Here is a 56,475-nt window from a genome sequence, read left to right on the forward strand (position 1 = left end):
GGTCTTCAAATGATTAAGGAGATCACCGACGGTGATCACCTCGGCGGGAAGAGAGATCTCCTCTTCGGCCTTGCCGATCCGCTCGCGCACCCAGGCGAAATAGACGAGCTTCGTCATCATTCATCGTCCACGATATGCTTCAGGCCGGCGCGGAAATAATCGTAGCCGGTGTAGATGGTCAGCAGCGCCGCGACCCACAGCAGGACGATGCCGATCTCCGTCGTATAGGGTAGCACCTTGTCGCCGGCCGGCCCAGCCAGCAGGAAGGCGATGGCCACGAGCTGCGCGGTCGTCTTCCACTTCGCGATGCGCGTCACGGGAACGCTCACTTTCAAGGCGGCAAGATATTCGCGCAGGCCGGATACCAGTATTTCACGGCAGAGGATGATGATCGCCGCCCAGAGCGACCAGCCGGCGATCGTGCCGTCGGCCGCCACCAGCAGCAGGATCGAGGCGACCAGCAGTTTGTCGGCGATCGGATCCAGCATGCGGCCGATATTCGAGGTCTGATTCCAGATGCGCGCGAGATAGCCGTCGAGAAAGTCGGTGAGCGAGGCGATCACGAAGATCCAGAGCGCGACCCACCGCGCGAAATCGGAACCTTCCAGCTTGCCCTCGACGAAGAAGCACAGGACGATCAGGGGTACGCAGAGGATGCGGCCGTAGGTAAGCAGATTGGGAATGCTGTAAGCGCGCGAAGCCATGGAAATCGTTTCGTTTCGGTTGTGTCGGCAGATCTCGGTGAGCCTTTGTCAAAGTCTCATCTCGCTCCAGCCATTTGATTGAGCATGATCTTATCCAAAAACCGCTCCGCACTTTTTGGGATCACGCCTAGATGATGGTTTGATTACCCTATCGTCAACATTCTTTCTGTTCTTTCACCGTCATTGCGTGGAATTTGCGACCGGCTTTTTATTTCGCGGTGTCTTCATGAAAATGGTTGTAGACCTGCCGTGCTACGGCTTCCGATATGCCTTCCACAGCCATCAGGTCGGACAGGGCGGCGCGCGATACGGCCTTGGCGGTGCCGAAATGCTGCAGCAATGCCCGCTTGCGCGACGGGCCGATACCGCCGATTTCATCCAGCGGATTCTTGATCATCTCCTTCTTGCGCCGGGCGCGATGCGAGCCGATGGCGAAACGGTGGGCTTCGTCGCGCAGGCGTTGGATGAAGTAGAGCACGGGATCGCGCGGCGGCAGGGTGAAGCTCTCGCGGGAAGGGGCGAAAAAGCGCTCGCGTCCGGCGTCGCGGTCGACACCCTTGGCGACGCCGATGGCGATGACGCTGTCGGTGATTCCCAACTCCTCGAGAATGGCCCGCACCGCTGTCATCTGCCCCTGGCCGCCATCGATGAGGATGATATCAGGCCAGGCGGGGAAGGGCTGGTCGGCTGCATCGGCGGCGGGAGCCTCCGTCGCAGCGCTGCGGTCGGGCTTGCCCTCTTCCTTCAGCAGGCGGGAGAAGCGCCTTGTCATCACTTCGCGCATCATGCCGAAGTCGTCGCCGGGCGTGATGTCGGTCGATTTGATGTTGAACTTTCGGTACTGGCCTTTGACGAAACCTTCCGGCCCGGCCACAACCATGCCGCCGACCGCATTCGTGCCCATGATGTGGGAGTTGTCGTAGATCTCGATGCGCTGCGGCACGTAAGGAAGCTTGAAGGTCTCCTTGAAGCCTTCGAGCAGCCGCGATTGCGAAGCCGTCTCCGCAAGCTTGCGACCATGCGCTTCCCGGGCATTGGCAACGACATGATCGACCAGATCGCGTTTTTCGCCGCGCTGCGGCACGAGGATCGAGACCTTGTGGCCGGTCTTCTCACTGAGCGCTGCCGCCAGCAGCTCGATTTCCTCGACCGTCTCCGAAAGAAGAATCTGCCTGGGCACCGGTTTGTCGTCGTAGAACTGCGCCAGGAAGGCGTTCAGCACTTCGGCGCCCGACAGTGATGGGTCGGCCTTGGGAAAATAGGCGCGATTGCCCCAGTTCTGGCCGGTGCGGAAGAAAAAGACCTGAATACAGGAGATGCCGCCCTCGTGATGGATGGCGAAGATATCGGCTTCCTCGACGCCGGCCGGATTGATGCCCTGATGGCTCTGTACGTGCGACAGCGCCGCCAGCCGGTCGCGAAAGACGGCGGCGCGCTCGAAATCGAGATCCTCGGCGGCGGCGTTCATCTCCTCGGCCATATGGGCCTTGACGTTCTGGCTCTTGCCGGAAAGGAAATCCTTCGCCTCCTGCACCAATTCTGCATAGCCCGAATCGCTGATCTCATGCGTGCAGGGCCCGGAACAGCGCTTGATCTGGTAGAGCAGACAGGGCCGGGTGCGCGTCTCGAAAACGCTGTCGGCACAGGTGCGGATGAGGAATGCGCGCTGTAGCGAATTGATGGTGCGGCCGACGGCACCGGCCGAGGCGAACGGGCCGAAATAGTCGCCCTTGCGGGCGCGGGCGCCGCGATGCTTGAAAATGGCTGGTGCGCGATGGTCGCCGGTGATCAGAATATAGGGAAAGGACTTGTCGTCGCGCAGCAAGACGTTGAAGCGCGGCCGCAAGCGCTTGATCAGATTCGCTTCCAGCAGCAGCGCTTCGGTTTCTGTGCGGGTGGTGACGAACTCCATATTGGCGGTTTCGCGCACCATGCGGGCGATGCGGTTGGAATGCACCCGGCCCATGGCATAGTTGGCGACACGCTTCTTCAGGCTGCGTGCCTTGCCGACATAGAGCACGTCGCCGGCTTCGTTGAACATGCGGTAGACGCCGGGATTGTTCGGTAGGCGCTTGACGAATTCAGCGATCAGTTCCGCGCCGCGCAAGCCGGTCTCGTTCTTGCCGCCTTCGTTCCAGTCGACGGGCACGACAGGGGAGGCGGCGGCATCGCCCTCTACCTCGATGTCGTCTTCTATATCCTCTGATTCGTCGTAGAGAATGCCGCCATCGGGCAGCTTTCTTCCATTCATTCCGCACTCTCCGCCACATCAGGCGTTTCCCAGGCAAGATGCTGGCCGCCGTCGAGCGCTATCATTTGGCCCGTGATCGAGGGCGTGTCAAAAAGAAAGCGGATGGTGCGGCCGAATTCTCCGAGCCCCGGCGCGGCCTTCAATATGAGGCCGTCGATCTGGGCCTGAAAGTCCTCTTCCGACTGTCGCGCGCTGCGCACCGTCGGCCCCGGGCCAATCGCGTTGACGCGGACGCGAGGGGCAAAGCTCTGCGCCATCGTCTGGGTCGCCGTCCAAAGGGCCGCCTTCGACAGCGTGTAGGAATAGAAGCGTGGGTTGAGCGCCCAGACCCTCTGGTCGATCATGTTGACGATCAATCCCGGATTGGGCTCGGGAAGCTGCCGGACGAAATCGGCTGATAACATTGAGGGCGCGCGGACATGCACGGCAAAATGCGCCTCGAAGGCTTCAGCATCGAAACGCTGGGCGGAATCGTCGAGGAAAGCCGAGGCATTGTTGACCAGCAAATCAAGCGGACCTAGGGCGGCCGCGGCTTTCTCGACGAGGGTTGACGTTTCGCCCAAATCTTGCAGGTCGGCCTTGATCGCAATCGCCTTCCTGCCCATTTGCTGCAATTTCGCCACGATTTCCGCCGCCTCGGCGAAGGATTGGTTGGCATGCAGCGCCACCGCGAAGCCATTGGCCGACAGATCCTCGGCTATTGCCCTGCCTATTCTTTTTGATGCGCCCGTTATCAATGCCGTGCGAAGTTCTTCCTGGCTCAAGATACCGCCTTCTTCTCGTCGTTACCCAATCGAAGCTCATATAGGGCGTCGATACACCATATGAAAAGGTGCTTGAGCGAATGACGCTCTTGACATCTCTTATGTAGATCTTGAGATATATTTAGATTAAAATAAGTATACATGCTTTAACCATTGGTTATGGTTAACAATTCCTCTGTTGCGCTGAAGCAACATCGAAATTCAGCCATGTCTGTGCCACAATGATATCATATTTTGGCTCTTCCAATTCCTCATTTGCACTCCAATTTCAATCTCGATCCGGGAGGGATTTATTTTAATTGCTCGTGACGCTTCGAAGTCAAAGATTGTAGACGAAGCACACGGGACTGAAAGGAGAAAAGTATGCGTACTCTCGTAACGACCCTCATGGTCTCCGCTTTCGCTCTCGGCGGCTACACCGCAGCTCAGGCTGCCGACGCTGTTGAGCAGGTTCCGCAGCCGCCCGTCGCCCAGGAAGCAGCTCCGGTCGTCAACAATTGGTCCGGCTTCTACATCGGTGGCGAAGGCGACTGGAACAAGGGTCACTTCAACCGCACCGGCAACACCTACGCCTTCGGCGGTGGTGCCTTCACCGGCTACAACTGGCAGCAGGGACAGATCGTATACGGTGTCGAAGGTGACCTCGGTTACGCCGACTCGGAGACGTCCCGCAATGGCCTGACTGCCAAGAACGGCGTCAATGGCTCGGTTCGCGGCCGTCTCGGTTACGATTTCAACCCGTTCATGCTGTATGGCACGGCTGGTCTGGCGCTCGGCCAGAACAAGCTCTCGGACGATACCTCGTCTGAAAGCAAGACGGCTGTTGGTTACACGGTCGGTGCAGGTGCTGAAACCTTCATCACCAGCAACATCACGGCTCGCCTTGAGTACCGTTACACCGACTACGGCAAGAAGACCTTCAACCTCGACTCCGGCAGCTTCTCGCGCGGCTTCGACGAGCAGAGCGTCAAGGTCGGTATCGGCGTGAAGTTCTAATCACTTGACGGTATGGAATGAAGAAAAAGCCGGGGCTCTTGCCTCGGCTTTTTCTATTTCATGCTTCTGAATATTTATGCGGGTGAGGGCTTCCTGGGTGATGAGAGCGCCGAAGCCGCGCGGTGCACCTATGATGAACCAAGCACCCATGACTTTCTCCTTTGTCGGTTGGCAGCGTGGAATTCGCTTGCAGGAGAAAGGTAGGATGGCCGGTTGATCCGCGTGCTGGAGGACTGGTGCCCTTACTATCCCGGCTTCTTTCTCTATTATCCGAGCCGTCGGCAATTACCGACGGCCTTGCGCGCCTTTGTCGATTTCGTGAGGAACGGCGATGTATACCGGAGCTAAGCGAGACAGCGTCAGGCCTGCGGCTTCATCGCCGGATAGTCGGGGAAATGCTTTTCGAACTTGCTCGCCCAGTTGATAAGCTCCGCATGGTCCGCCTCCCATTGTCCTTCAAAGCGGAGTTGCAGGTAGCCGATCAGCGCGGCAAGCGCGAAATGTCCCGCATGCAGCTTCTTGCCGATCTTCGGTGGCTCTGCATCCAGGTGGGCGAGCGCGCGGCTTGCCTTCGTCCACTGCCGATCGATCCAAGGCTGGTGCTGCTTTTCGGGTTCGCGGAGGCGCCGCTCGTAAACGATCGACAGAAGGCACTCCATGGTACCGTCGCACAGCGCTTCCAGAACTTCGGCTTCGGTGCGCTTACCCTTCTTGGAAGGATAAAGGCCACCCTCCTGCCGGTCGAAGTAATGCATGATGGCGCGGCTGTCGAAAATCGCTTCGCCATCGTCGGTCAGCAAGGTCGGGATCTTGCCCAGCGGATTGTTGTCGACGAGCAGCGCCGGCCCGGCATTGGTATCGACACGGATCTCCTCGAGCTCGATGCCGAGATGGCGGGCCGCCATGCGCACCTTGCTGGAAAAGGGGGAGGTGGACGAGCAGAGAAGTCTCATGGGATCACCTGTGGGATGGGCGGGAGGAAATTCAATGTTCGCCGCGCAGCCAGAAGGCGCGTTGCGAGGCGAAACGGTCCTGCGCCAGCAGATCCTTCAGCGCCGGCAACAGCGCATGCAACTCGTCCTTCAACGTGAAGGGCGGATTGACGATGATGAGGCCGGAGCCGGTAAGCCCGGCGAAGCCGCGGTCGCTTTTGACCGTCAACTCCGCGCAGAGCATCTTCGGCACCTCCAATGCCTGCAGTGCTTCGTGAAACTGCTTGATCGGCGCGTCCTTCTTGATCGGATACCAGAGGCAATAGGTGCCGCCCGGAAAGCGGTGCCAGGCTCTCGCCAGGCCGCTGACCAGCCGCTCATATTCGCCGTCCTCCTCGAAGGGCGGGTCGACCAGCACGATGCCGCGCTTCTCCTTCGGCGGCAGATGCGCGCCGAGCGCCAGCCAGCCGTCAAGCTCGGTGATGCGCGCATGGTGGTCGCCTTCGAACAGCCGGTGCAGCCGCTGGAAGTCCTCGGGGTGCAGCTCCATGGCTGATAGCCGGTCCTGCGGACGGAACAGCATGCGGGCGAGCTTCGGCGAACCGGGATAGAATTGCAGGCCGCCTTCGGGATTGAGCTCGCGAACGGCGGTCAGATAGGGCTCCAGCAGATCCGCGACCTGGGGCACGAGTTCCGCTTCGAGCAGCCGGCCGATACCATCTTGCCATTCCCCGGTCTTCTGCGCTTCCTCCAAGGAGAGATCGTAGAGCCCGATGCCGGCATGGGTGTCCAGAACACGGAACGCTTTGTCCTTGTTCTGCATGTAGCGGACGAGGCGGGCGAGCACCGCGTGCTTGAGCACATCGGCGAAGTTGCCCGCGTGATAGATATGCCGATAGTTCATTGTCGGTGAAGTCCGCATGAATTGTTGCGATGGGCCGGATTATCCCTAGTGGCCGGTCATCGCTTGAAATATAGAAACATCATGAACATTGCGACCCCTATTCAAGCCAAATCCCGCATTGGTCACACGGCCTGTCCGCATGACTGTCCGTCAACCTGCGCGCTGGAGATCGATCTGACGGACGACGGCCGGATCGGCCGCGTCCGCGGCGCCAATGATCATTCCTACACGGCCGGCGTCATCTGCGCCAAGGTCGCCCGCTATGCCGAGCGCCTCTATCATCCCGATCGTCTGATGAAGCCGCTGCGCCGCGCCGGCGCCAAGGGCGAGGGGCGTTGGCAGGAGATTTCCTGGGACGATGCGCTGGACGAGATCGCCGAGGCTTTCGTCAAGGCCGAAGCCAAGGACGGCAGCGAGGCGATCTGGCCTTATTTTTATGCCGGCACCATGGGCTGGGTCCAACGCGATTCCATCGATCGCCTTCGCCATGCGAAACGCTATTCCGGCTTCTTTTCCTCGATCTGCACCAATCCGGCCTGGACCGGTTTCACCATGGCGACGGGCGTGCTGCGCGGCCCCGATCCGCGGGAGATGGGCCGCACCGACTGCGTCGTCATCTGGGGCACGAATGCGGTCGCGACGCAGGTCAATGTGATGACCCACGCGGTCAAATCCCGCAAGGAGCGCGGCGCCAAGATCGTCGTCGTCGATATCTATGACAATCCGACGATGAAGCAGGCCGATCTGGCGCTGATCGTCAAACCCGGCACGGATGCGGCGCTCGCCTGCGCCGTCATGCACATCGCCTTCCGCGATGGCTATGCCGACCGCGCCTACATGGCCAGATATGCCGATGATCCGGCAGGCCTCGAAGAACATCTGAAGTCGAAGACCCCGGCCTGGGCAGCTGGCATTACCGGCCTTTCGGTGGATGAGATCGAGGCCTTCGCAAAGCTGGTGGGGACGACGAAGAAAACCTATTTCCGTCTCGGTTACGGTTTCACGCGCCAGCGCAACGGCGCCATCGCCATGCATGCGGCCGCCTCGATCGCCACCGTTCTCGGTTCCTGGCAATATGAGGGCGGCGGCGCCTTTCATTCGAACAGCGATATCTTCCGCATGGACGCGAGCGAGCTGACCGGCCGGTCCATGAAGGATCTGGATATCCGCATGATCGACCAGTCGCAGATCGGCCGGGCGCTGACAGGCGATGCCGTGGCGCTTCGCCATCGCGGGCCGGTGACGGCCATGCTGATCCAGAATACCAATCCGGTGAACATCGCGCCCGAGCAAAGGCTGGTGAAGCGCGGCTTTGCCCGTTCCGATCTCTTCGTTGCCGTGCACGAGCAGTTCATGACCGACACGGCCGAGATGGCCGATATCGTCATTCCCGCCACCATGTTCGTCGAGCATGACGACATCTACCGCGCCGGCGGCCAGAACCATATTCTTCTTGGCCCGAAGCTGGTCGAGCCGCCGCCGACCGTGCGCAGCAATCTCTTCGTCATCGAGGAGTTGGCCAAGCGTCTTGGGGTCGCAGATCGCCCCGGCTTCGGCTTTTCCGCCCGCGAAATGATCGACCGGGTTCTGTCGATGAGCGACCTGCCGGATTACGATTATTTCCTCGAGCATAAATGGTTCGATCGTCAGCCGGCTTTCAAGGACGCGCATTTTCTGAACGGCTTTGGCCATCCCGACGGCAAGTTCCGGTTCCGCCCGGACTGGGTCAACCAGCCGGCCCCAAACCGCCCGCCTGCGTCAGTCGGATTGCTCGGTCCTCATGTGGAGTTGCCGGAATTCCCGGATCAGGTCGATGTCATCGAAGTGGCCGATCCGGATCATCCGTTCAGGCTCGCCACCTCGCCGTCGCGCAACTTTCTGAATTCGAGCTTCGCGGAAACCAGGACGTCGCGGCAGAAGGAAGGCCGCCCCGAGGTGATGATCAATCCGGCCGATGCCGCAGCACTCGATGTCATCCATGGCGATCTGGTCCGCATCGGCAATGCGAGAGGCGACATCCGCCTCCATGCGCGCGTGACGACAGAGGTGAAGCCGGGTGTGCTGATCGCCGAGGGTCTCTGGCCGAATAAGGCCCATGTCGATGGCGAGGGCATCAACGTCCTCACCGGCGCCGATCCGGTCGCGCCCTACGGCGGTGCGGCCGTTCACGATAACAAGGTATGGCTGCGCAAGGATATGGCATGAGCGAATTCGGAAAGGCGAAAGCCGAAATCGTCAACGAGAAGACGTTGGCGGATCAATGGACCCGGCTCAGCAGCTATGATGTCGACTACACGGATTCGCGCGGCGAGAAGCATCGCCTGAAGCGCGAGATCTATCACCGCACGCCGGCCGCCTGCATCCTGCTCTACGATCCCGCCCGTGAGACGGTCGTGCTCGTCCGGCAATACCGTCTGCCGTCGCAGCTTGCCGGCCTGCCGGCATGGATGATCGAAGTGCCCGCCGGCCTGCTCGATGGCGACGAGCCGGAGGCAGCGATCCGGCGCGAGGCCATGGAGGAGACCGGCTTTCGCGTGCGCGATGTCCGATTTCTCTTCAAGGCGATGACCTCGCCGGGTGCCGTGACCGAGATCATCCATTTTTTTGCCGCCGTGATCGATACGTCCGATCGGGTCGCCGATGGCGGTGGGCTTGCCGAGGAGCATGAGGATATCGAGGTGTTGGAAATTCGATTGTCCGATGCGATGGCAATGATCGAGGCGGGCGATATCCACGATGCCAAGACGGTCATTCTGCTGCAATGGGCGACCCTGAACAGGGCGAGCCTGCAGTAGGTCCATCGAAGTCAGGGAGCTAGGCCCAAAACTATGCTGCCGCCTTCATCACCGTGTCACGAATCGAGACTACCGGGGCGTGCTGGCCGAAGACGTCCGGACGTGTCCGTGCCTTTCAGATGATAGACACTGTTTCAGGAGAAAGCCGATGTGGCTCAGCAATTTCACGCTCGTTCTTCCCAATGAAGTCGTCGACCAGGGTGCCGTGCGCATCGAGGATGGCGTGATTGCCGAAATCCGCTCCGAGCCGGTGGAGCAGGCGACCTTCGATGGCGGCGGACGCCTGCTGATGCCCGGGTTCGTCGATCTGCATTGCGATATGATTGAGCGCGAGATCGCGCCGCGGCCGAACGCCATGATGCCGATCGATTTCGGCATTCACGAGCTGGACAAGAAGCTGGCCGCCGCTGGCGTCACCACGGCCTTTGCCGCGCTCTCCTTTGCGACCGAAAGCGTCTACGGTCACGTCCGTTCGCTCGAAACCACCTCGGCTGTGATCCGCGGCATCAACAGCTTGCGCAATGACCTCCTGATCGATCACCGCGTTCATGCCCGCTATGAAATTACCAATCTGGGCGCGGCGCTGACCCTGGAGCGGCTTTTGAAGGACGGCGACATCGACATGGTCTCCCTGACCGACCACACGCCTGGGCAGGGGCAGTACAACGATATCGAGAGCTACATCCGCAGCATGTCCGAGCGTCGCGCCATGTCGCGCGAGGCTGCCGAGGAAGTCGTGGCGAAGCGCATCGCCCAGCGCCAGGATCCGGAAATCGAACGCAAGCTGCACGATGTGGTCGAGCTTTCGCTGAAGCACAAGCTGTCGCTCGCCTCGCATGATGACGACAGCGCCGAGAAAGTGGCGGCGATGCACGATCTCGGCGTGACCATCAGCGAGTTTCCAGTAACGGGACCGGCCGCTGAAGAGGCCTGCCGCCGCGGCCTCTGGACGCTGATGGGTGCGCCGAACGCGCTGCGCGGTCAGTCCATGTCCGGCAATCTCAGCGCCCTGGACGCTGCCCGCGCCGGCTTGCTCGGCATCATCGCCGCCGATTATCATCCGGCCGCTTTCGTGCCGGCGATCTTCAAGATTGCGGAGGTTGTTGGCGGTGGCCTGCCGGCGGCGGTTGCCATGGCAAGCGCCAATGCTGCCCGTTCGGCCGGCCTCAATGATCGCGGCGAGATCGCCGTCGGCCAGCTTGCCGATCTGGTTGCCGTCGAACCCGGCTCGGTTCATCGCATTCGCGCGACCTTCCGCGGCGGCCGCATCGTCTATAGCGACGGCACGATGCATCCGCTGATGGCGATTGCGGCTTGAAGAGAAAATCGAAGGGGCGAATTAGGGCGCCGTTCGGCTCCATAACTCTCTATTTAAGCCATGTCCCCAAGCAGTGACACGACCTGCCGTCCATGGGCGGCAGCTGTTCTGGCAAGGCTGATGGCCTTGCCGTCTTCCATCCCGACTTTGCCTTCCGCGAGCAGCCGCAGGGATTGCGGATAGAGCTGATGTTCGACCGTCAGCACACGGGCAGCCAATGCGTCCGCCGTATCGCCGGTCAACACCGGCACGGCCGCCTGGCCGATCACCGGGCCTTCGTCCATGCCTTCGGTGACGAAATGGACTGTGCAGCCGGCAACGCGCATGCCGGCGTCGATGGCGCGTTGATGCGTGTGCAGACCGGGAAAGAGCGGCAGCAGGGAAGGGTGGATATTGATGATCCGACCTTCATAGCGCTGGATGAAGCGGCCGGAAAGCAGCCGCATGTAGCCCGCAAGGCAGATGATGTCGGGCGACAAGGCTTCCAGCTGCGAAAGGATCGCCTCTTCGTGGGCGTCCTTGCTGGTAAAATCCTTGCGGACGAAGGCGAAGGTGGCGATGCCCTCGGCAGCAGCTTTTGCCAGTCCGCCGGCATCCGCCTTGTCGGCGATGACGGCGACGATCTCGGCCGGATAGTCGGGGGCCGCCGTCGCCTTCAAAAGGGCCATCATGTTGGAGCCGCCGCCGGAAATGAAGACGACGACGCGTTTGCGCGGCGTGTTCATAGAGCGAGCGTACCCTTGTAGACCGTGCCTCCAGCGCCTTCGGTGCGAGCAATCATGCGGCCGAGCGTTACCACAGCCTCGCCTTCGGCTTCGAGCGCTGCCTTCACGGCTGCAACATTGTCTGCCGCCACGACCACGATCATGCCGATGCCGCAGTTGAAGGTGCGCAGCATTTCCTTGGCCTCGACGCCGCCCGTCTTGGCGAGCCAGGAGAAGACCGGCGGCACCTTGACGGCGGCAAGATCGATTTCGGCGGCCAGATGCTTCGGCAGCACGCGCGGGATATTTTCGGGAAAGCCGCCACCGGTGATATGGGCGAGCGCCTTGAGCGCATGTGTCTCGCGGATGGCTTTCAGCAGGGGCTTCACATAGATGCGCGTCGGCGTCAGCAGCGCTTCGCCAAGCGCCTTGCCTTCTGCGAAAGGCGCGGGCGCGTCCCAGCCGAGGCCGGAAATCTCGACGATCTTGCGCACCAGCGAGAAGCCGTTGGAATGCACGCCCGAGGAGGCGAGGCCGAGAATGATGTCGCCTTCGGCGATGTCGCCCGATGGCAGCAACTGGCCGCGCTCGGCCGCGCCGACGGCGAAGCCCGCCAGATCGTAATCACCGTCGGAATACATGCCCGGCATCTCAGCCGTCTCGCCGCCGATCAGTGCGCAGCCCGCCTCGCGGCAGCCGGCCGCGATGCCGCCGACAATCGCCGCGCCCTGATCGGGATCGAGCTTGCCGGTGGCGAAGTAATCGAGGAAGAACAGCGGCTCCGCACCCTGGACGACGAGATCGTTCACGCACATGGCGACGAGGTCGATGCCGACGGTGTCATGATAGTTCGCATCGATGGCGATCTTCAGCTTGGTGCCGACGCCGTCATTGGCGGCGACCAGCACCGGATCGGTGAAGCCTGCGGCCTTGAGATCGAAGAGACCTCCAAAGCCGCCGATTTCGCCGTCGGCGCCGGGACGGCGCGTCGAGCGCACGGCGGGTTTGATCTTTTCGACCAGCAGATTGCCGGCATCGATATCGACGCCCGCGTCGCTATAGGTCAGACCGTTTTTTCCAGACTGGCTCATGCTTCCGCCTCCGATGGCCGCCCTTCCGTCGCGACAGGGCTCTGATCGGGTCGCCATTGCATGATAGGGGCGTTTATGCAAGGCGCAAGGGCGGCCAACCCCTCGATTTCCCCCGCTTCACAGCGCAACAGGCCGATTTCCGGCCGCAGGCTTGACCATAATTGCAGCATCATCCTATGTCCTAAGCAAGCGGCAGACGGGCCGGAAACAGCGGGGAAGTCGATGGAGCAAAAAGTCAGCGGGGCGAGCCTCAAGCGGCAACTCACTTTCTGGGTGATCGTGCTCGTCGTCTTCATCGGCTTTCTTTATCTCTTCAGCACGATCCTGCTGCCGTTCATAGCCGGCATGGCGGTTGCCTATTTTCTCGATCCGGTCGCCGACCGGCTCGAAAGGATCGGCCTCAGCCGCCTGATGGCGACGGTGGTCATTCTTGTCTCATTCGTGCTGGTCTTCGCGCTGGCGCTGACGATCGTCATTCCGATCATCATCAATCAGTTCAACGATTTCATCCAGCAGATACCGGCCTATGTGCAGCAAATGCAGCAGCTCGTCGCCAAGGCGCAGACGATGGTGCTGCCCGATTGGATCCGCAATCAGCTCGGCGCGATCAAGGACAATTTCTCCAGCATAATGTCCGATGGCCTGAGCTTTGTCGGCGGTCTGTTTGCGCAGATCTGGAGCTCCGGCAAGGCCCTCGTCAACATCATCTCGCTGCTGGTCGTCACGCCGGTCGTCGCATTCTACATATTGCTCGACTGGGACCGGATGATCGCCAAGGTGGATGACTGGATACCGCGCGACCACGTCGCCACCGTCCGTCAGATCGCAACGGAGGTCAACCAGGCGATCGCGGGCTTCATTCGCGGGCAGGGCTCGCTCTGCATCATTCTCGGCATATATTACGGCGTCGGTCTTTCGCTCGTCGGCTTGAACTTCGGCCTTTTGATCGGCCTGTTCACCGGCATGATAAGCTTCATACCCTACGTCGGTTCGCTGGTCGGCCTCATTCTGGCTGTTGGAGTGGCGCTGGTCCAGTTCTGGCCCGACTATCTCTGGGTCGGCCTGACGCTCGCCGTCTTCTTCACCGGCCAATTCCTCGAGGGCAACGTGCTGCAGCCGAAGCTCGTGGGCGAAAGCGTCGGCTTGCATCCCGTCTGGCTGATGTTTGCGCTTTTCGCCTTCGGCGCTCTCTTCGGCTTCGTCGGTCTGCTGGTCGCAGTTCCTGCCGCCGCCGCCTGCGGCGTCCTTGTTCGTTTTGCCCTTTCGCGATACCTTCAGAGCGATCTCTATTACGGACGCTCGGAAGCCGGCAAGGCGCGCAGAGCCAAGGCCGGAAAGCCCGAGAACAACTAGACATGACAGATGCAAAGAATGCTGATGTGAGGCGCAAACCCGCCGAACAGCTACCCTTGGCCTTTACGCACGACCCCGCAAGCGGTCGCGACGACCTGCTCGTCGCCGATCCCTTGAGCGCGGCGGTGAAGATCGTCGATTCCTGGCCGCATTGGCCGTCGCCGGTGGTGATCCTGGCGGGTCCCATCGGCTCGGGCAAATCGCATCTTGCCAGTATCTGGAGTGAAAGATGCGGCGCGATATCAATCCATCCCGTGGCGGGCTCGGACGCCGCCGTTGCTGCCGCAAACGGCCCGGTCATTTTCGAGGATGTGGATCGCCTGGGCTTCGACGATACCGAGCTCTTCCATGTCATCAACAGCGTTAGGGAGAACGGCACCAGCTTGCTGATGACGACGCGGCTCTGGCCGATGTCCTGGCCGGTCACGCTGCCCGATCTGCGCTCCCGCCTCAAGGCAGCGACGGTGGTCGAGATCGGCGAGCCGGACGAGGAATTGCTATCGCAAGTCATCGTAAAACTCTTTGCCGACCGCCAGCTTTATATCGATGATAAACTCGTCCTTTATATCGTCAACCGAATGGAGCGTTCCATGAGCGCCGCGCAGCTGATCGTCGACCGGCTGGACCGGCTGGCGCTGGGGCGAGGCACGAGGATTACGCGAGTACTGGTCGCTGAAGTATTGAATGAACTGGGCAATTCCGGTCAGGCGGATTGAGCCGACGTCGAGCTGTCACAGTTCCGTCGTCAAACTGATATACGTGGCACATGGGTTAGAGATGAGGGTAGGTGGAACATGGACTCGGCACTAACGGAACATCAGGACGCCAGCCAAGAGACCCCGGAGGCCACTCCTCCGATCAACGAGCTGCTGAGCAGCCCTGAACGCTTCATCAACCGCGAATTTTCCTGGCTGCAGTTCAACCGCCGCGTCCTCGAGGAGACGTTGAACACGGCGCATCCGCTTCTCGAGCGTGTCCGCTTCCTCTCCATTTCCGCCGCCAACCTCGACGAATTCTTCATGGTGCGCGTCGCCGGCCTCGAGGGTCAGGTCCGCCAGAAAATCCTCGTGCGCACGCCGGATGGCAAAACGCCAGCCGAGCAGCTCGATGATATCCTGCGTGAGATCGACAATTTGCAGATGGAGCAGCAGGCCTCGCTCGCCGTCCTGCAGCAATATCTTGCCAAGGAAGATATCCTGATCGTCCGTCCCGCCGCCCTTTCCGAGGCTGACCGGCAATGGCTCCACACCGAGTTCGAGCAGGCGATCTTCCCGGTTCTGACGCCCTTGTCCATCGATCCGGCCCATCCGTTCCCGTTCATTCCGAACCTCGGCTTCTCGATCGCGCTGCAGCTGAAGAGCATGAACGGCCGCGAGCCGATGACGGCGCTGCTGCGCCTGCCGCCTGCGCTCGACCGCTTCGTCCGGCTGCCGGACGCGAGCAACGTCATTCGCTACATCACGCTTGAAGATGTGGTGAACATCTTCATCCACCGGCTCTATCCAGGCTACGAAGTGCAGGGTTCGGGTACGTTCCGCCTGATCCGAGACAGCGATATCGAAGTCGAGGAAGAAGCCGAAGATCTGGTGCGCTTCTTCGAAACCGCGCTGAAGCGCCGCCGCCGCGGCTCGGTGATCCGCATCGAAACCGATTCCGAGATGCCGCTCGAGCTTCGCCAGTTCGTGGTGGAATCGTTGAACGTGCCGGGAAACCGCATCGCGGTTCTGCCGGGCCTGCTGGCGCTCAACACGCTCTCCGAGATCTGCAAGGCTCCGCGCGACGATCTGCGGTTCGAGCCCTACAATGCGCGATTTCCTGAGCGCGTCCGCGAACACGCCGGCGATTGCTTCGCCGCCATCCGCGAAAAGGACATGGTGGTCCACCACCCTTACGAATCTTTCGACGTGGTCGTGCAGTTCCTTCTCCAGGCTGCGCGCGATCCTGACGTTCTGGCGATAAAGCAGACGCTCTACCGTACCTCGAACGACAGCCCGATCGTGCGTGCGTTGATCGACGCGGCTGACCTCGGCAAATCGGTAACGGCCCTGGTGGAGCTCAAGGCCCGCTTCGACGAAGAGGCAAACATCCGCTGGGCACGCGATCTGGAGCGCGCCGGTGTGCAGGTCGTGTTCGGCTTCATCGAACTCAAGACCCATTCGAAGATGTCGATGGTCGTGCGCCGCGAGGACGGCAAGCTGCGCACCTATTGCCATCTCGGCACCGGCAACTACCATCCGGTCACCGCAAAGATCTACACTGACCTGTCATACTTCACCTGCGATCCGAAGATCGCCCATGACATGGCGAATATCTTCAACTTCATCACCGGCTACGGCGAGCCGGAACATGACATGAAGATCGCGGTTTCGCCTTACACGCTTCGCACCCGCATCCTCCAGCATATCGAGGGAGAGATCGAGTTTGCCAAGAACGGCCACCCGGCGGCGATCTGGATGAAGATGAATTCGCTTGTCGATCCCGACATCATCGACGCGCTTTATCGCGCCAGCAATGCCGGCGTCGAGATCGATCTTGTCGTGCGCGGCATCTGCTGCCTGCGTCCGCAGGTGCCCGGTCTTTCCGAGAATATCCGCGTCAAGTCGATCATCGGGCGCTTCCTTGAGCACAGCCGCATCTTCTGTTTCGGCAATGGTCAGGGCCTGCCGTCGGACAAGGCGCTGGTCTATATCGGCTCGGCCGACATGATGCCCAGAAACCTTGATCGCCGTGTCGAAACCCTTGTGCCGCTCACCAACAAGACCGTGCATGAACAGGTGCTTTCGCAGATCATGCTGGGCAATATCATTGACAATCAGCAAAGCTACGAGATATTGCCGGACGGTACTTCACGGCGCACGGAAGTGCGCAAGGGAGAAGAGCCTTTCAATGCGCAGCAGTATTTCATGACCAATCCCAGCCTGTCCGGCCGGGGCGAAGCCTTGAAATCCAGTGCGCCGAAACTGATCGCTGGGCTGTTGTCGGGCCGCAACAAATAAAACTGGACCTGCATGGTTGAATCAGAAGCCCAGGGGCGCCTTCCCGGTATTGCCCCGGTCTCCGTCGTCGATATCGGGTCGAATTCGGTCCGTCTTGTCGTCTATGAAGGCCACTCACGGTCACCGACCATCCTTTTCAACGAGAAAGTGCTTTGCGGCCTGGGAAAAGGCATAGCACTGACCGGAAAGATGGACGAGGAAAGCGTGGCGCGGGCGCTTGCGGCCCTGCATCGTTTCAAGGCGCTCTCCGATCAGGCGCGTGCATCGACCATCTATGTTCTGGCGACCGCCGCGGCGCGCGAAGCGAGCAACGGTCCGCAGTTCATTCACCAGGCCGAAGCCATTCTTCAGCGCAAGGTGCGCGTGCTTTCGGGCGAAGAAGAGGCACGTTTCTCCGCGCTCGGCGTCATCAGCGGTTTCTTCCACCCCGATGGCATTGCCGGGGATCTTGGCGGTGGCTCGCTGGAGCTGATCGACATCAAGGACCACGAGATCGGCAAGGGCATCACGCTGCCGCTCGGCGGCCTGCGTCTGTCCGAATATGCCGGTGGCTCGATCGATAAGGCGCGCGGCTTCGCGCGCAAGCATGTCAAGACCGCGAAATTACTGAGCAAGGGCGAGCGCCGCACGTTCTATGCGGTCGGCGGTACATGGCGAAGCGTCGCCAAGCTGCACATGGAAATCCGCAAATATCCGCTGCACATGATGCAGGGCTATGAAGTGCCGCTCGATGAGATGCTGCGTTTCCTGGATCAGATCGTCGAAGCGAAGGATTCGAAGGATCCGGCGTTTCAGGCGGTGTCCAAGCATCGCCGTTCGCTGCTGCCCTTCGGTGCTGTCGCCATGCGCGAAGTGCTGACGGCCATGAAGCCGTCCGTCATCTCCTTCTCCGCTCAGGGGGTTCGCGAAGGTTATCTTTATTCACTGCTGACGGAGGCGGAGCGCAACAGCGACCCGCTGCTCACCGCCGCCGGCGAGCTTGCTATCCTGCGCGCGCGCTCGCCGGAACATGCCCGCGAGCTTGCCGATTGGACCGGGCGGATGATGCCCTTCTTCGGGATCACCGAGACCGACGAGGAAAGCCGCTATCGCCAGGCAGCCTGCCTGCTTGCCGATATAAGCTGGCGCGCCCATCCGGATTATCGTGGCTTGCAGGCGCTGAATATCATCGCCCATACGTCCTTCGTCGGCATCACCCATGCCGGCCGCGCCTTCATCGCGCTTGCCAATTACTATCGTTTCGAGGGATTGAACGACGACGGTGCGACCGAGCCGCTGGCAACGATCGCTACGCCGCTCTACATCGAACGCGCCAAGCTGCTCGGCGGCCTGTTGCGCGTCGTCTACCTATTCTCGGCCTCGATGCCCGGTATCGTCCGCAACCTGTCGTTCCGCCGTTCGACAAAGCCTGATCTCGATCTCGAATTCGTCGTTCCGGCCGAATATCACGACTTTGCCGGCGAGAGGCTGGACGGCCGCCTGCAGCAGCTCGGCAAGCTCACCAATCGCCGCCTGGCCTTCTGCTTCGAATAAGCTTTGTGTTGCATGGGATTGAAGCCTCTCCCCGCACGGCAGGGAGAGGCGGTTTCATTGTGCTTACTTCGCGTTCAGGAAATCGCCGACTTCAAGAATGCTGAACTCGTTGTCGTCAGCCTTGTCGACGGCGCGGCCAGCCGAGAAGGGCAGGTTGTTGTCGTTGCCGATGATGATATGCGTGGCATCGACGCGGTCGACATTCTCGATGGTGACGAAGGGCATGTCGTAGAAGCCTTCGCCGCCGCCCTGGCGACGCTTGTGGTCCGGGTCCTCGATGCGCAGCAGATCGATATAGCCGATCTTGCGAACGGACTTGCCGACATTGGCGTCGCTGAACTCGATCTTGTAGACGCGCTTCAGCTCGGCGGGAGCCTCGAAGCAATCCGGCTTCGGCTGCTTGGGATCGGCGCAGGCCTTGTCCTTCGTGCCGGCGCCGTTGTCGCGTTCGATCACCAGGGCCGTCGTCTCGTCGAGCATGTTGAAGTCGCCAATCGACACACCCTTGTCCGCGAACGGATAAAGCCAGCTGCGGCCGGTCCAGCCCTTCGAGGCGACGTCGAACTCGATGACGCGGATGGCGGTGTGGCCGTCGACGCTTTCCATCTGGCCGTCATCCTTGTAGATCGCGCCTTCCAGCAGGCCGTAAAGCTTCGAGCCGTCCTTCGACAGGGCAAGGCCTTCGAAGCCGCCCGAACGCTTCAGGTTGAAGGCCGGCATCTTCTGCGTCGGGTTGCCCGGCAGCTGCAGCAGGGCGTTGTCCGGAGACATGACCGGCTTGCCGTCGACTGTCGTGGCGAAGACGTCGGTCAGCTGACCATTTGTATCGAACTTCAGCAGATAGGGACCGAATTCATCGCCGAGCCAGAAGCCGTCGGCGACCGGCTGGATCGATTCGATATCGAAATCGGAGCCTGTAAGATAGCGCTTGTCGGAGCCTTCGAGGACGATCGGGAAGGGGGCTTTCTTGTTCGGATCGGACAGGAACAGGTTCTTGACGACATCGACCTTGCCATTGTCCCAGTCGAACTTGAGCTGATGCAGGAATAGCATGGCGTCGCTGGAATTCTGCTTGGAGCCGAAGCCGTTGTCCGACAGCGTCCAGAAGGTGCCGTCAGGCATGGCCTTGATGCCGGAAAAACCCTGGATAGGCTGGCCGTCGAAGGGCAGCTTCAGATCGGTCACGCGGGCGCCGTCCTTGCCGGGCACGGTGCCGAGAGCGTCCGTGCGCTTGCGATCCGGCGTCGTGAATTTGCCTGACGTTTTCAGGAAGTCGGGTGCATCGGCCGGAGCGGCGATAATTGTGTTGGCGGGCAGGATGGCTTGCCCGGCAAGCTTCGCCGGAAATTGCTTTTCGTCGGCATGGGCCGAAGCGGCAAGCAGAATGAACAATGCCGTTGAGGCGGAAAGGATTCGAGTCATCATGTCACCTTGTTGGCCAGGATTGGCGAAAACAATCCCGCTTAACAGGCGAGCCATGTCGACGAATTAACGCTTGGGTGAAGATTTGGTGACTGTGGACAACCCATAGGATGTGAAGCTCAGGCGTGCATCGATGCCGAACATACAGCCGATGCTTTGCATTGCTTACAATCTGCCGCGGACTGTCTTGATGGCTTGCCGGCTTTGCGTGTGAAGCGCGATGACGCCGAGGTGCTGATCGCGTCCGCGAACGGCATGCTCCCCGAGGTCTTCCTTGATGATCGTCTCGGGAAGCTCCAGCCGTCTGGCAAGGTCGCTCGAAATCAGCACCTGGCGCTCCAGCGTCTTGCAGAGCTGCTCCAGCCGGGAGGCGATGTTCACGGTGTCGCCGAAATAGGCGATCTTGTGATGGTCGACGCCGATTTCCGCCGTGACGATGCTGCCGCCATGCAGGGCCGCTCTCAGGCGCGGCACCCTGCCATAGGATTTCAACCACGTCTCCGAGTTCGCTTCGATATCGTTGAGGATATTGAAGACGCAGCGCACGCAATTGGCATTCTTGATGCCGCGGCGAAGCGGCCAGGTGATGATGGCGGCGTCGCCGATATAGTCGTCGATCGCGCCCTTATGCCGCCATACCGGTTCGGCAAGCGCGCCGAACACCGCGCCCAGAAACTCTTGTGTTTTCAGGTCGCCGTGCTCCTCGGCAAAAGCGGTGGATCCGACGAGATCTATGAAAAGGAATATGCGCTCTTCCTGCACCGGATTGCGATATCGGCCGGTCAGCAGGCTGAGAAAGACGTCGCGGCCGAGCAGCTCCCGCACGCGACCGACGAAAATGATGACGGCCGTTACCATGACGGCATAGATGTAGACGTCTATTTTCAACAGCGTGAGGTCTTCCCACGAGCCTTCGACCAGACCGAGCAATTTCAGAATACTGCCTGCCATGGCATAGCCGACGCTCATCAAGGCGAAATCGACGATGAGGGCTGAAAGGATAAAGGCGGGGGTCGGCAGGCGATGCATCCATACGTTCAGCCGTGCCAGAATCATGCGGCGTTCGAAGGCCAGCAGCGGCATGCCGCAGAACAGTGCAAAGATCGCACCGATATACATCGGCGCCTGCGGAAAAAATACTATGCCGTAGACAACGCCCGTCGAAGCGACAAGCAGTGATGTAAGGATCCAGTTGCGCACCGAATGGAGAATACCCATTCACTTTTCCGCCGAAAAAAGACGCCCGTCATCGACGCGGGACTGCGCCGACAACACTTCTGCGCCATCGAATATAACGACTGCATCAGACGTTCATTCCACGAGATTTGCGGCGCAATCGTGGTGGCAACCAGCATCTCCGTTCGCGAATCATACGCAATCGCAGCGCGCTGGGAAAGGATAATGTCGCGGCTAGAGGATGACCGTTTCAACCCGCTTTCCGACGAAACGCAGGGCCACCTGGCCTTGAATCAGCTGCAAGGCCGTTTCGCCGAAGAGATCGCGTCGCCAGCCGGTGAGGGCAGCCACCTCGGCGTTCTCGCCTTCGGCCGCGATCTTGTCGAGGTCTTCGCTGTTGGCGATCACTTTCGGCGCGACGCCGTGCTTTTCGGCGATCAGTTTCAACAGAACCTTCAGCAGTTCGGCGGCGGCAGCCGTGCCTTCCGGAGCCTGCTGATGGCGCGGCGGATGCGGCATGTCGGACTTCGGCAGCGCCAGGGCTTCATTGATCGCCTCGATCACGGCCGCGCCGGCAGTCGAACGCTCCCAGCCTTTCGGGATGGTGCGCAGTCGGGCAAGTGCTTCGCTGTCCTTCGGCTGCTGCTGGGCGATTTCGTAGATCGCGTCATCCTTCAGCACGCGGGCGCGAGGAACATTGCGCGCGCGCGCCTCGCGTTCGCGCCATGCCGCCACATATTTGAGGATTGCCAGTTCCTGCGGCTTGCGCAACCGCATCTTCAGGCGCTGCCAGGCATCGTCGGGGTGCAGGTCGTAAGTCTCGCGCGCCTCGAGAATTGCCATCTCCTCCTGCAGCCAGGAGGCACGGCCTTCTCGCTTCAGCTGCTCGTCGAGCGAAAGATAGACGTCGCGCAGATGGGTAACATCGGCGAGCGCGTAGTCGAGCTGCTTTTCCGAGAGCGGCCGCCGGCTCCAATCCGTGAAGCGCGAGGACTTGTCGATATGTACATTCTTGATGCGGCTGACGAGCTGGTCGTATGAGACGGAATCGCCGAAGCCGCAAACCATTGCGGCGACCTGCGTGTCGAAGATCGGATGCGGAATGAGATTGCCGCGATGGAAGATGATTTCGATGTCCTGGCGCGCGGCGTGAAAAACCTTCAGCACAGCCGGATTTGCCATCAGCTCGAAAAACGGCTGAAGGTCCAGCCCTTTGGCCAGTGGGTCGACCAGTACCTCGGTCGTCGGGCTCGCCATCTGTATCAAACACAGCTCCGGCCAGAAGGTCGTTTCTCGCAGGAATTCCGTATCGATGGTAATGAATTCCGACTTGGCCAGCTCTTGGCAGGCCGCCTCCAATTGGGCGGTAGTTTCGATCATCTCAACACATTCATCGATAAAACAGTTGCTTAACTTCCTTCTCCTTTCAGCCGGATATGTCAATACTTTCGCGGACAAAGCTCTTGCCGCATTTCGCTTTTGGTTGAAATTATCCGGAGCGATGCCATTTCGACCGCACAATCCGGATCGAAAGCGGTTTGCGGCCTTGCCTTAGGCCACGCGCACGTAGCTGGTCATCCCGGTCTTCTGATGCTCGATGATATGGCAATGCAGCAGCCAATCGCCAGGATTGTCGGCGACGAATGCGAGCTGCACTTTCTCGTCCGGCTGGATCAGATAGGTGTCGGACACGAACGGCTGCACCTGCCGCGTCGAGGAGGAGATGACCGTGAAGCTCATCCCGTGCAAATGAATGGGATGGCTATGCGGCGTGACGTTCTCCATGTCGATAACATAGCTCTTGCCCAGCTTCAGCTCGGCAAGCGGGGCGGTCGGGTCGGGAGTGTCGCCCGGCCACGGCACCTTGTTGATCGCCCAGAAACTGTAGCCGAGCGAACCGCAGATGCTGTTGTCAGCCGTATTCTCGGCCGTGGAGCTCAGGATCAGCGGAAGGTGTGTTGCCGAACCGAGGTCGGCCTTCTTAACCGGATTGTCTTCCAGCGGCGCCAGATCGCGGACGTCGCGTTTCAACGAGCTGCCCACCGAGCGTAGCGTCGCGAGCACCTTCGGGTCGGTGCCTTTGATATCCTCCAGCTTGACGATCGCTCCCTCGCTATCAGGCATGCGCACGGCCAGCTCCAGCCGCTGGCCCGGTCCCAGCTGCAGGAGATCCAGCGGAAAGCGCTGCGGCACCGGATTGCCGTCGATGGCGATCACGGTCGCCTCGCCACCATCCAGGCGGAAGGAATAGATGCGCGTGACATCGGTGATGGCAACACGCAGGCGCACCAGGCCGCCGGAGGGAGCGTCATATTGCGGCTGCTGCTGCCAGTTCGCTGTTCGCACCGTTCCGTAAGTGCCGGATTTGGCCGCATCGCGCGGGCGAAACTGCGCGATGAACTGGCCGTCGCCGCCCAGCCGCCAATCGCGCAGATTGAGCACCACTTCCGAATCGAATGCCGGATCCTTTGGATTTTCCACGACGATCACGCCGGTCATTCCATGACCCATCTGCTCCAGCGTGTTGCAGTGCGGGTGATACCAGAATGTGCCGGCATCGGGTGGCGTGAAGGCATAGTCGAAATGATCGCCGGTATAGACATAGGGCTGCGTGAGGAAGGGCACGCCGTCCATGTTGTTCGGCAGACGGATGCCGTGCCAATGGATCGTGGTCGGATCGTCTATGCCGTTGATCAGGCGGGCGGCGAAGGATTCGCCCTTTTTCATGCGCACGACAGGCGGCATGCCGCCGTCGCCATAAGTCAGGACGTCCCTGGTCGCCCCGCCATCCGTCAGATTGGCCTGGATCCTGGCCGTCTTCAGCACCCGCGGCTCAGCCGCCACCGCTTTGTCGGCAAACCTGCTCGCGATACCGATGCCGATACCATAGGCGCTGGCCACGGCGGAAGCTTTCAAGAGATTGCGACGGGTAAGGATCGGCATGCCGGGCTCCGGAACGATGAGATATGGATGCCTGTTTAAAGTTGACCTTGGTATTCAGCAATAGCACTGCGCTAGCCAAACTGCCGCAGCAGCTACTTGCGGATGTCGGGATAGGCGGCGGATGAAACAGCTTTAAGTCGACTTCCGGCGTTCGAGCCTTGACAAATCGGGCGCGCCATGCGCTTTTCCGCCCGATTTTCTCGTCGGCAGGCGAGGGGCTTGCATGTCCTTTCGCCGCGGCCCGCCAAGTCCAGGATATATAATTATGCATCGCTATCGCAGCCACACATGCGCCGCCCTGCGCAAGTCCGACGTCGGTTCGACTGTCCGCATTTCCGGCTGGGTTCATCGCGTCCGAGATCATGGCGGCGTGCTGTTCATCGACCTGCGCGATCACTACGGCATCACCCAGGTCGTCGCCGACCCCGATTCTCCGGCCTTCAAGCTCGCCGAAACCGTGCGCGGCGAATGGGTCATCCGCATCGACGGCCTGGTGAAGGCGCGCACGGAAGACACCGTCAACAAGACCATGCCGACCGGCGAGATCGAGCTCTATGCTCAGGAGATCGAAGTGCTCTCCGCCGCCAAGGAATTGCCGCTGCCTGTTTTCGGCGAGCCGGACTATCCGGAAGACGTTCGCCTGAAGTATCGCTTCCTCGATCTGCGCCGCGACACGCTCCACAAGAACATCGTCAAGCGCACGCAGGTCATCTCCTCCATGCGCCGCCACATGGGTGACGTCGGCTTTACCGAATACACGACCCCGATCCTCACAGCCTCGTCGCCGGAGGGCGCGCGCGACTTCCTCGTGCCGAGTCGTATCCATCCCGGCACCTTCTATGCGCTGCCGCAGGCGCCGCAGCAGTACAAGCAGCTGCTGATGGTCGCCGGTTTCGACCGTTACTTCCAGATTGCCCCATGCTTCCGCGACGAAGACCCGCGCGCCGACCGTCTGCCGGGCGAGTTCTATCAGCTCGACCTCGAAATGAGCTTCGTGACGCAGGAAGACGTCTGGAACACGATGGGCCCGCTGATGACCCAGGTGTTCGAGGAATTTGCCGAGGGCAAGCCGGTCACCAAGGAGTGGCCGCGCATCCCCTATGACGTCGCCATCCGCAAGTATGGCTCGGACAAGCCGGACCTGCGCAACCCGATCGTCATGGAAGCGGTGACCGAGCATTTCGCCGGCTCGGGCTTCAAGGTCTTCGCCAACATGATCGCATCGAACCCGAAGGTCGAAGTCTGGGCCATCCCGGCCAAGACCGGTGGTTCGCGTGCGTTCTGCGATCGTATGAACGCCTGGGCGCAGAGCCAGGGCCAGCCGGGCCTCGGTTATATCTTCTGGCGCAAGGAAGGCGAAAAGCTCGAGGGCGCCGGCCCGCTCGCCAAGAACATCGGCGAGGAACGCACCGATGCGATTCGCACCCAGCTTGGCCTTGACGACGGCGATGCCTGCTTCTTCGTCGCCGGTGACCCCGCCAAGTTCTACAAGTTCGCCGGAGAGGCCCGCAACCGCGCCGCTGACGAGCTGAACCTGATCGACCGCGACCGTTTCGAGCTTTGCTGGATCGTCGACTTCCCGTTCTTCGAATGGAGCGAGGAAGACAAGAAGATCGATTTCGCTCACAACCCGTTCTCGATGCCACAGGGCGGCCTTGAGGCGCTCCAGAACCAGGATCCGCTCACGATTAAGGCGTATCAGTACGACGCCGTCTGCAACGGCTTCGAAATCGCTTCGGGCTCGATCCGTAACCAGTCACCGGAAACCATGGTCGCCGCCTTCGAAAAGGTCGGCCTCAGCCAGGCTGATGTCGAGGAGCGCTTCGGCGGCCTCTACCGCGCCTTCCAGTACGGCGCGCCTCCGCATGGTGGCGCTGCCTTCGGGATCGACCGTATCGTCATGCTGCTGGTCGGCGCGAAGAACCTGCGCGAGATCTCGCTGTTCCCGATGAACCAGCAGGCACAGGATCTCTTGATGGGCGCCCCATCGGCTGCAACGCCGACGCAGCTGCGCGAACTGGCCATCCGTCCTGTGCCGCCGGTCAAGAAGGACTGAGCCTTTCAGGCCATATGAAATGCAAAACCCGGCGACCGAAATCGCCGGGTTTTTTGTGCTTAATTCGACGACCAGCCTAGTCGTTTGATGTGATCTTCAGGCCGATCATCTTTGGGATCGACTCTTTTGCGTTTCTCGCTGCTTCGATGACCGTCGACATCGGGATGGGTTGGGCGGGGGTTGCGCTAAACGTCAGGCTTCCGGGATTATTGGAATATTCAATAATCGCTCCTGAAAGCATCCTTTGGAGATCGGGAATATCAAGCTCTGCTGTTAACGCCAGCATTTCTTTAGCGAAGCGGTTCGCAGATTGTGCACGCGTCACATGGTCCCATTGACTCACGTAGTCGAGCGCGCGGTTGGTGACTGACGCATCGTCAAAACGGATCTGCGCGCTATTCAACGTCAATTGTTGAACGAATGCGAGAGCCAGCAAGTATTTAGCATTTTTGGTATTCTCATCGTCCTTGGCGCCGGTCATGGAGGAGTAAAGTGCAACCGTAGTGTTGTAGAGTCCCGGGGTGATGCCCGAGAAGCTGAGCTGTACATTCAGCTTCCCCATATTCTCCAGATCGATCGTGTAGTCCGTCAGATCATACTTGCCGGTCGAAAGCTCCCAGCTGCTTTTCATGGAAAATGTTGCGTGCAGGTTTTGCAGCCCAAAATATCGAATTGCTTCAGAGCTTACTGGCATTTGAGCAAGGGAGAGATCGGCGACAATTCCGTCGATTGTGAAGCTGGAATCGACGCCTTTTCTGTCCGGACGTTTCGTTGAGACAGAATTGGCAGTGGATATGGAGAAAAACTTTTCACCGACTTTTAGAGAGGACACCGGGCCAGCATGTGCGTGATAAGTGAATACCGAGTCGATATCACTCAGCGTCGCATTCGCGGGAATCTCGAGATCGTCCACCCTGAGTCCCGCTGCCCTGGCACTAAAGTCTTTTTGCTCTGTTGTAACATCGGGAATGAGCACCTTCTCGATTGTATAACCGCCCGCCCGTTCGGCCACGCCAGTCATCGTGACATCGCCGAGGGCAAACCCGGTTCTTCCTCGCGTATATATCGCGTTTTTTAGGACGACGGTTGAACCGTTAACATCGACGTTTCCGGCCTCGATCGAGTCGCCTATTTGCGCGGCTATCGCATTGTTAAGCTTCTTTAGGACGTCGGCACCATCCAACGCGAAGGCGGAGTTGGCAAAGAACGCAAGTCCCGCGCTGACTGCGATCAGCTGGGTTGCGCGATAGAGAATCATGGCTGAGCGTCTCGACTAAAAGATGTTGATCTACACGGCTGGATTGCGCATTGTATTGCAATCTCTAGCAATATGTCATCGAAATTCCAATAATAGTTGTATTCGGAATTCGGTATTTTGAGCTTCATCTGGGCTGTTTGCAAAAGCGTAATGGCTCATGCTTTCGCAGCGTCCATTTTCATGAAATGCAAAACCCGGCGACCTTTTCGTGTTTTGTTGGAGCCTAGAGTGCGGCGTAGATCGCGTCGCGAAGATCGATGGTGAACTGGCCCCACATACCCTCGAGCGCCGTGTTGGTCAGCGCCACGGCCGTCAGCTTTTTCTTAGGATCGATGAACCAGCTATGGCCATAGACGCCGCCCCATTTGATTGTGCCTGCGGAGAAGGGGACCTGCGCCTCGACAGGGTCGACAACGACGGACCAGCCATAGCCGAAACCGAAGCCGGGTTGCTGCGGCTGCATATGGCCACCCGCCTGATCGGCCATCATGGCCTTCACGGTATCGGTTGACAGCAGCGGAGCACCGCCCTTGCGCACGGTTTCGAGGATGGCGAGCACGTCGCTCGCCGTACCGACCATGCCCGCGCCGCCGGACTGATAGGAACCGGGATCGAAAATTCTGTCCGGCGCAAAGCGGATCGTGCCATCGAGTATGGGCATAATCGCCTCATCCCCCATCCGCTGCGGTTCGGGCTCCGCATTCATATAGGCCGCAGCGAGGCGGTTGCGGTCGCGCACCGAAAAGGCAGTGTCGGAAAGCCCAAGCGGTCTCATGACCAGTTCCGCGACTGCCGTGTCGAGATTGCCGCCGGTTTCCTTTTCGATGGTGCCGCCAAGCACATCCATCGCTAGGGAATACTGCCAGCCTTCGCCAGGTGCAAAGAGAAGGGGTGCGGTTGCGAGGCGCTGGAGATTGTCCGCAATCGAACGGCCCGGTGTGTCGAGACCGTCGGATACGCCGGCACGATGATAAGGACCGTCCTGCTCCTCGGCGAAGGTGTAACCCAGCCCGGACGTGTGCGTGAGGAGGTGCCGGATGCGAATGACCGGCTCGCTCCCGTCGGGCAGGCGGGGCCGGAAATCCGGCAGCCATTTGGTGATCGGATCATCGAGCCCGATGCGGCCCTGTTCGACAAGCCGCATGGCGGTAATGGTGACGATGGGCTTGGTGATGGAGGCAAGGCGGAAGATCGCATCTTCCTGCATTGCCACATCGTTTTCTCGGTCCGCCAGACCGGCGGCGCGGTGATAGGCCAGCTCTCCGTCCTTTGCGATCAGGACAACCGCTCCGACCAGCCTCTTATCCGCCAGGGCGGCTTGAATTGCGGCATCAACGCCTTCAGCAAGGCCGCCGTCGCTCGGGCGCGCGGAATTTTCCAGGGGAAGACTCATGGGGCAAAACCTTCTATAATCACAATGACCATTCCTGAATAAACCAGATCGGGAAATAATTCTAGAGTGACCATTGTGAAAAATAGAAAAGAGACGGAAAATTCTTCATCGCGCAAGCGCGGTCGCCCGCCCGCCTTCGATCGCGAAACGGTTCTTGCCGCTGCGCGCGATACATTTTGGCAGCACGGCTACGATGGCTCCTCCATCGCGGATCTGACAGCCGCGATGCGGATTACGCCGCAAAGCCTCTACGCGGCCTTCGGCTCGAAGGCAGAGCTTTATCGCGAGACGCTCGAGCAGTATCGGCGCATGCCCCGGCCTGAACCCGGCAATCCATTTGAGGCGAACGTGGATACGGTGAGCGCTTTCGAGCGCTTCCTCACGAATTCTGCAAAGATCTTCACGGCGCCGGAACATCCGAAAGGCTGCATGATCTCGACGGCGGTGCTGAACTGTGCCGAGGAGAACGAGCCGATCGCCCATCATGTCTCGTCGATGCGCCGGCAGACGCTGGATGTGTTCACGACGAGGATCGAACGCGGCATGGCGGAGGGCGATATGCGGGCGGATACCAATGCGCGCTCGCTTGCGCGTTTTCTGGGAGCGATCGTGCAGGGCATGTCCGTTCAGGCGCGGGATGGCGCCACTACGGACGAACTGCTCGCCCTGATCGGGCATGCGACCAGTGAGCTTCGAAAATATCAGCTTCAGCAACCGGCCGATCGTTGAAGACGAAAAAAACCGGCGACAGAGATCGCCGGGTTCCTGAATTGCCAGATGAAAGGCCGATCAATCGTTCGACGAAACCTTGAGGCCGATGACCTGCGGGATCGACTGCGGGGCGCCCATGGCGGCACCGATGATCATCGGCACCGGAACCGGCTTGCCCGGAGCGGCGGTAACCGTCAGGCTCTTCGGATTGTCGAGATAGGCGCTGACAGCCGTAGACACGGCGTTCTGCAGTTCCGGAACGTTGAGCTGCGCCATCATGATCGGCGTCATCGCCTTCAGCGTATCGGCCAGCTGCTTGCCGGTGACGCCCTGCTGCTTGCCGGCGAAATCGAGTGCGCGAGCGGTGATCGACGCGTCGTCGAAGCGGATCTGGGCGCTGTTGAAGGTCAGCTGCTGGAGAAGGCCCAGCATGGCGAGACCCGCCGACTGCTGCGCTTCCTGCTGGTTCGGATTGGCACGTACCGTCTTTAGCGCATCCTGCATCGACTTGGCGAAGGCAGGCGTGTAGCCGGAAATGCTGAAGGCCAGGTTGAGCTTGCCGATATCCTTGAAATCGAAGGAATATTCGGTGATGTCGATCGTGCCTGGCCCGATCGCCCAGCTGCCCTTCATGGCGATCGCGCCATTGATCTCCTGCAGGTTGAGCGCGGCGATCGCATCCTTGGCCTTCGGGTCGTCGACCTTGCTGAGGTCGGCCTTGACGCCGTTGATCTTGGCATCGAAGTCGAGGCCCGACTTGTCGTCGCGCTTGGTCATCGTCGCGTCGGCGTTCTCGATCGAGAACACCTCGGCGCCGTCCTTGGTGACGGACAAGGTGCCGGCATGCGCACTCTTGTAGAACAGCAGCGAGCCGAGATCGCCCTTGGTTGCGTCGGCCGGTACTTCGACACCGCTCAGTGTGAGATCGGCGGCGGCGATGGCGACACCGTCCTTATCGATATCAACATCCGGAAAGGCGACTTCGCCGATCGTGTAGCCGCCGTCTTCTTCCTCAACGTCGCTCATGGTGATGTCGCCCAGCGGAATGCTGTCCTGCATCCCCGCTGCCTTGAAGCTGGCACCTTTCAGCGTCACGGTGGTGCCGTCGATGTCGACGCCATTAGCGGCAATCGAGCCGCCTTGCTGTCCGTAGACATCGTTGATCTTCTTCAGGAGGTCGTTGCCATCAAGCGCAAAGGCCGAGCTGGCGATAGACAAGATTGCGGCGCTGCACAGCATCAGCCGCGTTGTCCGATAGAAAGTCATGATGGCGTTTCCTCTTTGAGCCGGTGGTGTTGTAGGCGGGGCGTACAGATTGAGCGTGTACCGCGGTGTTTTATATTGTTCTTTTTCCAAAATTCCAATGACAATGAGGTTGCGAGCGAGTGCAGCAAAAATATGTCTGTTTCGGCATCGCAACCCGCGTTGAACGGGCTTCATCCACAGGTGCTTTCAGCGGATTTCTTGCCGGGAATCGGTATTTTCGATAGTCAAGGATCATGGGACAAAATCTTTTACCGCCTGGTGGCGGCGATGACGACAGCATCCTTCCGGTCGACCTGAAGGCCGCGCTCGAAGAGCGCTACCTGGCTTATGCCTTGTCGACGATCATGCACCGTGCACTTCCGGACGTGCGCGACGGCCTGAAGCCGGTGCACCGCCGCATCGTCTATGCGATGAGCGAAATGGGATTGCGTCCCAATTCGGCCTTCCGCAAATGCGCCAAGATCGTCGGCGAGGTGATGGGTAACTATCACCCGCATGGCGACCAATCGATCTATGACGCATTGGCCCGTCTGGCGCAGGATTTCTCGCAGCGCTATACGCTGGTCAACGGCCAGGGCAATTTCGGCAATATCGACGGCGATAGCCCGGCCGCGATGCGTTATACCGAATCCAAGATGACGGCGGTGTCCGAGCTGTTGCTCGAAGGCATCGACCAGGATGCGGTCGATTTCCGCGATACCTACGACGAGTCGAATTCCGAACCCGTCGTTCTGCCGGGTGCTTTCCCCAATCTGCTCGCCAACGGCTCTTCCGGCATCGCCGTCGGCATGGCGACCTCCATTCCGTCGCACAACGCCCATGAGCTTTGCGACGCGGCATTGCATCTGATCAAGGACCGCGAAGCCACCGTCGAGAAACTGGTGGAGCTGTATATTCCCGGCCCGGACTTTCCGACGGGCGGCATCATTATCGACGATCGCCGGAGCATCATCGAAAGCTACAGGACGGGCCGCGGGGGATTTCGCGTCCGCGCAAAATGGGAGATCGAGGATCTCGGCCGCGGTGGCTACCAGATTGTCGTTACGGAAATTCCGTTCCAGGTGCAGAAGTCACGGCTGATCGAGAAGATCGCCGAGCTGCTGCTGGCACGCAAGCTGCCGCTTCTGGAAGACATTCGCGATGAATCCGCCGAGGACATCCGCGTCGTCCTGATACCGAAGAGCCGCACCGTCGATGCGACGATCCTGATGGAATCGATGTTCAAGCTGACGGAGCTGGAGAGCCGCTTCCCGCTCAACATGAACGTCCTGTCCATGGGCCGCATCCCGAAGGTCATGGCACTGAACGAGGTGCTGAAGGAGTGGCTCGACCATCGCCGCGAGGTATTGCTGCGTCGGTCGCGCTTCCGGCTCGCCGCCATCGAAAAGCGGCTCGAAATCCTCGGTGGCTTCCTGATCGCCTACCTCAACATCGACGAGGTCATCGCCATCATCCGCGAGGAGGATGAGCCGAAGCCTGTGATGATGGAGCGGTTCGGGCTCACGGACAATCAGGTCGAGGCGATCCTCAACATGCGGCTGCGCTCCCTGCGCAAGCTGGAAGAATTCGAGATCCGCAAGGAGTTCGACGGCCTGACCAAGGAAAAGACCGATATAGAATCGCTGCTCGCCTCGGAAGAGAAGCAGTGGCAGACGGTCGCCTGGGAAATCGGCGAGGTGAAGAAGAAATTCGCCAAGGCAACCGAGATCGGTCGTCGCCGCACGCAGTTCGCTGAGGCGCCCGAGGCCGACGACGCCGCGATCCAGCAGGCGATGATCGAGAAAGAACCGATTACCGTCGTCGTCTCGGAAAAGGGCTGGATCCGCGCCCTGAAGGGCCACATTTCCGATACGTCGTCGCTCACTTTCAAGGAGGGCGATGGGCTGAAGGTTGCCTTCCCGGCGCAGACGACGGATAAGATCCTGATCATCACGACGGGCGGCAAGGCCTATACGCTCGGCGGCGACAAGCTGCCCGGCGGCCGCGGCCATGGCGAGCCGCTGCGCATCATGGTCGACATGGAGAACGATCAGGACGTGCTGACGGCCTTCGTCCACGAGCCGCAGCGCAAGCAACTGATCGCCTCGACCTCAGGCAACGGCTTCATCGTGCCCGAGGCGGAACTGGTCGCCAATACCCGCAAGGGCAAGCAGATCATGAACGTGTCCTATCCGGACGAGACGAAGCTTCTGGTTTCGATCTCCGGTGATCACGCCGCGGTGGTCGGCGAGAACCGCAAGATGGTCATCTTCCCGCTGTCGCAGGTGCCCGAAATGTCGCGCGGCAAGGGCGTGCGTCTGCAGCGCTACAAGGATGGCGGCGTCGCTGACATCAGGTGCTTTGCCATTGCGGACGGGCTGACATGGGAAGACAGTGCCGGCCGGACCTTCACCAAGACCAGGGACGATCTGGCGGAATGGCTGGGCGATCGCGCCGGCGCCGGCAGGGCCGTACCGAAGGGCTTCCCTAGAAGCGGTAAGTTTTCAGGGTGAGCAGCGATCGGGCGAAGCCCGAGCAATCGACCCGGTGGGTCGATTGCAGCGACGAACGCCTTGAGCCCTAGCGAAGGGCCGGGTGGTGCGTCAGGGATCAATCGGTATAGGGGATGCAGACGTCACGTAGGAAACGCGTCGCGCCTTCTTCATCAATCTCTCCGGCGGCCACCACAAAGACGAAACTGTAGAGGTGAGGAGCGAGCGGGGATATCAACCTGAGCGCATCATCCGGCGATCGCCGCTCGGGTCCTGACCCGCGCCTGCCAAAGCGAATGGGCGCCGAGTGCGAGGATCAGTATGGCCCCGCCGGCCAGAGCCATGTTGGTCGGCGCTTCGGCAAAGATCAGCCAGACCCAGATCGGCGCCAGGATCGTTTCCAGCAGATAGAACATCGCTACTTCCGGCGCTGAAAGAAAGCGCGTGCCTGTCGCAAGGCACCAGAAGGAGAGGGGCATCAGCACTGCGCCGTCGAGAAGAATCCAGCCGGGTTGGTCGATGGAAAAGCCTGAGGGAACGAGATGATAAAGCCCGGCTGCGGCCGGAATGATAGCCGATAGCAGCGATGCGAAGCCCATATCGCGCCGCGAGGCGCGGCCGATGGTAATGGCGCAGGCGATGGAGAAAGACGCCAGCACGGAAAGCGCATCGCCCAGCAGATGACCGCCCTCCATGCCGTCTCCGACGATCAGGCCGACGCCCAGGAGCATGACGGCCATGGTGACGAAAGTCGAAAGGGCCGGGCGCTCCTTGAGGAAGATCCACGAAAGAAGCGCCGTGAACATCGGATTGAGCGCGATGATGAACACGACATTCGCCGCCGTCGTGTAATAGACGGCGAGAAGAAAGGTGATGGTCGTCAGGCCGTAGAAGAGGCCGACGGGAAGCCCGAGCCAGCCCGGCAGCACACTTCGCAACGAGCCGGTAACGCGTCGGATGATCACAAGGACGGTCAGTGCCACGACGATCGTTGCCAGGCTGCGTGCTGACAGCACCGACCACACGTCACCACTGGAAAGGCGGATCAACGGTATGTCCATCGACAAGGCCAAACCGCCGAACGTGGTCAGCAACAGGCCCTTCCTGTGATCGGAGAGATTGGAGAACATTCAGCGGATGCTGCCGTCGTCGGCGTTCGTGGCAGGATCGAAACGCTCCCAGCCGCGCGGCGTCAGATGTTCCTGAGGTTGGAAACGTGTCTTGTAGTCCATCTTGCGGGAGCCCTTGACCCAATAGCCGAGATAGACATGCGGCAGCCCGAGCGCCCTGGCCCGCTTGATATGATCGAGGATCATGAAGGTCCCGAGCGACCGCTGGTCGTGATCGGGATTGAAGTAGGAATAGACCATCGACAGCCCGTCGCTCATCACGTCGGTCAACGCCGCCGCCAATAGCTCGCCTTTCGGGCGTTGCTCCAGGCCCGAGCCTTCTTCGCGCCGGCGATATTCGATGATGCGGGTGTTGACGTGCGTGTCCTCGACCATGATGGCATAGTCCAGCACGGTCATGTCGGACATGCCGCCCTGCTGATGGCGATAGTCGAGATAACGGCGGAAGAGGGAATATTGCTCGCTCGAGGGCTGTGCCGGAAATTCGGTGGCGATGACATCGCTATTCGTGGACAGCACCCGCTTCATCGAGCGGCTTGCTTCGAATTCCTGGGCGAGAATGCGCACCGATATGCAGGCTCGGCAGGCTTCGCAGGCGGGGCGATAGGCGATGTTCTGGGAACGGCGGAAGCCGCCTTGGGTCAGAATATCGTTCATCTCGGCAGCGCGCGGGCCGACAAGGTGTGTGAAGACCTTGCGTTCCATCTCGTGCGGCAAATACGGACAGGCAGCGGGTGCCGTCAGGTAAAACTGCGGAGATGGCGTCGACTGCGTATTCATCTGCCGTTGATTGCCCCTTTTACCGGCACCGGTTTTTTACAAGCATGGCCCAAGTTTAGAAAACGTCAACTACGTCCTTTGGTAAAGAACACAGTTTCCTAATTGACCATGCGTAAAAGCGTGTTTCTGCGGGCCAACAGGCTCCGCAGGGATCGAATCCTATGTTGCGGCTGGCGCCCCGTTTTATGCCGTACGGGCGATGACCGTGCCGAGCAACAGGTCATGCACCAGGCGGCTGCGATCGGTGAAGAGGCCCGCCAGCAGAATAAGCGGCGTCAGGACGGAATTGAGTATCCAGAACAGCGCCAGATGGACGATCGCGGTCAGGAAATCCATCCGCCGGCCATCGACGCGCACCATCGTCAGGCCCATCGCGCGCATGCCGAGCGAAGCCTGATAAGGCCCACCAAGCGTCCAGCCGAAATAGAGGCCGGCAACGATGATGAAGAGCGCCGGATAAAGGAAGAAGCCGAGCCCAAACGTCAGGATCGACACGAAGAACAGCACCACGGCCGCCGGGATGCAGAGCAGAGCGACGATGACATAGTCGACGATGAAGGCGAAGATGCGCCGGCTCAGCACGCCACTATAAGCGCGCCAGTCGTCCGGTGCTGCATAAAGCGGGCTAGGGTTCAGGCTCATCACTTTTCCTCCTTCGCGCATAACTCCTTCGATCGTCCAGATTTAAGGAAAGGCTTATGCGCAGATTAAAGAATCTACCGCGACCTTTGCGCGTCCGCCAGGACGCGCGGCGCAGTAGAGAAACATTTGCCGAACATATGGTATGAGGTCCGGCAAATACAATAAGCATGCGGCAGGCGTATGGCTGGAAACTATTTCTTTGCCAGATGCCTCGCCACATCCATTGCGAAATAGGTGAGGATGCCGTCGCAGCCTGCGCGCTTGAAGGCGAGCAGGGTTTCCAGCATCACCTTGTCACCGTCGATCCAGCCGTTGGCGGCGGCCGCCTTGATCATCGCGTATTCGCCGGAGACCTGATAGGCGAAGGTCGGAAGGCCGAATGCCTCCTTCAGCCGCCAACAGATGTCGAGATAGGGCAGGCCCGGCTTGACCATCAGCATGTCGGCGCCTTCCTCGACGTCGAGTGCTGCGTCCCGCACGGCTTCGGTGCCGTTTGCCGGGTCGATATAATAGGTCTTCTTGTCGCCCTTCAGCAGGCCGCCAGTCGAGATCGCCTCGCGGTAGGGGCCGTAGAAGGCCGAGGTGAACTTTGTCGCATAGCTCATGATGCCGACGCTCTGATGGCCGGCGGCGTCAAGAGCCTGGCGGATCGCGCCGATGCGCCCGTCCATCATCTCCGAAGGCGCGATGATGTCGGCGCCGGCATCCGCCTGATAGACGGCCGCGCGCGCGACCTGCTCGACCGTCTCGTCGTTGACGATCTCGTTGCCGCGCAGGATGCCGTCATGGCCGTGGCTGGTGAAGGGGTCGAGGGCGACATCGGTGATGACGCCGATGTTCGGCACCGCCTTCTTGATCGCCGCGCTGGCAAGATTGATGAGATTGTTCTTCTCGAGGCTGTTCGAGCCTGTTTCGTCGCGCAGTTCCATCTCGATGTTCGGGAAGGTGGCGAGCGCTGGAATGCCGAGGTCGGCCGCCTCCTTCGCCGCTTCCACCGCCTTGTCCACAGTCATGCGATTGACGCCTGGCATGGCGGGGATCGGCTCCACGATGCCGGTGCCGGGGATGAGAAAGATCGGCCAGATCAGATCGTCGACGGCGAGCCTGTTTTCCTGCACCAGGCGGCGGGTCCAGTCGGCCTTGCGGTTGCGCCGCATGCGCCGATGCCCGGTAATCTCATCAACGAGGTGCGTCTTGTTCTCCATGGTGCCGCCGTCCTTCTTCGTCTATCTATGGCCTTATTGTATAGGCAGCGTACCTATCACGCTGTCCCCAGGATTCAAAACCCGGCGAAAGGCCGCAGCCAAGATCTCTCTGGCGAGGCGAATGCCTCCTACGTATTATTCGCGCATGGAACCTGATTCTTCGACCGTACCCAAGAATTCGCTGACGGACATTCTGTTCGTGCTGTTCCTGCGGCTGATTGCGATCGCGTGCTTCTGGCTCGGCCTGCAATATTGGGCGATGCTGGTCGGCTATTCGCTTGGTGGCCATGCGCGCTTCGATCTGCTCGATCTGCCGTGGAAGGTCGCCAGCGCCGGGCTTGCCGTCGTCTTCCCCGTTGCGGCACTCGGATTGTGGCTGACGGTATCCTGGGGTCCGGTCATCTGGGTGCTGGCCGCGGGCGGCCAGGGATTGATGTACGGCGTCTGGCCGGAGATATTCGGATCCAATCCGCTGATCATGATCTTGCATGCCTGCGTGGCCGTGCTTTATTGCCTGTTCCGCATCCTTTTGTGGCAGGAGAAGCGGCGTCGCCGGCAGCAGCAGGTAATGGTTGATTTACCTTGAGACACCAAGACTTCGCGGTAAGATGCTGTTAAGCCTGCAGTTTAAGTAGAATTTTATGTGTATTCGATAGGGTCTCACTCAAGGCGGGAAGAAAACGACACCGCCAAACAAAACAGAGTGAGGCCAAGTCATGATGAACACGAAAATCAAGCCGCAGGCAGTTTCGAATGCTCGGGATCAGCAGGTTGATGACATCCGGGGCCTGTACATGGAATCCCTTCACCTGGTGGAGCGCCTTCACCGTCGTCTCCTCGATGTGATCAAGGACGAGTTCGACCGCCAGGGTCGCGACGACGTCAATGCCGTCCAGGCGCTGCTCCTCTTCAACATCGGCAATTCCGAACTGACGGCCGGCGAACTGCGCTCGCGCGGTTTCTACCTCGGCTCCAACGTTTCCTACAACGTCAAGAAGCTGGTCGATCTCGGCTTCATCAACCATCAGCGCTCGCGCATCGACCGTCGCTCGGTCCGCATCAGCCTGACGGAAACGGGCCAGGACATCGCCGAAACCGTTGCGAAGCTCTATGAGCGCCATATCGGCTCGATCGACAAGGTCGGCGGCATCGGCACCGACGAATTCACCCAGATGAACAAGCTCCTGCAGCGCCTCGACCGCTTCTGGAACGACTCGATCATGTACCGCCTGTAAGTAACGGCGACGGATCAACCGTAAGACCTTCCAGTAAAACAAGCTGGACACGTTCCCTGCGTGTCCGGCTTGAACGCGTCGTGGGCCCCTAATTGTGCGCTTTTTGCCACGACCGCTCTTCAGCTTCTGTTACATGTGCCGTGCAAAGCGGTTGTACCATTGACGGCAGGTCAGGACAGGTTATGAACCGCGGATAACTGTGGTATTTTAGCAATTGCAATATGACTCTTCTGTCGCGGCAGCACGGCAAGGCAAGTTTCATGCCGGGCGACACGAATTGGCCATATTGCTATGACAGCGGAAACCGACGGCAAGCGGCGTTCTCAAATCTCGATCTTCCTGTGCCTTCGCTTCGCAACATTGTGATAGTTCGTGTCGAAGTTTTTGATGGTGCTTTACGGGAACGGATCGATACTGAGCTGCGTTACTTGGCGCAAGCCGCGCTATTTACTGCTTCCTCTCTAGGCTGCGCATAATCGGATCGCAGCGCTGAACGGTTGGGATATGTCGAAGAAAAACGGAATTGAACCCTTTTCGCGCCGCTCTTTCCTGCGGTCGGCCGTAACTTTTGGCGCTGCCGCATTGGCTGCGCCGGCCCTTGCGCAAAACGCGACTCCGCTGGAGGCGCTGATCAACGACCGTTCTCGCGGCAATTGGGACGACCAGTTCGACGCCAAGGCCGCGGCACGCACGGCAGCCGCCGTCCAGTCGAACACGCCAATCCTCGGCCCTGATTCCGTACCGAACATCCAGCAGGCGATTGCCCGGTATCAGAGCATCGTTGCCAATGGCGGCTGGCCGCAGATCAATCCGACGAGCCAGCAGTCCATGCAGCTCGGCGTCACCGATCCCGCCGTGCAGTCGCTGCGCCAGCATCTCATGGTCACGGGAGACTTGCCGCGCGAGGCGGGTATTTCCTCATCCTTCGATTCCTACGTTGACGGCGCCGTCAAGCGTTTCCAGGCCCGCCACGGTCTTCCGCCGGATGGCGTCCTCGGCGATTTCACGCTGAAGGCGATGAACATCTCGGCCAATGTCCGCCTGCAGCAGCTGAATACCAACCTCGTTCGCCTCCAGACGTTCCCGTCCGATCTCGGTCGCCGTCATGTCATGGTCAACATCCCGGCAACCCGTGTCGAAGCCGTGCAGGATGGCCAGGTGGCGCTGCGTCACGAAGCGATCGTCGGCCGGGAATCGCGCCCGACGCACATCATCAATTCAAAGATCTACGAGGTCATCCTCAACCCCTATTGGACGGCGCCGCGCTCCATCATCATCAAGGACATCATGCCGCTGATGCGGAAGGATCCGACCTACCTGACGAGGAGCAATATCCGCCTTCTCGACGGCAAGGGCCAGGAAGTTGCGCCTGAGACGATCGACTGGAATTCGGACAAGGCTCCGGACCTGATGTTCCGTCAGGACCCGGGCAAGACCAACGCCATGGCGTCCACGAAGATCAACTTCCATAACCCCAACAACGAATATATGCACGACACGCCGGAGCAGGGCCTGTTCAACAAGCTGATGCGTTTCGATAGCTCGGGCTGTGTGCGCGTTCAGAACGTGCGCGACCTGGCGACCTGGCTGCTGACCGAAACGCCGGGCTGGCCGCGCCAGCACATCGAGCAGGTCATCTCCACCCGCGTCAACACGCCGATTACGCTTGCGACGGAAGTGCCGGTTTATTTCGTCTATATCTCCGCGTGGAGCGCTGCCGACGGTATCGTCCAGTTCCGCGACGATATCTATAATCTCGACGGCAATTCCGAGCTCGCGCTCGAAACGACCCAGGGCATGGAGCAGCCGGTTCAATAATCGGCTTCCAACCGCAATTGAGATCGAAGCCGCGTCCTTGGATGCGGCTTTTTCATTGGCTGGCACCCCTCAGCGTAGAATGCCCAGCAAATGTCGCTGATCGTATTGCCCTCGCGCGACCCTGACGCTAATACCAATTGCATTGCCGTTCCGGCCCGTTCAGGAGCTTTCACGATGACCAATCCGTTCACCGAACCTTTCTTCAATCGTTCGCTTGCCGATACCGATCCGGAAATCTTTGGCGCGATCGGCAAGGAATTGGGTCGCCAGCGGCATGAGATCGAACTGATCGCCTCGGAAAACATCGTTTCCCGCGCCGTGCTGGAAGCGCAGGGCTCGATCATGACGAACAAATATGCCGAAGGCTATCCGGGCAAGCGCTATTATGGCGGCTGCCAGTTCGTCGATATCGCCGAAGAGCTTGCCATCGAGCGCGCCAAGAAGCTGTTCGGCGTCAACTTCGCCAACGTCCAGCCGAATTCCGGCTCGCAGATGAACCAGGCCGTGTTCCTGGCGCTGCTGCAGCCCGGCGACACCTTCATGGGTCTCGACCTCAATTCGGGCGGTCATCTGACGCATGGTTCGCCGGTCAACATGTCCGGCAAGTGGTTCAACGTCGTTTCCTACGGCGTGCGCGAAGGCGATAACCTGCTCGACATGGAAGCGGTTCAACGCAAGGCCGAGGAAACCAGGCCAAAGCTGATCATCGCCGGCGGCACCGCCTATTCCCGCATCTGGGACTGGAAGCGCTTCCGCGAGATCGCCGACAGCGTCGGCGCCTACCTGATGGTCGACATGGCCCATATCGCCGGTCTCGTTGCCGGTGGCCAGCATCCGTCGCCATTCCCGCATTGCCACGTTGCGACGACCACGACCCACAAGTCGCTTCGCGGCCCGCGCGGCGGCATGATCCTCACCAATGACGAGGATCTGGCCAAGAAGTTCAATTCGGCCGTCTTCCCCGGCCTGCAGGGTGGCCCGCTGATGCATGTCATCGCCGCCAAGGCCGTGGCGCTCGGCGAAGCGCTGCAGCCGGAATTCCAGGATTATGCCGCGCAGATCGTCAAGAACGCCAAGGCGCTGGCCGAAACGCTGATCTCCGGCGGCGTCGACGTCGTCTCCGGCGGCACCGACAACCATCTGATGCTGGTCGACCTGCGCAAGAAGAATGCCACCGGCAAGCGCGCCGAGGCCGCTCTTGGCCGTGCTTACGTCACCTGCAACAAGAACGGCATTCCATTCGATCCGGAAAAGCCTTTCGTCACCTCCGGCGTCCGTCTCGGCACCCCGGCCGGCACGACGCGCGGTTTCAAGGAAGCCGAATTCCGCGAAATCGGCAATCTGATCATCGAAGTGCTCGACGGACTGAAGGTTGCCAATTCGGATGAAGGCAATGCTGCCGTCGAGGCCGCCGTGCGCGAGAAGGTGGTCAAGCTCACGGACCGCTTCCCCATGTACGGCTATATGGGCTGAGGAGGGCGGATGCGCTGCCCCTATTGCGGTACGGAAGATACCCAGGTCAAGGATTCGCGCCCGGCGGAGGATAATACCTCCATCCGCCGGCGGCGGATCTGTCCCGATTGCGGCGGCCGTTTCACCACGTTCGAGCGCGTGCAGCTCCGCGAGCTGATGGTCATCAAGAAGACCGGCCGCAAGGTGCTCTTCGATCGCGACAAGCTGGTGCGGTCCTTCGAGATCGCCCTGCGCAAGCGTCCGGTCGACCGTGACCGTATCGAACGCGCCGTTTCCGGCATCGTTCGCCGCCTCGAAAGCTCCGGTGAGACGGAAATCAGCTCGGAACAGATCGGCCTTCAGGTGCTGGAGGCGCTGAAGACCCTCGATGACGTCGCCTTCGTGCGCTATGCCTCTGTCTATCGCGATTTTTCGCACGCCGAGGATTTCGAGCATGTGATCAACGAGATCAACGCCAAGATCGCCCGCGATCCGCTGGATCCTTGACATGACGCAGCGGTCCGAGGACGAGCGTTTCATGGCTGCGGCAATCCGCCTGTCGCGCACGCATCTCGGGCTGACCTCCACCAACCCATCCGTCGGCTGCCTTGTCGTCAAAGACGGCGTGGTCATTGGCCGTGGCGTCACGGCCGTCGGTGGCCGCCCCCATGCGGAGCCCCAGGCTCTGGCCGAGGCGGGCGAGGCGGCGAGGGGCGCCACGGCCTATGTGACGCTCGAACCCTGCTCGCATTATGGCAAGACGCCACCCTGCGCCGAGGCTCTGATCGCCTATGGCGTCGCGCGCGTCGTGATCAGCGTCACGGATCCTGATCAGCGCGTTTCCGGGCGCGGCATCAAGATGCTGCGCGACGCCGGCATTGAAGTCGATACAGGCATTCTGGAGGAAGAGGGCAGGCGGTCTCTGGCAGGATACCTCATGCGCCAGACGAGAAACAGGCCCTATGTAACTCTGAAGCTTGCTATTTCCGCCGATGGAATGATCGGCAGGACAGGCGAGGGGCAGGTGCGCATCACCGGCGATATCGCTCGCGCCCAGGTGCAGATGCTGCGTGCCGAAAGCGACGCCATTCTCGTCGGCATCGGCACGGCGATAGCGGACGATCCGGAATTGACCTGTCGGCTTCCCGGCCTTGAGGACCGCTCGCCGTTGCGCGTCGTCATCGATGAAGACCTTCAGCTTCCGCTCGGCAGCAAGTTGGTGAGGACGGCGCGGCAATATCCGGTCATCGCCGTTGCCGGCCATCCGCCACCCTTCGACGAGAATACCGACAGCGCCTTTTTAGGCCGCCGTGCCGCTCTCGATGCCGCCGGCGTCGAGGTGTTGCAGTCTAATTCGGGCGAGCCGGGAGAGTTGCTGGAAGCCTTGGGCACGCGGGGGATTTCCTCCCTGCTGGTCGAGGGTGGCGCGAAGACTGCGCGACGTTTCCTCGATGCTGATCTGGTCGACCGCATCCTGCTGTTCCAGGGGCCGGCCGATATCGGCGAAGGCGGTATTGAATCGCCTATCGTCAAATCCAATATCCCACCCAGTTTCATGCATATCAGCGAGAGCCAGTTCGGCGACGATCGCTGCGACGAATACGAAAGAGGTTTTTGATGTTTACCGGAATTGTCACCGATGTCGGCACGGTCGAATCCGTTTCTCCGCTCAAGGAAGGCATCAAGCTGCGCGTTGCTACCAAATACGATCCGACCACGATCGACATGGGCGCCTCGATTTCCCATGCCGGCGTCTGCCTGACGGTCACCGGATTGCCGCAGGAGGGCAGCAATGGACGCTGGTTCGAGGTAGAAGCCTGGGAGGAAGCCCTGCGGCTGACCACCATCGGCACCTGGGAAGCCGGAGCCAAGATCAATCTCGAGCGCTCGCTGAAGATCGGCGACGAACTCGGCGGCCACATCGTTTCCGGCCATGTCGACGGCAAGGCGGAAATTCTCTCCGTGACGGCGGAAGGCGATGCGACCCGCTATCGCCTGCGCGCGCCGGCGCATCTTGCCAAGTTCGTCGCGCCCAAGGGGTCTATTGCGCTCGACGGCACGTCGCTCACGGTCAACGCCGTCGACGGCACCGACTTCGACGTGCTGCTGATCCGCCACACCTTGGAAGTCACCACCTGGGGCGAGCGCAAGGCGGGGGATTTCGTCAATTTCGAAGTCGATACCATGGCGCGCTATGCCGCTCGGCTGGCTGAATTTCCGGTCGCTCGTGAAGGGTGAACGTCACGCAGTAGCGGAGTAGGGGTGCCCACGAGCACCTCTCACTGGACTGCGGACACAGTCGGCATCAACCGATCGGCCGACGCGCCAGTCAGTCGTTTTGCGCCAATGTCTTTTCCATAAAGAAGTTCGCCAGCGTCTGCCCGCACTTCTCCACCTGATGCGCAGCCACGACGACAAAGCCGCGTCGTAGGCCTCGATCGAAAGGAGCTCCTGCGAAGCCATCTTCGTTACACTTTCTGGAGTGGCGATCGGTTTCGCATCTATCGCTCGAACATGGCGTTGAGCTTGTCCTTGTAGTTCACTTCGCCGATCCGGCGGAAGCCGACCTTTTCCGCGATGCGCAGGGACGGCGCATTTTCCAGGTCGACGATGCAAGTCATGCGCCGGCCTGCGAACTGTTTGTCCGCCCATGCAATCGCCGCGCTCACGGCTTCCGTGGCATAGCCCTTGCCCTGCATCGGCGGCGTGATGCTCCAGCCCGCTTCGAGCGTGCCTTCCGTCGTCGGGCTCATATCGCGATGCAGATCGAGAAAGCCGACCTCGCCGATGAGCCTGCCGCTTTCACGCTCCTCCACGGCAAAGAAGCCGAAGCCGAGATGATGCCACATGCCGGCATAGCGCAGCAGGCGCGCCCAAACCTGCTCGCGCGTGGGCGACTCACCGCCGATAAAGCGGACAAGGTCCTTTTGTTTCCAGATGGCTGTGAATTCGTCGAAATCGTCCAGCCTGTGGCCGCGGAGCAGAAGTCGTTCAGTCGTCAATGTCGGAATCATGGTCATGTAGTTATGATGTCTTTGCTATCAGGTATGTATTTCCGTGGGTGTGATCAGTCGTTCGATGCGCCGGGCTCGCCATCCCAGTAGTCCACGTCGACGCTGGCGGCGCGGCCGATGACCCGGAATGCCGCTTCGCCGCCCCGATAGGTTTTCGCTAGGAACTTGCCCGAGTCCGGATATTCGACGATTTCCGTCTGCGCCTTGGTCGAAATCGCGAGATAGATCAGCACCGCGGGGCCGGTATTGATCAATTGATGCGCAGTCTCCGGGCCGCCGGTCGGAGCGCCCAGCACATCGCCTTTGCTGACGGGGATGCGCTGATCGCCGAAGCGATAGTCGCCTTCGCCGTCGAGAATGACGAAGAGTTCCTCTTCGACATGATGATTGTGAAATGGACAGCCCGATTTGCCGGGGGGCACTTCGTTGTAGCTGATGCCGATGTCTTTCAGGCCGAGCAACGCACCGAAGGAGGTGTCGCTGCCGGCGAAGAAGCTCCCCTGTTGCCAATGATCCAACTGAAGTTCGCCGACATTGACGGCGGGTCTGGATTTTTTCGTCATGAGCCTCACCCTTCCCAGGTCCGGAATTATTATCGAAGCAGTTGGGTGCGCGGAAGCCACAATTTCCATGGCTGTTCCGATGGCCCCCAAATAGGGCTAGAATCGGCGGCGGCCATTGAAAAACACTTGCCAAGCGAGGCCCGCCGTGGTTTGACCCGGCCTAGCAAGGTGCCGCCCCCTCTCAATTCGCAGGTGATATATGTCCAGCTCTCCCAATGCCCATATCCTCATCGTCGAAGCCCGCTTCTACGACGATATGGCCGATGCCCTGCTCGACGGCGCCAAGACCGCCCTCGAAGAGGCTGGCGCGACCTATGATGTCGTCACCGTGCCGGGCGCGCTGGAAATTCCGGCTGCGATCGCCATGGCTCTCGACGGTGCGGACAATGATGGCACGCAATATGACGGCTATGTCGCTCTCGGCATGGTCATTCGCGGCGAAACCTATCATTTCGACATCGTTGCCAACGAATCCTCGCGCGCGCTGATGGATCTGGCCGTCAGTGAATCGCTTGCGATCGGCAATGGCATCCTGACCGTCGAGAATGACGATCAGGCCTGGGTGCGCGCGCGCCGCTCGGAAAAGGACAAGGGCGGCTTTGCCGCCCGCGCGGCGCTGACGATGATCGCGCTGAGACAAAAGTTGGGTGCATAAGTTCATGAGCAATCAGGATAACGAGCGACCGGCAAAGCCCGCGAACCAGCGGGGGGCGGCTCGCCTTGCCGCCGTTCAGGCGCTCTATCAGATGGATATCGGCGGAACCGGCGTGCTGGAGGTGGTGGCCGAATACGAGGCACACCGTCTCGGACAGGAGCTGGATGGCGAGACCTACCTGAAGGCCGACGCATCCTGGTTTCGCTCCATCGTATCAGGTGTCGTGCGCGAGCAGACCCGGCTCGATCCGCTGATCGGCTCCGCCCTTCAGGACGACTGGGCGCTGTCGCGTCTCGACAGCACCGTGCGCGCCATCCTGCGCGCCGGCACATTCGAGCTTCTCGACCGCAAGGACGTGCCGGTTCCGGTCATCGTCACCGAATATGTCGAGATCGCCCACGCCTTCTTCGAAGAGGACGAGCCGAAACTCGTCAACGCCGTGCTCGACCGAATCGCCAAGCAGGTTCGCGGCGAAGCCAAGAAATAGGCTTCCTTGGAGGCGCTGACCGCTGCGGTTTGCACTTTCGTTTCCTTCGTTCGCGCCTGATTTCAGTTACGGATATTCTTTTGAACCTCCAGCGGGTGTTTTACCCGCGGGCGGTCTTGACGCGACGTTTTCCCAACAGCAATCTCGCATTGCACATCTGTCGGTCGTCTTGGAGGAGGGCGGTCACGGTTGTCGCGGGCGGCCGGGCGAGGAGTGAACCGCCGGCTTTTTTGGAGGGAAAAAGCGAAATGTCAATTCTTTTAGGTGTTATAGCGTGCGGGCTGCTCTCGGTGGTTTACGCCATCTGGACGACCCGGTCGGTGCTTGCTGCCGATCAGGGCAATGCGCGCATGCAGGAGATTGCGGGTTATATTCGGGAAGGCGCCCAGGCCTATCTGGCGCGTCAATATAGAACCATCGCAATTGTCGGTGTCATTGTTTTCATTGCAGCCTGGCTTCTATTGTCTGCCGAAGCCGCTTTCGGTTTCCTGATCGGCGCGATTCTCTCGGGCGCTGCCGGCTTCATCGGCATGCACGTCTCCGTGCGCGCCAACGTCCGCACGGCTCAGGCCTCGTCGCATAGCCTGGCGGCCGGTCTCGATATCGCCTTCAAGTCGGGCGCCATCACCGGCATGCTGGTTGCCGGCCTCGCATTGCTCGGCGTCTCCATCTACTTCTATGTGCTGACCGATATTCTCGGTCATGAGCCGGGCTCGCGCGATGTCATCGACGCTCTGGTATCGCTCGGGTTCGGCGCGTCGCTGATTTCGATCTTCGCCCGTCTTGGCGGCGGCATCTTCACCAAGGGCGCAGATGTCGGCGGCGATCTCGTCGGCAAGGTAGAAGCGGGTATCCCCGAGGACGATCCGCGCAACCCCGCGACCATTGCTGACAACGTCGGCGACAATGTCGGCGATTGCGCCGGCATGGCGGCCGACCTGTTCGAAACCTATGCGGTCTCTGTGGTCGCCACTATGGTTCTCGCCGCGATCTTCTTCGCCGGCACGCCGATGCTTGACTCCGCCATGATCTATCCGTTGGCGATCTGCGGCACCTGCATCATTACCTCGATCATCGGCACCTTCTTCGTCAAGCTCGGCGTCAACGGTTCGATCATGGGCGCGCTCTACAAGGGGCTGATCGCCACGGGTCTCCTGTCGATCGTCGGTCTCGCGGTCGCCACGTCGCTGACCATCGGCTGGGGTTCGATCGGCACTGTCGCAGGTTTCGATATCACCGGAACGAAGCTGTTCCTCTGCGGCATCGTCGGGCTGATCGTCACGGCGCTGATCGTCGTCATCACCGAATACTACACCGGCACCAACAAGCGGCCGGTCAATTCCATCGCTCAGGCGTCTGTCACTGGCCACGGCACCAACGTCATCCAGGGCTTGGCCGTCTCGCTTGAATCGACGGCACTGCCGGCGCTCGTCATCGTCGGCGGCATTCTTGCCACCTATCAGCTCGGCGGCCTGTTCGGCACGGGTATCGCCGTGACGGCCATGCTTGGGCTTGCCGGCATGATCGTAGCGCTCGATGCCTTCGGCCCGGTGACCGACAATGCCGGCGGCATTGCTGAAATGTCGCATCTTCCGCCGGAAGTGCGCAAGTCGACCGATGCGCTGGACGCCGTCGGCAATACCACCAAGGCGGTGACGAAAGGCTATGCCATCGGTTCGGCCGGTCTCGGCGCGCTGGTGCTGTTTGCCGCCTATTCGAACGACTTGAAATATTTTGCCTCCCATGGCGATCAATTCCCCTATTTCGCCAATGTGGGCGCGATCTCCTTCGATCTCTCCAACCCTTACGTCGTTGCCGGGTTGCTGTTCGGCGGCATGATTCCCTATCTCTTCGGCGGCATCGCCATGACGGCCGTCGGCCGGGCTGCCGGTTCGATCGTGGAGGAAGTGCGCAGGCAGTTTCGCGAGAAACCAGGCATCATGCAGGGCACCGAACGCCCCGATTACGGCCGCGCCGTCGACCTTCTGACCAAGGCGGCCATCCGCGAGATGATCATTCCGTCGCTGCTGCCGGTGCTGGCACCGATCGTCGTCTATTTCGGCGTGCTTCTGATCTCCGGCTCCAAGGCTTCGGCCTTCGCCGCACTCGGCGCGTCGCTGCTCGGCGTCATCATCAATGGCCTGTTCGTCGCCATTTCCATGACGTCAGGCGGCGGTGCCTGGGACAACGCCAAGAAGAGCTTCGAGGATGGCTTCGTCGATAAGGACGGCACGCGCCATCTGAAGGGCTCGGAGGCGCATAAGGCGTCGGTGACGGGCGATACCGTCGGCGATCCCTATAAGGATACGGCCGGCCCGGCTGTCAATCCGGCGATCAAGATCACCAATATCGTTGCATTGCTGCTGCTGGCCGTCCTTGCCGGATAGAGCGTGATGCCGAAAAGTGTGGAGCGGATTCGGATTTTAGGTCGGTTCGACCTAAAATCATCCGCTCTAGCCGAAGAAAACCGAACGCATAAAGAAAACCCGCGAGGCGCTATGCCTCGCGGGTTTTTCGTTGGAGCATCTTCCCGGCCTATTGGCCCGGGTTGAGGTTGTTGAGGAAGTTCCTCGCGCCGTTCACGCCCTGGCCGCCGCCCTGCAGGATCTGCTGCAGGAAGGTGATATCGCGGCCGCCGGTCGGCGTCGTACGGCTGATCATGTCGAAGACCCTGCCGTCCTTCAGCGTATAGTTGGCTTCCTGCTTCACGATACCGTCCTTGTCGAAATAGATCGCCAGGATGTTCTGGTCGACCAGCTTCGGTTTCATGAAGGCGGCGGCGCGCGTGCGCTTCTGGGAGATGTAGTAGAAAACCTCGCCGTCGAAGGTCGCTGTGGTTGAGGGCGTACCGAGCGACAGCAGCACCTGCTCGCGGCTCGAGCCGACAGGCGCAAGGGCGAGCGACTGCTGATCGAAGATGTAGCCGTTGTTCATGACCTCGCCGGTCTGGCAAGCCGTAAGTCCTACGGTCGCAATCACCAGGGCGATGGCGGCACTGCTGCTGAAAGTAATGTCAGACTTGAAATACCGTCTGGTCAACGACATCTCATCTCCCCTAATGAATCAATCCGATGGCCGAGCGGCCGGTATGATCTTGCTGCGCACATCATTGTGGCCTTTCCGCGATGGAAAAAGCTACAATGGTGTTGTTCGTCACTCTTCTTCACCGACATCCACAGGGTGATGAAGGTAAGGGCGGGAGCCTTGAAGCGGGCACAAACGGCATTGCAATTCGCGCCTGCTTCGGTAAACCAGCTTTGGCGTGGATGCAACAAGGCCAAGCAAAAACGGGGCGCTCTGAAGGAGCCAATTCCGGGAATTTTCATGATTTTTGGGCTATTCCGCAAAAGAAATCACAATCAGATCATCGTCGTCAGGCAATATGAGGCCCTGACATCGATGGCGCGCGAGCCGGTTTTCTATACCGGCTACAACGTGCCGGATACGGTGATGGGGCGCTTCGAATTGCTTTCGGTTGTCATGATCCTTTTTTTCCGGCGGGCGCGATCGTCCGCGACCAGCGGCCAGGAGCTTGCACAGGAAATCGTCGATGCGTTTTTCGAGGATATCGACTATTCGATCCGCGAGCTTGGAATTGGTGACAACAGCGTGCCGAAGCGCATGAAGAAACTCGCCGGCATGTTTTACGGGCGGCTCGAAAGTTATGCGACGGCCATGGACGGCAATGATCGTGCTGCACTTGCCGCAGCACTTCGTCGCAACATCTATCCGAAGACGGACGAGGGAGCCTCGATGGCGGCGCTGGCCGACTGGATGATGGACGCCGAGGCGCATTTGGCCGCCGTGACGGAGGCCGATATCGCCACGGGCTCGGCGACGCTGCCGCAGCCAGGCAAGCTCGGCCAAAAGGTAGGTTAAGGGGCAAAAAATGAAAACACACAACTCCGATGAAACGCCGTTTTCTTATCCGGTGAAGGTTGGCCATATCTCCGCCAATCCGGTGGATGTGCATGTCGAGGCGGATGATCGCGAACTTGCGGGCTTGGCGGCGCTTTGGGATGTCCTTTCCGTGGAAAAGCTCGAAGCGGATCTGAAGATTTCGCGCTGGAAGCGCGACGGCGTGCGGATCAAGGGCAATGTGAGGGCAAAGCTCGTCCAGGCATGCGTCGTCACGCTTGATCCGGTCGAATCTGACATCGACGAGAATTTCGAGCATATTTTCGTACCGGAGGATTCCAAGCTGGCGCGCGCGCCCTCGGTGGCTGCGGGTGAAATGGTGCTCGATCCCGATGGACCGGACCTTCCCGACACGTTCGCAGGCGACACGATCGATGCCGGTGCGGTCGTTGCGGAGTTCGCGGCGCTTGCCATCGACCCTTATCCGCGCAAGCCCGATGTCGAGTTCGAAGGGCACATCGAAGACGCCGGCGAAAATGACAGGAAACCTTCCCCATTCGCCGTTCTGAAAGACTGGAAAAAGGAATAGACTCCGATGGCAACTGAGCACAATTCAGTTGTAACCGAGGGAGAAAACGGTATTTTGACGCCAAATTCGCCAGGCCCGGCGGACAAAAAGGACTAGGGACGCGTGATCAGAATTTCTCTTGACCTAATGGGTGGCGACTTCGGCCCTGAGGTTGTTGTTCCCGGCGCGGCCAAGGCGCTGGATAGGCATCCCGACATCACTTTCCTCATGTATGGACAAAAGGATCGCTGCGAGGCGATCCTTGCCAAATATCCGAAGCTTCGGGAAAGATCTGCCTTTCACGAATGCGATGTTGCCATCAGCATGGACGAGAAGCCGAGCCAGGCGCTGCGCCGCGGCCGCTACGTGTCCAGCATGTGGCGTTCCATCGAAGCGGTGAAAGTGGGGGCCGCCGACGTCGTGGTGTCTGCCGGCAATACCGGGGCGCTGATGGCAATGGCGAAATTCTGCTTGCGCACCATGGCCAATATCGAACGTCCGGCGATCGCCGCAATCTGGCCGACGCTGCGCGGCGAAAGCATCGTGCTCGATGTCGGCGCCACCATTGGCGCGGATGCGCAGCAGCTGCTTGATTTTGCCCTGATGGGCGGTGCAATGGCACGCGCGCTTTTCGAGATCGAGCGCCCGACCGTCGGCCTGCTCAATGTAGGCGTCGAAGAAATCAAGGGGCAGGAGGAGGTCAAGGATGCCGGCCGCCTGATCCGCGAGGCCAATCTCGAATCGCTGGAATATTCCGGCTTCGTCGAGGGCGACGATATCGGCAAGGGTACGGTCGATGTCGTGGTCACGGAAGGCTTCTCCGGCAACATCGCCCTGAAGGCTGCGGAAGGTACGGCAAAGCAGATCGGTTCCTATTTGCGCTCGGCGATGACGCGCACGCTGCTGGCCCGCATCGGCTATATCTTCGCCAAGGGAGCTTTCGACCTGCTGCGCGAGAAGCTGGACCCCAGCAAGGTCAATGGCGGCGTTTTCCTCGGCCTCAACGGCATTGTCATCAAGAGCCACGGTGGCGCGAATGCGGAAGCCTTTGCAGCCGCCATCGATGTCGGCTACGACATGGCCAAGAACGGGCTTACGCAGAAAATCGAAAACGATTTGAAGAAGTATCATGCTAAACGGCTGCCCCCCATCGGGCCGGAAGCGGCATGAGCGACGGGGTATAAGCAGAATGATCCGTTCAGTTGTCCGCGGATTTGGGGCGGCGCTCCCCAAGCGTGTCATGACCAATGCAGAGATGGAACAGGTTGTCGACACCAACGACGACTGGATTGTCCAGCGCACTGGCATTCGCCAGCGCCACATTGCAGGCGAAGGCGAAACCACGGCTTCGTTGGGTGAGCAGGCGGCACGCGCCGCCCTCGCCAACGCCGGGCTGACGCCCGACGATCTCGATTTGATCATCGTCGCCACCTCGACGCCCGACAACACGTTTCCCGCCACCGCGGTGAATATTCAGAACCGGCTCGGCATGCATCATGGCTTCGCCTTCGACGTCCAAGCCGTCTGTACCGGGTTCGTCTATGCCGTGACGACCGCCGACGCCTACATTCGCGGCGGCCTTGCCAAGCGCGTGCTTGTCATCGGCGCCGAAACGTTCTCCCGCATCCTCGACTGGACCGACCGCACGACCTGCGTTCTCTTCGGTGACGGCGCTGGTGCGCTGATCCTCGAGGCAGGTGAAGGGAGCGGCACAAACCGTGACCGCGGCGTGCTGACGGCAAGCCTGCGTTCGGATGGTGCCCACAAGGACAAGCTCTATGTCGACGGCGGTCCCTCCTCGACGGGAACGGTCGGCGTGCTGCATATGGCGGGACGCGAGGTGTTCAAACACGCAGTCGGCATGATCACCGACGTTATCGAGGCTGCCTTTAAGGCTGCCGGCGCGACGGCTGACGACCTTGACTGGCTGGTGCCGCATCAGGCGAACAGGCGCATCATCGATGGGTCCGCCAAAAAGCTCGGAATTGCTCCCGAGAAGGTTGTGATCACCGTCGATCTCCATGGCAATACGTCGGCCGCTTCGATCCCGCTGGCCCTCGCGGTTGCTGCCGGCGACGGCCGAATCAAGAAGGGCGATCTGGTCATGCTGGAAGCCATGGGCGGCGGTTTCACCTGGGGCGCAGTGCTGCTGCGCTGGTAGGCCTCATCTCTAAAAGCCGATTCCGAACAAGAGCTTGACCGTTTGGCGCAAGGGCAATAGTCTCGTACGGCTTGAATAAGATTACCTATCAATATGGGCGGGGAGCTATGACGGGCAAGACAGTGACGCGCGCAGATCTGGCGGAGTCGGTATTCCGGAAAGTCGGTCTCTCCCGGACGGAGTCGGCGGAACTCGTCGAGACAGTTATCGATGAAATTTGCAACGCCATCGTGCGTGGAGAAACCGTAAAGCTCTCCTCATTCGCGACTTTTCAGGTGCGTGATAAGAATGAACGCGTCGGCCGAAATCCGAAGACCGGCGAGGAAGTTCCGATCTCTCCACGGCGCGTCATGACTTTCAAGGCATCCAACGTCCTGAAGACCCGCATCCTCAAGGCTCATGCGAGCCGCAAGGCGAAAGCCAGACCGGTAAATCCGGCCTCCTGATCCATTCACGCCATTTGTTTCCCATCGGCAGGGTGCCTGCGATGCGACGCTTTTTGGATGTATTTCTCTGGCTTTTTGCAGTTTGCTTGTGTAGCGGCCGAAGAGATGACTTGAATTTCTCCTGGCAAACCGTTGAAATATGGTGAGTCGCATCATGATAGGATGCGGCGCCAATATCAGGTCTTGCGTGATTTGGCGCGAATGGCGCCGTAGTCGCGCTGTGGGAGTATGATGATGGACAAGAGCCCGGATGCATTTCGCACGATCAGCGAAGTTGCCGAAGACCTTGACCTGCCGCAACATGTCCTACGGTTCTGGGAAACACGCTTTCTGCAAATCAAGCCGATGAAGCGTGGCGGCGGCAGGCGCTACTACCGGCCGGAGGATGTCGACCTCCTGAATGGCATCCGCCATCTGCTGTACGATCACGGCTATACGATCAAAGGCGTTCAGAAGCTTCTGAAAACCAACGGCAACAAGTTCGTTATCGCCGTGGGGCACGGGGATCTCGCCAGCGTCGAGGCACTTGCCGGGGCGGCGCAGGAGCCTGCTCCGGTCGAACCGCGTGTCGGTTCCACCAATCCGGAAGACGACCAGATTGTCGGGCGCGCCAAGGCGCCGATAAGCCGTCGTTTCTTTAATTTCGTCAGCGGGGAGGACGGCGTGCCGGATGTCTCGCTCGGCAAGTCCAGTGTCGGCAAGGAGGATCGGGCGTTGCTTCAGGAAACGCTCTATGACCTGCTGGAGTGTAAACGTCTGCTCGATCAGGTGCGATAGAGCGAAGTCCGGTCGGCGGCATCGCCAGCGTCGTTCGGTAGAGTGTCCAAGGGCATGCCTTGCGTTTTTCAACGGAAGTGCAACCGAAACATGTGTATGCTTGCGTTGCGCACCTTGGGGAAGGCATCGGGATGCTCGCCCATATAGTCAGCTACAGTGCGTGATATTTTTGTCACATTTGCTACCCTTTTGCGTTGTAAAAAATAGTTCGGCAGCCTTATTAACTTGTCCGACTTTGGCGGCGGGTTCAGTTTGAAACCGAAGCCTTGTGCTTCGCCCTGTAATAGGGGAACAGCCAGTCAGGCCATGGAGGGGTGTGATGTTATCTGCCTTGAGGTCCATCCCTGATGGATAGTCGAATGGAGACATCATGAACATCAAGAGCCTTCTTCTTGGCTCCGCCGCTGCCATCGCCGCAGCGAGCGCTGCCCACGCTGCTGACGCAATCGTTGCGGCCGAGCCCGAGCCGCTTGAATATGTCCGCATCTGCGATGCCTACGGCACCGGATATTTTTATATCCCCGGTACCGAAACCTGCCTGAAAGTCGGCGGCAAGGTCCGTACCGAAGGCGAGTGGTACGACGCCTACAATCCGAACAGCCGGGTCGGCACGATGTGGCATGAGCGTGTGGAACTCAATGTCGATACTGCGACCGACACCGAATACGGTCCGCTGAAGACCAACACCATCTTCCGTTGGGAGTGGAACGATGGAAATGCGACCAGCGCCAAGCTGCTGTTCGCCAATATCAGCCTCGGCGGCTTCACGGTTGGTAAGCTCGATTCGCAGTACAACCTATACGTTGGTTACGCTGGCGACGTCATCAACGACGACGTGATCTATGACGGCCCGTACGAACTGAACCAGTTGACCTACAACTACGATGCAGGCAACGGCTTCACGGCTGTGGTCTCGCTCGAAGACAGCTACTCCACCTCCGACGGCAGTGCATCTTATGGCGCTGGCTGGTGGACGGACGACAAGTCCAACCACTACGCTCCCGATGCCGTCGCCGGCTTCGGCTACAAGGTGGGTAACTGGGGCTTCAAGGTTGTCGGCGGTTATGATTCCATCGTCGAAGAAGGCGCCATCAAGGCGCGCATCGATGCCAAATTCGGCGCTGTGGAAGCCTTCCTGATGGGTGGCTGGAACACGGACGGCGACAAGCTGAACAAGTATGCCGGCACCAACCAGGACGTCTCCGCTTGCACGACGTCGAGCGGTGCGGTCAATGCGGCCAAGTGCGGCTGGGGTGACTGGGCAGTTTGGGGCGGCGTCGGCGTTCCGGTCAACGATAAGCTGAAATGGAACCTGCAGCTTGCCTATACCGAATCGAAGATCTTCGAAGCGACCACGAACCTCAAGTTCAACCCGGTCAAGGATTTCCTGATCGAGCCGGAATTGACCTACGTTCACTACGACTTCATCAACGACGATACCGTCGCCGGTATCCTCCGTTTCGAGCGGAATTTCTGATCGGAAATGAACCGGATGTCTCGGCCTTTCGGATAAGGCCGCAGACGCAAGCGGATCTCAAGGCCCTGCCGCCAGGCGGGGCCTTTTATTTTGCCGCTCCCGTTGACGGGCTGAACCCGTTAAGCACAATACCATCTTTGCGCGTTATTTTGAGGGATTCTGCCGGTTTTTTGCGCGTTGCCTGACGGCACTGGCTTGCTAAGACTTACCGTTGGCTGTATTTCCCTGTCCCGGGTTGTACTATAAATTGCCGGAGGGAATATGCGTATACGTGCCACCGTAGCGGCGAGCCTCGTCGCCGTAACCACTATTCTATCGAGCTGTCAGACACCGCAGGAATCTGCGATGAATGCTGAAATGACGTGCCAGTCACAGGGTTTCCGCCCCGGTTCGCAGCGCTACAATCGCTGCGTCGGCGCCACTTACCAGGCAAATCGCGTCCAGGCGCAGCAAGCTGAAAATCAGGCAGCCGCTCTTGCCGCCGCCGGTATCATCGGTGGTGTTCTTGTCGGCGCCGCAGCCAGTGATCACCATCACCGCGGCTATTATGACCGCCCGTATTACCGTCGCTGCTATCGCTGCTGGTAGGCATCGCGATAGCCCGATCGCTCACATGTCGAAACAAAAACTCCGCCGGCTTCTCCCGCTGGTGGAGTTTTCATGTTTCCGGTCGCTCTTAGAACGGCTGAGTCATCTCCTCCCGGCTGACCAGCTTTAGGCTGCGGTCAGGCTGGATGATGTAGGTTTCAAAGACATCCTGACCCCATTGATTGGTGAAGTGATGCTGCAGCCGCGTGCCGGGCGGCGATTGCGTCAGCTTCATGTGCGGCTGGCCGTGATAGGTAATGCTGCCGGGAATCGGTTCCAATGGCTGGGCTGTGGTGCATGCGGCAAGCAGCGGTGCGCATAGCATCAGGGCTATCAGGGGTTTCATTGCCTCAACTTTCCGATCGCTTCTTATTCTCTTAATTCCGTCTCGCAATAAAGACGAAAGGGCATCTGTGAGCTTGGGTCCAAATCACTATATAGAGGTAATATTGAAGCGTTCGGCGACAAGGCTGTCTCACGCATATGTGCTTGGCGCCGCTGCCGGATTTCGAAGGAGGCGCATATGTTTACGATTGCCAGGTCGATGACTGCCGTGGGCTTTGGTTTGCTGCTGGCGGCTGG

General features: G+C 60.1%; 55 protein-coding genes and 1 pseudogene (2 of these 56 running past the window's edge). 31 read left to right on the plus strand and 25 right to left on the minus strand.

Translation table 11 applies throughout. The annotated features are described in order from the left end of the window. The 4 genes from moaD to FHT29_RS20805 all read right to left on the minus strand — a co-directional run. A protein-coding gene (gene moaD, locus FHT29_RS20790) for a molybdopterin converting factor subunit 1 (protein WP_034487384.1) crosses the window boundary here: on the minus strand, positions 1–117 show its start. The gene continues 138 nt to the left of window position 1, outside the view; 117 of the gene's 255 nt are visible here — the first part of the coding sequence; it begins with the start codon at positions 115–117; its stop codon lies off the left edge, out of view. Next, positions 117–704, minus strand: coding sequence for a CDP-diacylglycerol--glycerol-3-phosphate 3-phosphatidyltransferase (gene pgsA, locus FHT29_RS20795; protein WP_037194026.1), 588 nt, complete (start codon positions 702–704; stop codon positions 117–119). The genes moaD and pgsA overlap by 1 nt, the downstream gene beginning before the upstream one ends. A 208-nt stretch (positions 705–912) precedes the next feature. Further along, a complete protein-coding gene (gene uvrC / locus FHT29_RS20800; RefSeq protein WP_037194028.1) occupies positions 913–2,955 on the minus strand; it encodes an excinuclease ABC subunit UvrC in 2,043 nt (680 codons plus the stop codon). Continuing rightward, the gene (locus FHT29_RS20805; RefSeq protein WP_047552902.1) at positions 2,952–3,719 is read right to left on the minus strand and encodes an SDR family oxidoreductase; all 768 of its coding nucleotides are present in this window, start codon (positions 3,717–3,719) and stop codon (positions 2,952–2,954) included. Before FHT29_RS20805 ends, uvrC begins: the two co-directional genes overlap by 4 nt. Positions 3,720–4,082: 363 nt before the next feature. On the opposite strand from FHT29_RS20805, the gene FHT29_RS20810 reads away from it, so the two are divergent. Then, entirely contained in the window at positions 4,083–4,715 is a 633-nt protein-coding gene (locus FHT29_RS20810) for an outer membrane protein (protein WP_047552905.1), read from the plus strand. On the opposite strand, the gene FHT29_RS20815 is transcribed toward FHT29_RS20810, so the two are convergent. The 3 genes from FHT29_RS20815 to FHT29_RS20825 all read right to left on the minus strand — a co-directional run bounded on the left by FHT29_RS20815 (position 4,716) and on the right by FHT29_RS20825 (position 6,551). Beyond that, positions 4,716–4,865, minus strand: coding sequence for a hypothetical protein (locus FHT29_RS20815; protein WP_168600095.1), 150 nt, complete (start codon positions 4,863–4,865; stop codon positions 4,716–4,718). A gap of 209 nt (positions 4,866–5,074) precedes the next feature. Then, positions 5,075–5,668 (minus strand): glutathione S-transferase, encoded by a 594-nt coding sequence (locus tag FHT29_RS20820; protein WP_047552908.1) that lies wholly within the window; start codon positions 5,666–5,668, stop codon positions 5,075–5,077. Between the two features lie 31 nt (positions 5,669–5,699). Continuing rightward, positions 5,700–6,551 (minus strand): 23S rRNA (adenine(2030)-N(6))-methyltransferase RlmJ, encoded by an 852-nt coding sequence (locus tag FHT29_RS20825; protein ID WP_047552911.1) that lies wholly within the window; start codon positions 6,549–6,551, stop codon positions 5,700–5,702. A gap of 81 nt (positions 6,552–6,632) precedes the next feature. Between FHT29_RS20825 and FHT29_RS20830 the strand changes: the two genes are divergently transcribed. From FHT29_RS20830 to FHT29_RS20840, 3 genes are all read left to right on the plus strand, one after another. Then, on the plus strand, positions 6,633–8,756 hold the full coding sequence (locus tag FHT29_RS20830) for a molybdopterin oxidoreductase family protein (protein ID WP_246703065.1): 2,124 nt from the start codon (positions 6,633–6,635) through the stop codon (positions 8,754–8,756). Next, positions 8,753–9,346 carry an NUDIX domain-containing protein gene (locus FHT29_RS20835; RefSeq protein ID WP_092572796.1) on the plus strand — a complete coding sequence of 198 codons (594 nt, stop codon included), beginning with the start codon at positions 8,753–8,755 and terminating at the stop codon, positions 9,344–9,346. The genes FHT29_RS20830 and FHT29_RS20835 overlap by 4 nt, the downstream gene beginning before the upstream one ends. Positions 9,347–9,494: 148 nt before the next feature. Then, the gene (locus FHT29_RS20840) at positions 9,495–10,664 is read left to right on the plus strand and encodes an alpha-D-ribose 1-methylphosphonate 5-triphosphate diphosphatase (RefSeq protein WP_168600096.1); all 1,170 of its coding nucleotides are present in this window, start codon (positions 9,495–9,497) and stop codon (positions 10,662–10,664) included. Positions 10,665–10,717: 53 nt separating this feature from the next. Here FHT29_RS20840 and purN read toward each other — a convergent pair whose 3' ends face one another. Together purN and purM are read right to left on the minus strand one after the other, a co-directional pair. After that, positions 10,718–11,389 (minus strand): phosphoribosylglycinamide formyltransferase, encoded by a 672-nt coding sequence (gene purN / locus FHT29_RS20845; protein ID WP_047552924.1) that lies wholly within the window; start codon positions 11,387–11,389, stop codon positions 10,718–10,720. After that, positions 11,386–12,459, minus strand: coding sequence for a phosphoribosylformylglycinamidine cyclo-ligase (gene purM, locus FHT29_RS20850; RefSeq protein WP_168600097.1), 1,074 nt, complete (start codon positions 12,457–12,459; stop codon positions 11,386–11,388). Before purM ends, purN begins: the two co-directional genes overlap by 4 nt. A gap of 222 nt (positions 12,460–12,681) precedes the next feature. On the opposite strand from purM, the gene FHT29_RS20855 reads away from it, so the two are divergent. From FHT29_RS20855 to ppx, 4 genes are all read left to right on the plus strand, one after another. Then, complete coding sequence (locus FHT29_RS20855) at positions 12,682–13,812, plus strand: AI-2E family transporter (protein WP_037194049.1); 1,131 nt, start codon at positions 12,682–12,684, stop codon at positions 13,810–13,812. A gap of 2 nt (positions 13,813–13,814) precedes the next feature. Continuing rightward, positions 13,815–14,528: a DnaA regulatory inactivator HdaA gene (hdaA, locus tag FHT29_RS20860; RefSeq protein ID WP_047552928.1), complete on the plus strand. Its 714-nt coding sequence runs from the start codon at positions 13,815–13,817 to the stop codon at positions 14,526–14,528. Positions 14,529–14,606: 78 nt separating this feature from the next. Then, a complete protein-coding gene (locus FHT29_RS20865; protein ID WP_047552932.1) occupies positions 14,607–16,808 on the plus strand; it encodes an RNA degradosome polyphosphate kinase in 2,202 nt (733 codons plus the stop codon). Between the two features lie 12 nt (positions 16,809–16,820). Then, positions 16,821–18,341: an exopolyphosphatase gene (ppx, locus tag FHT29_RS20870; RefSeq protein WP_037194056.1), complete on the plus strand. Its 1,521-nt coding sequence runs from the start codon at positions 16,821–16,823 to the stop codon at positions 18,339–18,341. A gap of 63 nt (positions 18,342–18,404) precedes the next feature. Here the strand turns inward: ppx and FHT29_RS20875 are convergent, their stop codons facing one another. The 4 genes from FHT29_RS20875 to FHT29_RS20890 form a co-directional block, all read right to left on the minus strand. Beyond that, a complete protein-coding gene (locus tag FHT29_RS20875; RefSeq protein WP_047639247.1) occupies positions 18,405–19,763 on the minus strand; it encodes an esterase-like activity of phytase family protein in 1,359 nt (452 codons plus the stop codon). Between the two features lie 165 nt (positions 19,764–19,928). Beyond that, positions 19,929–20,981 (minus strand): adenylate/guanylate cyclase domain-containing protein, encoded by a 1,053-nt coding sequence (locus FHT29_RS20880; RefSeq protein WP_047552936.1) that lies wholly within the window; start codon positions 20,979–20,981, stop codon positions 19,929–19,931. Positions 20,982–21,173: 192 nt separating this feature from the next. Then, the gene (gene rnd, locus FHT29_RS20885; protein WP_047552939.1) at positions 21,174–22,319 is read right to left on the minus strand and encodes a ribonuclease D; all 1,146 of its coding nucleotides are present in this window, start codon (positions 22,317–22,319) and stop codon (positions 21,174–21,176) included. A 171-nt stretch (positions 22,320–22,490) separates the two neighbouring features. Next, on the minus strand, positions 22,491–23,882 hold the full coding sequence (locus tag FHT29_RS20890; RefSeq protein ID WP_047552942.1) for a multicopper oxidase family protein: 1,392 nt from the start codon (positions 23,880–23,882) through the stop codon (positions 22,491–22,493). 265 nt (positions 23,883–24,147) lie between these two features. Between FHT29_RS20890 and aspS the strand changes: the two genes are divergently transcribed. Continuing rightward, positions 24,148–25,938 carry an aspartate--tRNA ligase gene (aspS, locus tag FHT29_RS20895; protein ID WP_047552945.1) on the plus strand — a complete coding sequence of 597 codons (1,791 nt, stop codon included), beginning with the start codon at positions 24,148–24,150 and terminating at the stop codon, positions 25,936–25,938. A gap of 76 nt (positions 25,939–26,014) precedes the next feature. Here the strand turns inward: aspS and FHT29_RS20900 are convergent, their stop codons facing one another. Then, complete coding sequence (locus FHT29_RS20900; protein ID WP_047552948.1) at positions 26,015–27,196, minus strand: hypothetical protein; 1,182 nt, start codon at positions 27,194–27,196, stop codon at positions 26,015–26,017. 223 nt (positions 27,197–27,419) lie between these two features. Continuing rightward, positions 27,420–28,589: a serine hydrolase domain-containing protein gene (locus FHT29_RS20905; protein WP_047552951.1), complete on the minus strand. Its 1,170-nt coding sequence runs from the start codon at positions 28,587–28,589 to the stop codon at positions 27,420–27,422. Between the two features lie 66 nt (positions 28,590–28,655). Between FHT29_RS20905 and FHT29_RS20910 the strand changes: the two genes are divergently transcribed. Continuing rightward, positions 28,656–29,318 carry a TetR/AcrR family transcriptional regulator gene (locus FHT29_RS20910; RefSeq protein ID WP_173410617.1) on the plus strand — a complete coding sequence of 221 codons (663 nt, stop codon included), beginning with the start codon at positions 28,656–28,658 and terminating at the stop codon, positions 29,316–29,318. 60 nt (positions 29,319–29,378) lie between these two features. Here FHT29_RS20910 and FHT29_RS20915 read toward each other — a convergent pair whose 3' ends face one another. Next, positions 29,379–30,566: a hypothetical protein gene (locus FHT29_RS20915; protein ID WP_037194071.1), complete on the minus strand. Its 1,188-nt coding sequence runs from the start codon at positions 30,564–30,566 to the stop codon at positions 29,379–29,381. A 233-nt stretch (positions 30,567–30,799) separates the two neighbouring features. Between FHT29_RS20915 and parC the strand changes: the two genes are divergently transcribed. After that, positions 30,800–33,058, plus strand: coding sequence for a DNA topoisomerase IV subunit A (parC, locus tag FHT29_RS20920; RefSeq protein WP_047552954.1), 2,259 nt, complete (start codon positions 30,800–30,802; stop codon positions 33,056–33,058). Between the two features lie 97 nt (positions 33,059–33,155). Here the strand turns inward: parC and FHT29_RS34530 are convergent. The 5 genes and pseudogenes from FHT29_RS34530 to hemB form a co-directional block, all read right to left on the minus strand. Continuing rightward, a pseudogene (locus FHT29_RS34530) lies at positions 33,156–33,254 on the minus strand (type II toxin-antitoxin system death-on-curing family toxin); the annotation flags it as partial. 31 nt (positions 33,255–33,285) lie between these two features. Further along, positions 33,286–34,167 carry a DMT family transporter gene (locus tag FHT29_RS20930; protein WP_047552957.1) on the minus strand — a complete coding sequence of 294 codons (882 nt, stop codon included), beginning with the start codon at positions 34,165–34,167 and terminating at the stop codon, positions 33,286–33,288. Continuing rightward, positions 34,168–34,947: an arginyltransferase gene (locus FHT29_RS20935; protein ID WP_047552959.1), complete on the minus strand. Its 780-nt coding sequence runs from the start codon at positions 34,945–34,947 to the stop codon at positions 34,168–34,170. A gap of 183 nt (positions 34,948–35,130) precedes the next feature. Next, positions 35,131–35,589, minus strand: coding sequence for an RDD family protein (locus tag FHT29_RS20940; protein ID WP_037194080.1), 459 nt, complete (start codon positions 35,587–35,589; stop codon positions 35,131–35,133). 191 nt (positions 35,590–35,780) lie between these two features. After that, positions 35,781–36,794: a porphobilinogen synthase gene (gene hemB / locus FHT29_RS20945; protein ID WP_037194084.1), complete on the minus strand. Its 1,014-nt coding sequence runs from the start codon at positions 36,792–36,794 to the stop codon at positions 35,781–35,783. Between the two features lie 145 nt (positions 36,795–36,939). Between hemB and FHT29_RS20950 the strand changes: the two genes are divergently transcribed. From FHT29_RS20950 to FHT29_RS20980, 7 genes are all read left to right on the plus strand, one after another. After that, on the plus strand, positions 36,940–37,380 hold the full coding sequence (locus FHT29_RS20950) for a DUF6163 family protein (protein WP_037194086.1): 441 nt from the start codon (positions 36,940–36,942) through the stop codon (positions 37,378–37,380). Positions 37,381–37,513: 133 nt separating this feature from the next. Continuing rightward, the gene (locus FHT29_RS20955; RefSeq protein WP_037194421.1) at positions 37,514–38,029 is read left to right on the plus strand and encodes a MarR family winged helix-turn-helix transcriptional regulator; all 516 of its coding nucleotides are present in this window, start codon (positions 37,514–37,516) and stop codon (positions 38,027–38,029) included. Between the two features lie 504 nt (positions 38,030–38,533). Beyond that, positions 38,534–39,847, plus strand: coding sequence for a L,D-transpeptidase family protein (locus FHT29_RS20960; protein WP_047552963.1), 1,314 nt, complete (start codon positions 38,534–38,536; stop codon positions 39,845–39,847). A 174-nt stretch (positions 39,848–40,021) separates the two neighbouring features. Further along, positions 40,022–41,320: a serine hydroxymethyltransferase gene (gene glyA, locus FHT29_RS20965; RefSeq protein ID WP_037194091.1), complete on the plus strand. Its 1,299-nt coding sequence runs from the start codon at positions 40,022–40,024 to the stop codon at positions 41,318–41,320. A gap of 9 nt (positions 41,321–41,329) precedes the next feature. Beyond that, positions 41,330–41,806, plus strand: coding sequence for a transcriptional regulator NrdR (gene nrdR, locus FHT29_RS20970; protein ID WP_034487306.1), 477 nt, complete (start codon positions 41,330–41,332; stop codon positions 41,804–41,806). 1 nt (position 41,807) lies between these two features. Beyond that, positions 41,808–42,917, plus strand: a complete 1,110-nt coding sequence (gene ribD, locus FHT29_RS20975; RefSeq protein WP_047552967.1) for a bifunctional diaminohydroxyphosphoribosylaminopyrimidine deaminase/5-amino-6-(5-phosphoribosylamino)uracil reductase RibD — start codon at positions 41,808–41,810, stop codon at positions 42,915–42,917. Continuing rightward, positions 42,917–43,537, plus strand: coding sequence for a riboflavin synthase (locus FHT29_RS20980; protein WP_037194097.1), 621 nt, complete (start codon positions 42,917–42,919; stop codon positions 43,535–43,537). The genes ribD and FHT29_RS20980 overlap by 1 nt, the downstream gene beginning before the upstream one ends. Positions 43,538–43,800: 263 nt before the next feature. On the opposite strand, the gene FHT29_RS20985 is transcribed toward FHT29_RS20980, so the two are convergent. Together FHT29_RS20985 and FHT29_RS20990 are read right to left on the minus strand one after the other, a co-directional pair. Next, the gene (locus FHT29_RS20985) at positions 43,801–44,319 is read right to left on the minus strand and encodes a GNAT family N-acetyltransferase (RefSeq protein ID WP_037194103.1); all 519 of its coding nucleotides are present in this window, start codon (positions 44,317–44,319) and stop codon (positions 43,801–43,803) included. Positions 44,320–44,366: 47 nt separating this feature from the next. After that, complete coding sequence (locus FHT29_RS20990; RefSeq protein WP_047552970.1) at positions 44,367–44,876, minus strand: cupin domain-containing protein; 510 nt, start codon at positions 44,874–44,876, stop codon at positions 44,367–44,369. 199 nt (positions 44,877–45,075) lie between these two features. Here FHT29_RS20990 and FHT29_RS20995 point away from each other — a divergent pair, with 199 nt between their 5' ends. The 3 genes from FHT29_RS20995 (at position 45,076) to FHT29_RS21005 (ending at position 48,405) form a co-directional block, all read left to right on the plus strand. Beyond that, positions 45,076–45,531: a 6,7-dimethyl-8-ribityllumazine synthase gene (locus FHT29_RS20995; protein ID WP_037194107.1), complete on the plus strand. Its 456-nt coding sequence runs from the start codon at positions 45,076–45,078 to the stop codon at positions 45,529–45,531. Between the two features lie 4 nt (positions 45,532–45,535). Then, positions 45,536–46,018, plus strand: a complete 483-nt coding sequence (nusB, locus tag FHT29_RS21000) for a transcription antitermination factor NusB (protein WP_004122322.1) — start codon at positions 45,536–45,538, stop codon at positions 46,016–46,018. A 248-nt stretch (positions 46,019–46,266) separates the two neighbouring features. After that, positions 46,267–48,405: a sodium-translocating pyrophosphatase gene (locus FHT29_RS21005; RefSeq protein ID WP_037194111.1), complete on the plus strand. Its 2,139-nt coding sequence runs from the start codon at positions 46,267–46,269 to the stop codon at positions 48,403–48,405. 148 nt (positions 48,406–48,553) lie between these two features. On the opposite strand, the gene FHT29_RS21010 is transcribed toward FHT29_RS21005, so the two are convergent. Next, entirely contained in the window at positions 48,554–49,063 is a 510-nt protein-coding gene (locus FHT29_RS21010; RefSeq protein WP_037194113.1) for an outer membrane protein assembly factor BamE, read from the minus strand. A gap of 95 nt (positions 49,064–49,158) precedes the next feature. On the opposite strand from FHT29_RS21010, the gene FHT29_RS35070 reads away from it, so the two are divergent. From FHT29_RS35070 to FHT29_RS21055, 9 genes are all read left to right on the plus strand, one after another. Beyond that, positions 49,159–49,404, plus strand: coding sequence for a hypothetical protein (locus FHT29_RS35070; RefSeq protein WP_156143630.1), 246 nt, complete (start codon positions 49,159–49,161; stop codon positions 49,402–49,404). Further along, positions 49,343–49,897, plus strand: coding sequence for a ubiquinol-cytochrome C chaperone family protein (locus FHT29_RS21020; protein WP_047553349.1), 555 nt, complete (start codon positions 49,343–49,345; stop codon positions 49,895–49,897). The genes FHT29_RS35070 and FHT29_RS21020 overlap by 62 nt, the downstream gene beginning before the upstream one ends. Positions 49,898–49,907: 10 nt before the next feature. Beyond that, the gene (locus tag FHT29_RS21025) at positions 49,908–50,465 is read left to right on the plus strand and encodes a DUF177 domain-containing protein (protein WP_047552973.1); all 558 of its coding nucleotides are present in this window, start codon (positions 49,908–49,910) and stop codon (positions 50,463–50,465) included. Positions 50,466–50,567: 102 nt separating this feature from the next. Beyond that, the gene (gene plsX, locus FHT29_RS21030) at positions 50,568–51,614 is read left to right on the plus strand and encodes a phosphate acyltransferase PlsX (protein WP_034507627.1); all 1,047 of its coding nucleotides are present in this window, start codon (positions 50,568–50,570) and stop codon (positions 51,612–51,614) included. A 19-nt stretch (positions 51,615–51,633) separates the two neighbouring features. Then, entirely contained in the window at positions 51,634–52,605 is a 972-nt protein-coding gene (locus FHT29_RS21035) for a beta-ketoacyl-ACP synthase III (RefSeq protein WP_047552977.1), read from the plus strand. Between the two features lie 107 nt (positions 52,606–52,712). Then, complete coding sequence (locus tag FHT29_RS21040; protein WP_034507623.1) at positions 52,713–53,051, plus strand: integration host factor subunit alpha; 339 nt, start codon at positions 52,713–52,715, stop codon at positions 53,049–53,051. 228 nt (positions 53,052–53,279) lie between these two features. Then, complete coding sequence (locus FHT29_RS21045; protein WP_037194122.1) at positions 53,280–53,828, plus strand: MerR family transcriptional regulator; 549 nt, start codon at positions 53,280–53,282, stop codon at positions 53,826–53,828. Between the two features lie 370 nt (positions 53,829–54,198). Next, positions 54,199–55,305: a porin gene (locus FHT29_RS21050; protein ID WP_037194124.1), complete on the plus strand. Its 1,107-nt coding sequence runs from the start codon at positions 54,199–54,201 to the stop codon at positions 55,303–55,305. Between the two features lie 261 nt (positions 55,306–55,566). After that, positions 55,567–55,893, plus strand: a complete 327-nt coding sequence (locus tag FHT29_RS21055; protein WP_047552981.1) for a hypothetical protein — start codon at positions 55,567–55,569, stop codon at positions 55,891–55,893. 88 nt (positions 55,894–55,981) lie between these two features. Here FHT29_RS21055 and FHT29_RS21060 read toward each other — a convergent pair whose 3' ends face one another. Then, positions 55,982–56,239, minus strand: a complete 258-nt coding sequence (locus FHT29_RS21060) for a hypothetical protein (protein ID WP_037194127.1) — start codon at positions 56,237–56,239, stop codon at positions 55,982–55,984. Between the two features lie 177 nt (positions 56,240–56,416). On the opposite strand from FHT29_RS21060, the gene FHT29_RS21065 reads away from it, so the two are divergent. Continuing rightward, a protein-coding gene (locus tag FHT29_RS21065; protein WP_047552984.1) for a BA14K family protein crosses the window boundary here: on the plus strand, positions 56,417–56,475 show its beginning. 325 nt of this gene lie beyond the right edge of the window; the window shows 59 of its 384 coding nt (coding positions 1–59); its start codon is at positions 56,417–56,419; its stop codon lies off the right edge, out of view.

It is taken from the genome of Rhizobium sp. SG741 (assembly GCF_012275435.1).
In the GTDB taxonomy this organism is placed as follows: Bacteria; Pseudomonadota; Alphaproteobacteria; order Rhizobiales; family Rhizobiaceae; genus Rhizobium; species Rhizobium lusitanum.

Bases quoted from the DNA above. Each gene is read 5' to 3' on its own strand.
- pgsA (WP_037194026.1), bottom strand. From the start codon at position 704: ATGGCTTCGCGCGCTTACAGCATTCCCAATCTGCTTACCTACGGCCGC.
- uvrC (WP_037194028.1), bottom strand. From the start codon at position 2,955: ATGAATGGAAGAAAGCTGCCCGATGGCGGCATTCTCTACGACGAATCA.
- FHT29_RS20810 (WP_047552905.1), top strand. From the start codon at position 4,083: ATGCGTACTCTCGTAACGACCCTCATGGTCTCCGCTTTCGCTCTCGGC.
- FHT29_RS20815 (WP_168600095.1), bottom strand. From the start codon at position 4,865: ATGGGTGCTTGGTTCATCATAGGTGCACCGCGCGGCTTCGGCGCTCTC.
- FHT29_RS20820 (WP_047552908.1), bottom strand. From the start codon at position 5,668: ATGAGACTTCTCTGCTCGTCCACCTCCCCCTTTTCCAGCAAGGTGCGC.
- FHT29_RS20825 (WP_047552911.1), bottom strand. From the start codon at position 6,551: ATGAACTATCGGCATATCTATCACGCGGGCAACTTCGCCGATGTGCTC.
- FHT29_RS20830 (WP_246703065.1), top strand. From the start codon at position 6,633: ATGAACATTGCGACCCCTATTCAAGCCAAATCCCGCATTGGTCACACG.
- FHT29_RS20835 (WP_092572796.1), top strand. From the start codon at position 8,753: ATGAGCGAATTCGGAAAGGCGAAAGCCGAAATCGTCAACGAGAAGACG.
- FHT29_RS20840 (WP_168600096.1), top strand. From the start codon at position 9,495: ATGTGGCTCAGCAATTTCACGCTCGTTCTTCCCAATGAAGTCGTCGAC.
- purN (WP_047552924.1), bottom strand. From the start codon at position 11,389: ATGAACACGCCGCGCAAACGCGTCGTCGTCTTCATTTCCGGCGGCGGC.
- purM (WP_168600097.1), bottom strand. From the start codon at position 12,459: ATGAGCCAGTCTGGAAAAAACGGTCTGACCTATAGCGACGCGGGCGTC.
- FHT29_RS20855 (WP_037194049.1), top strand. From the start codon at position 12,682: ATGGAGCAAAAAGTCAGCGGGGCGAGCCTCAAGCGGCAACTCACTTTC.
- hdaA (WP_047552928.1), top strand. From the start codon at position 13,815: ATGACAGATGCAAAGAATGCTGATGTGAGGCGCAAACCCGCCGAACAG.
- FHT29_RS20865 (WP_047552932.1), top strand. From the start codon at position 14,607: ATGGACTCGGCACTAACGGAACATCAGGACGCCAGCCAAGAGACCCCG.
- ppx (WP_037194056.1), top strand. From the start codon at position 16,821: ATGGTTGAATCAGAAGCCCAGGGGCGCCTTCCCGGTATTGCCCCGGTC.
- FHT29_RS20875 (WP_047639247.1), bottom strand. From the start codon at position 19,763: ATGACTCGAATCCTTTCCGCCTCAACGGCATTGTTCATTCTGCTTGCC.
- FHT29_RS20880 (WP_047552936.1), bottom strand. From the start codon at position 20,981: ATGGGTATTCTCCATTCGGTGCGCAACTGGATCCTTACATCACTGCTT.
- rnd (WP_047552939.1), bottom strand. From the start codon at position 22,319: ATGATCGAAACTACCGCCCAATTGGAGGCGGCCTGCCAAGAGCTGGCC.
- FHT29_RS20890 (WP_047552942.1), bottom strand. From the start codon at position 23,882: ATGCCGATCCTTACCCGTCGCAATCTCTTGAAAGCTTCCGCCGTGGCC.
- aspS (WP_047552945.1), top strand. From the start codon at position 24,148: ATGCATCGCTATCGCAGCCACACATGCGCCGCCCTGCGCAAGTCCGAC.
- FHT29_RS20900 (WP_047552948.1), bottom strand. From the start codon at position 27,196: ATGATTCTCTATCGCGCAACCCAGCTGATCGCAGTCAGCGCGGGACTT.
- FHT29_RS20905 (WP_047552951.1), bottom strand. From the start codon at position 28,589: ATGAGTCTTCCCCTGGAAAATTCCGCGCGCCCGAGCGACGGCGGCCTT.
- FHT29_RS20915 (WP_037194071.1), bottom strand. From the start codon at position 30,566: ATGACTTTCTATCGGACAACGCGGCTGATGCTGTGCAGCGCCGCAATC.
- parC (WP_047552954.1), top strand. From the start codon at position 30,800: ATGGGACAAAATCTTTTACCGCCTGGTGGCGGCGATGACGACAGCATC.
- FHT29_RS20930 (WP_047552957.1), bottom strand. From the start codon at position 34,167: ATGTTCTCCAATCTCTCCGATCACAGGAAGGGCCTGTTGCTGACCACG.
- FHT29_RS20935 (WP_047552959.1), bottom strand. From the start codon at position 34,947: ATGAATACGCAGTCGACGCCATCTCCGCAGTTTTACCTGACGGCACCC.
- FHT29_RS20940 (WP_037194080.1), bottom strand. From the start codon at position 35,589: ATGAGCCTGAACCCTAGCCCGCTTTATGCAGCACCGGACGACTGGCGC.
- hemB (WP_037194084.1), bottom strand. From the start codon at position 36,794: ATGGAGAACAAGACGCACCTCGTTGATGAGATTACCGGGCATCGGCGC.
- FHT29_RS20950 (WP_037194086.1), top strand. From the start codon at position 36,940: ATGGAACCTGATTCTTCGACCGTACCCAAGAATTCGCTGACGGACATT.
- FHT29_RS20955 (WP_037194421.1), top strand. From the start codon at position 37,514: ATGAACACGAAAATCAAGCCGCAGGCAGTTTCGAATGCTCGGGATCAG.
- FHT29_RS20960 (WP_047552963.1), top strand. From the start codon at position 38,534: ATGTCGAAGAAAAACGGAATTGAACCCTTTTCGCGCCGCTCTTTCCTG.
- glyA (WP_037194091.1), top strand. From the start codon at position 40,022: ATGACCAATCCGTTCACCGAACCTTTCTTCAATCGTTCGCTTGCCGAT.
- nrdR (WP_034487306.1), top strand. From the start codon at position 41,330: ATGCGCTGCCCCTATTGCGGTACGGAAGATACCCAGGTCAAGGATTCG.
- ribD (WP_047552967.1), top strand. From the start codon at position 41,808: ATGACGCAGCGGTCCGAGGACGAGCGTTTCATGGCTGCGGCAATCCGC.
- FHT29_RS20980 (WP_037194097.1), top strand. From the start codon at position 42,917: ATGTTTACCGGAATTGTCACCGATGTCGGCACGGTCGAATCCGTTTCT.
- FHT29_RS20985 (WP_037194103.1), bottom strand. From the start codon at position 44,319: ATGACCATGATTCCGACATTGACGACTGAACGACTTCTGCTCCGCGGC.
- FHT29_RS20990 (WP_047552970.1), bottom strand. From the start codon at position 44,876: ATGACGAAAAAATCCAGACCCGCCGTCAATGTCGGCGAACTTCAGTTG.
- FHT29_RS20995 (WP_037194107.1), top strand. From the start codon at position 45,076: ATGTCCAGCTCTCCCAATGCCCATATCCTCATCGTCGAAGCCCGCTTC.
- nusB (WP_004122322.1), top strand. From the start codon at position 45,536: ATGAGCAATCAGGATAACGAGCGACCGGCAAAGCCCGCGAACCAGCGG.
- FHT29_RS21005 (WP_037194111.1), top strand. From the start codon at position 46,267: ATGTCAATTCTTTTAGGTGTTATAGCGTGCGGGCTGCTCTCGGTGGTT.
- FHT29_RS21010 (WP_037194113.1), bottom strand. From the start codon at position 49,063: ATGTCGTTGACCAGACGGTATTTCAAGTCTGACATTACTTTCAGCAGC.
- FHT29_RS35070 (WP_156143630.1), top strand. From the start codon at position 49,159: ATGGTGTTGTTCGTCACTCTTCTTCACCGACATCCACAGGGTGATGAA.
- FHT29_RS21020 (WP_047553349.1), top strand. From the start codon at position 49,343: ATGATTTTTGGGCTATTCCGCAAAAGAAATCACAATCAGATCATCGTC.
- FHT29_RS21025 (WP_047552973.1), top strand. From the start codon at position 49,908: ATGAAAACACACAACTCCGATGAAACGCCGTTTTCTTATCCGGTGAAG.
- FHT29_RS21035 (WP_047552977.1), top strand. From the start codon at position 51,634: ATGATCCGTTCAGTTGTCCGCGGATTTGGGGCGGCGCTCCCCAAGCGT.
- FHT29_RS21040 (WP_034507623.1), top strand. From the start codon at position 52,713: ATGACGGGCAAGACAGTGACGCGCGCAGATCTGGCGGAGTCGGTATTC.
- FHT29_RS21045 (WP_037194122.1), top strand. From the start codon at position 53,280: ATGATGATGGACAAGAGCCCGGATGCATTTCGCACGATCAGCGAAGTT.
- FHT29_RS21050 (WP_037194124.1), top strand. From the start codon at position 54,199: ATGAACATCAAGAGCCTTCTTCTTGGCTCCGCCGCTGCCATCGCCGCA.
- FHT29_RS21055 (WP_047552981.1), top strand. From the start codon at position 55,567: ATGCGTATACGTGCCACCGTAGCGGCGAGCCTCGTCGCCGTAACCACT.
- FHT29_RS21060 (WP_037194127.1), bottom strand. From the start codon at position 56,239: ATGAAACCCCTGATAGCCCTGATGCTATGCGCACCGCTGCTTGCCGCA.